The organism is Mediterraneibacter flintii, from assembly GCF_055387595.1.
Genome location: NZ_AP031405.1, coordinates 2,076,177 through 2,133,847 on the forward strand (window position 1 = coordinate 2,076,177; position 57,671 = coordinate 2,133,847).

General features: G+C 41.3%; 48 protein-coding genes (2 of these 48 cut by a window edge). 8 read left to right on the plus strand and 40 right to left on the minus strand.

The annotated features are described in order from the left end of the window. The 3 genes from alr to ACZ5C4_RS09845 all read right to left on the minus strand — a co-directional run. On the minus strand, positions 1 to 902 hold the 5' portion of the coding sequence (gene alr / locus ACZ5C4_RS09835) for an alanine racemase (protein WP_464520836.1). 265 nt of this gene lie to the left of the window's left edge; 902 of the gene's 1,167 nt are visible here — the first part of the coding sequence; the start codon lies at positions 900 to 902; its stop codon lies beyond the left edge, outside the window. Positions 903 to 904: 2 nt separating this feature from the next. Beyond that, a complete protein-coding gene (locus ACZ5C4_RS09840) occupies positions 905 to 2,404 on the minus strand; it encodes an NAD(P)H-hydrate dehydratase (RefSeq protein WP_464522330.1) in 1,500 nt (499 codons plus the stop codon). Between the two features lie 115 nt (positions 2,405 to 2,519). Further along, a complete protein-coding gene (locus ACZ5C4_RS09845; RefSeq protein WP_186874415.1) occupies positions 2,520 to 3,164 on the minus strand; it encodes a redox-sensing transcriptional repressor Rex in 645 nt (214 codons plus the stop codon). Positions 3,165 to 3,347: 183 nt separating this feature from the next. Between ACZ5C4_RS09845 and abc-f the strand changes: the two genes are divergently transcribed. Then, positions 3,348 to 5,273, plus strand: coding sequence for a ribosomal protection-like ABC-F family protein (gene abc-f / locus ACZ5C4_RS09850; protein ID WP_464520837.1), 1,926 nt, complete (start codon positions 3,348 to 3,350; stop codon positions 5,271 to 5,273). A 763-nt stretch (positions 5,274 to 6,036) separates the two neighbouring features. Here the strand turns inward: abc-f and ACZ5C4_RS09855 are convergent. From ACZ5C4_RS09855 to ACZ5C4_RS09895, 9 genes are all read right to left on the minus strand, one after another. Continuing rightward, positions 6,037 to 6,780, minus strand: a complete 744-nt coding sequence (locus tag ACZ5C4_RS09855) for an MBL fold metallo-hydrolase (protein WP_186874413.1) — start codon at positions 6,778 to 6,780, stop codon at positions 6,037 to 6,039. A 30-nt stretch (positions 6,781 to 6,810) separates the two neighbouring features. Continuing rightward, positions 6,811 to 7,959, minus strand: coding sequence for a M20 family metallopeptidase (locus ACZ5C4_RS09860; RefSeq protein WP_464520838.1), 1,149 nt, complete (start codon positions 7,957 to 7,959; stop codon positions 6,811 to 6,813). Beyond that, positions 7,956 to 9,449 carry a xylulokinase gene (locus ACZ5C4_RS09865; RefSeq protein WP_464520839.1) on the minus strand — a complete coding sequence of 498 codons (1,494 nt, stop codon included), beginning with the start codon at positions 9,447 to 9,449 and terminating at the stop codon, positions 7,956 to 7,958. Before ACZ5C4_RS09865 ends, ACZ5C4_RS09860 begins: the two co-directional genes overlap by 4 nt. A gap of 1 nt (position 9,450) precedes the next feature. Then, positions 9,451 to 10,179 (minus strand): creatininase family protein, encoded by a 729-nt coding sequence (locus ACZ5C4_RS09870; protein ID WP_464520840.1) that lies wholly within the window; start codon positions 10,177 to 10,179, stop codon positions 9,451 to 9,453. 3 nt (positions 10,180 to 10,182) lie between these two features. Beyond that, a complete protein-coding gene (locus ACZ5C4_RS09875) occupies positions 10,183 to 11,160 on the minus strand; it encodes a phosphotriesterase family protein (protein WP_186874409.1) in 978 nt (325 codons plus the stop codon). A gap of 30 nt (positions 11,161 to 11,190) precedes the next feature. After that, positions 11,191 to 12,144, minus strand: a complete 954-nt coding sequence (locus ACZ5C4_RS09880; protein WP_186874408.1) for an ABC transporter permease — start codon at positions 12,142 to 12,144, stop codon at positions 11,191 to 11,193. 1 nt (position 12,145) lies between these two features. Beyond that, positions 12,146 to 13,090, minus strand: a complete 945-nt coding sequence (locus ACZ5C4_RS09885; RefSeq protein ID WP_464520841.1) for an ABC transporter permease — start codon at positions 13,088 to 13,090, stop codon at positions 12,146 to 12,148. Between the two features lie 5 nt (positions 13,091 to 13,095). Next, positions 13,096 to 14,598: a sugar ABC transporter ATP-binding protein gene (locus ACZ5C4_RS09890; RefSeq protein ID WP_186874406.1), complete on the minus strand. Its 1,503-nt coding sequence runs from the start codon at positions 14,596 to 14,598 to the stop codon at positions 13,096 to 13,098. A 75-nt stretch (positions 14,599 to 14,673) separates the two neighbouring features. Beyond that, positions 14,674 to 15,699 (minus strand): substrate-binding domain-containing protein, encoded by a 1,026-nt coding sequence (locus ACZ5C4_RS09895; RefSeq protein WP_464520842.1) that lies wholly within the window; start codon positions 15,697 to 15,699, stop codon positions 14,674 to 14,676. Positions 15,700 to 16,034: 335 nt separating this feature from the next. Between ACZ5C4_RS09895 and ACZ5C4_RS09900 the strand changes: the two genes are divergently transcribed. Next, the gene (locus ACZ5C4_RS09900; protein WP_464520843.1) at positions 16,035 to 16,811 is read left to right on the plus strand and encodes a GntR family transcriptional regulator; all 777 of its coding nucleotides are present in this window, start codon (positions 16,035 to 16,037) and stop codon (positions 16,809 to 16,811) included. A gap of 145 nt (positions 16,812 to 16,956) precedes the next feature. Here ACZ5C4_RS09900 and ACZ5C4_RS09905 read toward each other — a convergent pair whose 3' ends face one another. From ACZ5C4_RS09905 to ACZ5C4_RS09930, 6 genes are all read right to left on the minus strand, one after another. Continuing rightward, positions 16,957 to 18,534: a sulfatase family protein gene (locus ACZ5C4_RS09905; protein WP_464520844.1), complete on the minus strand. Its 1,578-nt coding sequence runs from the start codon at positions 18,532 to 18,534 to the stop codon at positions 16,957 to 16,959. 23 nt (positions 18,535 to 18,557) lie between these two features. After that, positions 18,558 to 19,913, minus strand: a complete 1,356-nt coding sequence (locus ACZ5C4_RS09910) for an MFS transporter (protein WP_464520845.1) — start codon at positions 19,911 to 19,913, stop codon at positions 18,558 to 18,560. 48 nt (positions 19,914 to 19,961) lie between these two features. Beyond that, a complete protein-coding gene (locus tag ACZ5C4_RS09915; RefSeq protein WP_464520846.1) occupies positions 19,962 to 21,260 on the minus strand; it encodes an amidohydrolase in 1,299 nt (432 codons plus the stop codon). A gap of 35 nt (positions 21,261 to 21,295) precedes the next feature. Then, entirely contained in the window at positions 21,296 to 22,366 is a 1,071-nt protein-coding gene (mtnA, locus tag ACZ5C4_RS09920) for an S-methyl-5-thioribose-1-phosphate isomerase (RefSeq protein ID WP_464520847.1), read from the minus strand. Positions 22,367 to 22,381: 15 nt separating this feature from the next. Further along, on the minus strand, positions 22,382 to 23,218 hold the full coding sequence (locus ACZ5C4_RS09925) for a purine-nucleoside phosphorylase (RefSeq protein ID WP_464520848.1): 837 nt from the start codon (positions 23,216 to 23,218) through the stop codon (positions 22,382 to 22,384). A gap of 76 nt (positions 23,219 to 23,294) precedes the next feature. Continuing rightward, complete coding sequence (locus ACZ5C4_RS09930) at positions 23,295 to 23,882, minus strand: class II aldolase/adducin family protein (protein WP_243207040.1); 588 nt, start codon at positions 23,880 to 23,882, stop codon at positions 23,295 to 23,297. Between the two features lie 235 nt (positions 23,883 to 24,117). Here ACZ5C4_RS09930 and ACZ5C4_RS09935 point away from each other — a divergent pair, with 235 nt between their 5' ends. Further along, a complete protein-coding gene (locus ACZ5C4_RS09935) occupies positions 24,118 to 24,813 on the plus strand; it encodes a Crp/Fnr family transcriptional regulator (RefSeq protein WP_464520849.1) in 696 nt (231 codons plus the stop codon). A gap of 286 nt (positions 24,814 to 25,099) precedes the next feature. Here ACZ5C4_RS09935 and ACZ5C4_RS09940 read toward each other — a convergent pair whose 3' ends face one another. The 11 genes from ACZ5C4_RS09940 to ACZ5C4_RS09990 all read right to left on the minus strand — a co-directional run bounded on the left by ACZ5C4_RS09940 (position 25,100) and on the right by ACZ5C4_RS09990 (position 39,193). Beyond that, positions 25,100 to 26,296, minus strand: a complete 1,197-nt coding sequence (locus ACZ5C4_RS09940) for an NADP-dependent isocitrate dehydrogenase (RefSeq protein ID WP_464520850.1) — start codon at positions 26,294 to 26,296, stop codon at positions 25,100 to 25,102. Positions 26,297 to 26,308: 12 nt separating this feature from the next. Then, the gene (locus ACZ5C4_RS09945) at positions 26,309 to 26,974 is read right to left on the minus strand and encodes a GntR family transcriptional regulator (RefSeq protein ID WP_464520851.1); all 666 of its coding nucleotides are present in this window, start codon (positions 26,972 to 26,974) and stop codon (positions 26,309 to 26,311) included. A gap of 16 nt (positions 26,975 to 26,990) precedes the next feature. After that, a complete protein-coding gene (locus ACZ5C4_RS09950) occupies positions 26,991 to 28,379 on the minus strand; it encodes a 2-isopropylmalate synthase (RefSeq protein WP_464520852.1) in 1,389 nt (462 codons plus the stop codon). Positions 28,380 to 28,692: 313 nt separating this feature from the next. Then, positions 28,693 to 29,856: a phosphoglycerate dehydrogenase gene (locus ACZ5C4_RS09955; protein WP_464520853.1), complete on the minus strand. Its 1,164-nt coding sequence runs from the start codon at positions 29,854 to 29,856 to the stop codon at positions 28,693 to 28,695. Between the two features lies 1 nt (position 29,857). Beyond that, positions 29,858 to 30,940, minus strand: coding sequence for a 3-phosphoserine/phosphohydroxythreonine transaminase (gene serC, locus ACZ5C4_RS09960; protein WP_464520854.1), 1,083 nt, complete (start codon positions 30,938 to 30,940; stop codon positions 29,858 to 29,860). A 42-nt stretch (positions 30,941 to 30,982) separates the two neighbouring features. Further along, entirely contained in the window at positions 30,983 to 32,659 is a 1,677-nt protein-coding gene (ilvB, locus tag ACZ5C4_RS09965) for a biosynthetic-type acetolactate synthase large subunit (RefSeq protein WP_464520855.1), read from the minus strand. Positions 32,660 to 32,671: 12 nt separating this feature from the next. Next, complete coding sequence (ilvD, locus tag ACZ5C4_RS09970; RefSeq protein ID WP_464520856.1) at positions 32,672 to 34,345, minus strand: dihydroxy-acid dehydratase; 1,674 nt, start codon at positions 34,343 to 34,345, stop codon at positions 32,672 to 32,674. Positions 34,346 to 34,388: 43 nt separating this feature from the next. Continuing rightward, positions 34,389 to 35,474 carry a 3-isopropylmalate dehydrogenase gene (gene leuB / locus ACZ5C4_RS09975; protein ID WP_464520857.1) on the minus strand — a complete coding sequence of 362 codons (1,086 nt, stop codon included), beginning with the start codon at positions 35,472 to 35,474 and terminating at the stop codon, positions 34,389 to 34,391. Positions 35,475 to 35,928: 454 nt separating this feature from the next. Next, positions 35,929 to 36,204 (minus strand): preprotein translocase subunit YajC, encoded by a 276-nt coding sequence (gene yajC / locus ACZ5C4_RS09980; protein ID WP_330604805.1) that lies wholly within the window; start codon positions 36,202 to 36,204, stop codon positions 35,929 to 35,931. 117 nt (positions 36,205 to 36,321) lie between these two features. Next, positions 36,322 to 37,464, minus strand: a complete 1,143-nt coding sequence (gene tgt, locus ACZ5C4_RS09985) for a tRNA guanosine(34) transglycosylase Tgt (RefSeq protein ID WP_464520858.1) — start codon at positions 37,462 to 37,464, stop codon at positions 36,322 to 36,324. A 58-nt stretch (positions 37,465 to 37,522) separates the two neighbouring features. After that, the gene (locus ACZ5C4_RS09990; RefSeq protein WP_464520859.1) at positions 37,523 to 39,193 is read right to left on the minus strand and encodes a L,D-transpeptidase family protein; all 1,671 of its coding nucleotides are present in this window, start codon (positions 39,191 to 39,193) and stop codon (positions 37,523 to 37,525) included. 429 nt (positions 39,194 to 39,622) lie between these two features. On the opposite strand from ACZ5C4_RS09990, the gene aroC reads away from it, so the two are divergent. From aroC to ACZ5C4_RS10010, 4 genes are read left to right on the plus strand one after another with little or no spacing between them, the layout of a single operon-like run. Continuing rightward, positions 39,623 to 40,738, plus strand: coding sequence for a chorismate synthase (gene aroC, locus ACZ5C4_RS09995; RefSeq protein ID WP_464520860.1), 1,116 nt, complete (start codon positions 39,623 to 39,625; stop codon positions 40,736 to 40,738). Next, positions 40,728 to 41,801, plus strand: a complete 1,074-nt coding sequence (locus tag ACZ5C4_RS10000; RefSeq protein ID WP_464520861.1) for an ABC transporter ATP-binding protein — start codon at positions 40,728 to 40,730, stop codon at positions 41,799 to 41,801. Before aroC ends, ACZ5C4_RS10000 begins: the two co-directional genes overlap by 11 nt. Beyond that, positions 41,791 to 42,606 (plus strand): ABC transporter permease, encoded by an 816-nt coding sequence (locus tag ACZ5C4_RS10005; protein WP_464520862.1) that lies wholly within the window; start codon positions 41,791 to 41,793, stop codon positions 42,604 to 42,606. The genes ACZ5C4_RS10000 and ACZ5C4_RS10005 overlap by 11 nt, the downstream gene beginning before the upstream one ends. Beyond that, complete coding sequence (locus ACZ5C4_RS10010) at positions 42,606 to 44,486, plus strand: extracellular solute-binding protein (protein ID WP_464520863.1); 1,881 nt, start codon at positions 42,606 to 42,608, stop codon at positions 44,484 to 44,486. Before ACZ5C4_RS10005 ends, ACZ5C4_RS10010 begins: the two co-directional genes overlap by 1 nt. Positions 44,487 to 44,878: 392 nt before the next feature. Here the strand turns inward: ACZ5C4_RS10010 and ACZ5C4_RS10015 are convergent, their stop codons facing one another. Continuing rightward, the gene (locus ACZ5C4_RS10015; RefSeq protein ID WP_186874384.1) at positions 44,879 to 45,205 is read right to left on the minus strand and encodes a cupin domain-containing protein; all 327 of its coding nucleotides are present in this window, start codon (positions 45,203 to 45,205) and stop codon (positions 44,879 to 44,881) included. A gap of 103 nt (positions 45,206 to 45,308) precedes the next feature. Then, on the minus strand, positions 45,309 to 46,202 hold the full coding sequence (locus ACZ5C4_RS10020) for a tyrosine-type recombinase/integrase (RefSeq protein WP_464520864.1): 894 nt from the start codon (positions 46,200 to 46,202) through the stop codon (positions 45,309 to 45,311). A 180-nt stretch (positions 46,203 to 46,382) separates the two neighbouring features. Here ACZ5C4_RS10020 and ACZ5C4_RS10025 point away from each other — a divergent pair, with 180 nt between their 5' ends. Further along, positions 46,383 to 47,090 (plus strand): FadR/GntR family transcriptional regulator, encoded by a 708-nt coding sequence (locus ACZ5C4_RS10025; protein WP_464520865.1) that lies wholly within the window; start codon positions 46,383 to 46,385, stop codon positions 47,088 to 47,090. Between the two features lie 97 nt (positions 47,091 to 47,187). Here ACZ5C4_RS10025 and ACZ5C4_RS10030 read toward each other — a convergent pair whose 3' ends face one another. The 9 genes from ACZ5C4_RS10030 to ACZ5C4_RS10070 form a co-directional block, all read right to left on the minus strand. After that, positions 47,188 to 48,234 carry a DUF5692 family protein gene (locus ACZ5C4_RS10030; RefSeq protein WP_464520866.1) on the minus strand — a complete coding sequence of 349 codons (1,047 nt, stop codon included), beginning with the start codon at positions 48,232 to 48,234 and terminating at the stop codon, positions 47,188 to 47,190. A 43-nt stretch (positions 48,235 to 48,277) separates the two neighbouring features. Next, the gene (locus ACZ5C4_RS10035; protein WP_464520867.1) at positions 48,278 to 48,622 is read right to left on the minus strand and encodes a hydrogenase maturation nickel metallochaperone HypA; all 345 of its coding nucleotides are present in this window, start codon (positions 48,620 to 48,622) and stop codon (positions 48,278 to 48,280) included. Next, positions 48,615 to 51,332, minus strand: coding sequence for an FAD-dependent oxidoreductase (locus tag ACZ5C4_RS10040; RefSeq protein ID WP_464520868.1), 2,718 nt, complete (start codon positions 51,330 to 51,332; stop codon positions 48,615 to 48,617). Before ACZ5C4_RS10040 ends, ACZ5C4_RS10035 begins: the two co-directional genes overlap by 8 nt. Then, positions 51,329 to 52,009, minus strand: coding sequence for a hydrogenase nickel incorporation protein HypB (gene hypB / locus ACZ5C4_RS10045; RefSeq protein WP_186874378.1), 681 nt, complete (start codon positions 52,007 to 52,009; stop codon positions 51,329 to 51,331). Before hypB ends, ACZ5C4_RS10040 begins: the two co-directional genes overlap by 4 nt. A gap of 356 nt (positions 52,010 to 52,365) precedes the next feature. Further along, on the minus strand, positions 52,366 to 53,547 hold the full coding sequence (locus tag ACZ5C4_RS10050; RefSeq protein ID WP_464520869.1) for a thiolase family protein: 1,182 nt from the start codon (positions 53,545 to 53,547) through the stop codon (positions 52,366 to 52,368). 63 nt (positions 53,548 to 53,610) lie between these two features. After that, positions 53,611 to 54,453 carry a 3-hydroxyacyl-CoA dehydrogenase family protein gene (locus ACZ5C4_RS10055; protein WP_464520870.1) on the minus strand — a complete coding sequence of 281 codons (843 nt, stop codon included), beginning with the start codon at positions 54,451 to 54,453 and terminating at the stop codon, positions 53,611 to 53,613. Between the two features lie 96 nt (positions 54,454 to 54,549). After that, positions 54,550 to 55,293 carry a 3-oxoacyl-ACP reductase FabG gene (fabG, locus tag ACZ5C4_RS10060; RefSeq protein ID WP_464520871.1) on the minus strand — a complete coding sequence of 248 codons (744 nt, stop codon included), beginning with the start codon at positions 55,291 to 55,293 and terminating at the stop codon, positions 54,550 to 54,552. Between the two features lie 24 nt (positions 55,294 to 55,317). Further along, on the minus strand, positions 55,318 to 56,904 hold the full coding sequence (locus tag ACZ5C4_RS10065) for an acyl CoA:acetate/3-ketoacid CoA transferase (RefSeq protein WP_464520872.1): 1,587 nt from the start codon (positions 56,902 to 56,904) through the stop codon (positions 55,318 to 55,320). Further along, positions 56,905 to 57,671, minus strand: the final stretch of a protein-coding gene (locus ACZ5C4_RS10070) for a class I adenylate-forming enzyme family protein (protein WP_464520873.1). It continues 862 nt past the right edge of the window; 767 of the gene's 1,629 nt are visible here — the last part of the coding sequence; the start codon falls outside the window, past its right edge; its stop codon occupies positions 56,905 to 56,907.

A 57,671-nucleotide genomic window follows, 5' to 3' on the forward strand; every position in this document is an offset into this window, starting at 1 on the left:
ACTTCCCCTTTATTGGAAAGAGCACGTGGATACCCGTCTCCATATCCTACTGGAATTGTGGCGACTTTCATTTTCTTTTGCGCTATAAAGGTGCCGCCGTAACTGATAGAAGTCCCTTTTTCTACTTCCTTTACATAGATGACATGACTTACAAGCTCAAGTGCCGGTTTCAATTTTACTGTTTCTTTTTTTACTTCTTTTGAAGGGTACAGACCATACATGGCAATGCCTGCTCTTGCTAAATCATGCCGCATAGCAGGCAAATCAATGATTCCTGCACTATTATCACAGTCATAATACTGTATGTCAATATTCTTTTCTTCCATTTTGCGCTTCATCCACTGAAATTTCTCGTGCTGTTCCAACGTATACGTTTTATCTGTCTCATCTGCTTTCGCAAAATGAGTAAACATTCCTTCCAGACAGACATTCTCATAAGAGCTGATACATGCAATCTGTTCTACGCTTTCTTTGCAGACTGGAAAACCAATCCGTCCCATACCGGTATCTATTTTTACATGAAAATAGGCTGTTTTTCCCATTTTCACTGCCATCCTTGCCATTGCCGCCGCACTTTCTTCTGTGTATACTGTAGCCCGAATTTCGTTGCGAATCATTTCCTCATATTGCTCTGGGAAAACGCAGCCTAAAACCAATACTGGTTTCCTTATCCCTTCCTTTTTCAAAAGAACTGCTTCCTCTAATGATGCAGTCGCATATCCCCATACATACTCCGTTTCCTCTAACATTTCCGCAATCGGAACTGCTCCATGTCCATATCCGTCTGTCTTTAAAACTGCCACAAGTCTGGCTTCCTGACCGATTCTGTTTTTCATCTGCTCCATATTGTAGGCAACTGCATCCAAATTTATATCTGCACATACTCTGCTGTATGATTTCATAATTATTTTCTCTCCTTCGCATTTTTCAGGCATCTCTGTATACCGCATATCAAATCTTCTGCCAGCACACTGTATTCCCCTTTTTCTTTTGCTGCTTCCTCTCCTCCGCAGGCGTGAAGATATACCCCCAGAATACATCCCTCATAAGGGGACAGCCCCTGGGCAGTCAGTCCAGTGATCGTCCCTGCAAGCACATCACCGGAACCGGCTTTTGCCATCGCACTGCTTCCCGCTGTGTTTACAAACAACTGTTTCCCTTCGGCAGACACGACCGTTCTGCTGTCTTTGAGCGCACATACTACGGGATATTTCTGTGTAAAAGCAACAAGTCCTTCCAGACGATTTTCTTTCCACTCTTCTATACTACGTCCTGTAAGACGCGACATCTCTTTCATATGTGGTGTGAGTATCCAAGCCCCTTTTCCGTCCTTTAAAAGTTCCATATGACGGCTTAACAGATTCAACCCGTCTGCATCAATGATACAGGGAACCTTCACTTGCTTTAATGTCTCTGTCAAAATGGAGGAAGCTGTTTTGCTCTGTCCTATACCGCAGCCGATACACACAATATCTGCCCATTCTAATAGTCTCTCCAACTGTTCTTTATCATACTCTCTATAGACCTCGATAATTGCCTCCGGCACAAGCTGCTGCAGGATCACCTGGTTGTCCTGGACAGTATAAATCTGCACCAGACCAGCGCCCGCAGTATAAGCAGCTTTTGCCGCCAGATACGCTGCTCCTGCCATTCCTTTACTTCCTGCAATCATAAGAACTTTCCCATAGGTTCCTTTATGGGAATCTGCTTTTCGTTTCGGAAGGTTTTTATAGAGATCGTCCCGTTCATACGCAAAACACATAGAAGAAGCTTCCTTAAAAATTTCTGTACAGATTCCAATTTCTGCCGGAATTACTTTTCCCGCATAATTTTTTCCCGGATATAAGACACACCCAAGCTTCTCACATGCAAATGTAACCGTCAATTCTGCCTGAAATGCCGTTCCCATCACGCGGCCATTACCTGCATGAATACCCGAGGGAATATCAACAGCAACCTTTTCTGCCTGTATCTGATTCATCTGTTCTATTATTTCTGCATAATGCCCTTGTATCTCTCTGCTTAGCCCCACGCCAAAAAGCGCATCTATTACAACAGTATATTCATCTGGTAAAATTTCTGTGCATGGCACAATTCCCAGCTTTTCAATAATTTCTTTTTGCAAGCGGCATTGTGCACTTAACGACTGCTCTTTTCCTGCAAATACAACGGCAGGAGTATAACCTTTTTCCATTAAAAGCCGTGCTATCGCAAAGCCGTCTCCACCGTTATTCCCACTTCCGCACACGAGCAATGCGTTGTGTAGATTTATTTGTTCCCTTTCCATAATCTCTACCGTCTTTAATGCCGCGCGCTCCATCAGTACCATCGATGGAATCCCAATATTTTCTATGGTATGTGTATCTGCCTTCTGCATCCACACCCCATCTGGAAGATACCGCATAAATTTTTCCTCTCTTTCTTGAAAATATTTCAGCTTCAAGCTTCCCTGCTCATAAAAATGAAAGAACGTGTAAAAAGGAAATCCTGATTACACGTCTCTGCCGGTACCGGCGCTGTTATTTCTGATGCTCTTCATTATAACGGCTGATATTATAAGAAAGCTTCATCAGACTGTCTGAAAGATGTACGTTTTCCACAATTACATCTTCCGGAAGATTTAAATCTGTATGCGCAAAATTCCAGATTGCCCGAATGCCATTCTCAATTACCAGTTCTGCCACTTCAATCGCTTTAGACTTAGGCAACGTTAAAATTGCAATTTCGATCTCATTTTTCTGAAGAAATTCTTCCAGATCATCCATCATTCGAACCGGAATTCCACGAATAGAAACCCCTTCCAAGCGAGGATTCACATCAAAAAGACCTTTCAAAGTAAATCCACTTTTTTCAAAAGAAGCATAATTCGCAAGCGCCTGTCCTAAGTTTCCTGCTCCTATAATAATAATCGGGTGCTCTCTGTTGAGCCCTAGTATCTTTCCTATCTCTGTATAAAGATATTTTACGTTATAGCCGTATCCCTGTTGTCCAAACCCTCCAAAGTTATTTAAATCTTGTCTTATCTGCGACGCCGTCACACGCATCTTCTTACTCAAATCACTTGAAGAGATTCTTTCTACTCCCGCTTCCAGCAATTCTCCTAAATATCTGTAATATCTTGGCAGTCTTCCAATCACTGCACGGGATATTCCTCTTTCTTCCACAGTCATCGCCCTCCAAACTTTATCTACGCCCTATTATATAAAAATGTCAATATGATGTCAAATTATAGTTGTATTTTCTTTGTTTTTCGATATAATTGATTACGTATGCAAAGTCATAATATGAAGGATAATTCTTTGTATTCCAGTATTCACAGACTTATAAAATCGTTCAGGAGGATTTCCATGATACTCGCATGTCATAATATCAATAAATCATTCGGAGAACATCTGATTGTACAGGATGGCTCTTTTCATATAGAGGACAGGGAAAAGGCAGCCCTTGTCGGCATCAACGGCGCCGGCAAATCCACTATTTTCAAGATGATCATGGGGGAAGAACCGTCCGATGGCGGAGAAGTAATTCTTGCAAAGGGAAAAACAATCGGGTATCTTGCACAGCATCAGAATCTCTCCTTAGGAAATACTGTTTATGAAGAATTAAAGACAGCGAAATCCCAGCTTATAGAGATGGAACAGCAAATTCGTTCCATTGAGCTGGAATTAAAAAATCTAGGCAAAGAGGCATTAAAAGAACGTTTGGAAACCTATAACCGCCTGATGTCCACATTTGAAGCTATGAATGGATATGCCTATGAAAGTGAAATTACCGGAGTTCTTAAAGGCCTTGGATTTCAGGAATCTGATTTTTCCAAACGGACAGACACTCTCTCCGGAGGACAGAAAACCCGTGTTTCTCTCGGAAAACTCTTACTTACACAGCCGGATATTTTACTGCTAGATGAGCCTACCAACCACCTGGATTTACACTCTATTTCCTGGCTTGAAACGTATCTTTTAAATTATACAGGCGCTGTATTTATTGTCTCCCATGACCGCTTCTTCTTAAACCGAGTTGTGACAAAGGTTATTGAGATCGAACAGGGGCATATACGCATGTATTCGGGAAACTATAAAGCTTACGCAGAGAAAAAGCAGCAAATCCGCGACGCGCAGCTAAAAGAATATTTAAACCAGCAAAGAGAAATAAAGCACCAACAGGCCGTTATAGAAAAGCTCCGTTCCTTTAATCGGGAAAAATCTATTAAACGTGCTGAAAGCCGTGAAAAAATGCTGGAAAAAATATCTCCTGTCGAAAAACCTTCCGAAACTGTGTCAGAAATGCATCTTACATTAGAGCCTTCTTTCATCAGCGGCAATGATGTACTGACTGTAGAACAGCTTTCCAAAGGATTTGATTCAAAGATGCTCTTTAAAGATGTCAGCTTTGAAATCAAACGCGGTGAACATGTTGCTGTCATCGGTGACAATGGCACAGGAAAGACAACCCTTTTAAAAATACTAAACCAGGTAATCTCGGCTGATGCTGGTTCTTTCACACTTGGTTCTAAAGTAAAAATCGGATATTACGACCAGGAGCACCATGTCCTACATGATGACAAAACAATATTTGATGAAATATCCGATGATTATCCGACATTAAACAATACACAAATAAGAAACACGCTCGCTGCTTTCCAATTTACGGGAGATGAAGTCTTTCAGCTCATCGGAAAGTTATCCGGCGGAGAAAAGGGACGTGTTTCTCTGGCAAAGCTTATGTTGTCAGAGGCAAATTTTCTTATTCTTGATGAGCCGACCAACCATCTAGACATTACTTCCAAGGAAATACTGGAGCATGCTCTCAACGAATATACAGGCACTGTACTCTATGTTTCTCATGATCGTTATTTTATCAATCAGACCGCAAACAGAATTTTAGAGCTTGTAAATCAAACATTTGTAAACTATATCGGAAATTATGATTATTATCTTGAAAAAAAAGAGGAACTGACCGCGGCATATGCCCCTTCTTCTGCCGTTTTACCCACAGACACTGCCTCAACTACTGTCCCTGCCTCCGATGCAAAGTTAAGCTGGCAGGAACAAAAAGAATTGCAGGCAAAAGAACGGAAACGTAAAAATGCCTTAAAAAAGACAGAAGAACAAATCGCTCTTCTAGAAGAACGAAACCAGGTAATCGATCAACTAATGACGCAGGAAGAAGTATACTCCAATTCCGTTCGCTGCCAGGAACTCTCCGAAGAAAGACACAGCAACGATTGTAAATTAGAAGAACTATATGAACAATGGGAAACCTTAGCTGAATAAATTTAACGAAGCAACAAGCAGTGCGAAAAGAACAGAAGGGCTCTGCGTCATGCTTGCATGTAAGCAGGGGACTTTCTGTTTCTTTTCATTCGGCGACTGCCGATAGCGAAATGAAGCGTATGCGAAATTGAGCTGGCACTGCGGAAACTGGTAAAGAATGGTACGCAAAAAGAGAAGGCAGTGCAACGCAGGTCAGGGCTCCACTGTGGTAAATCCGATTGAATGTTTGTAACAGTGTAGAAGCATATCGTCCATTGGAACTCCATGCTTCTCACTTAACAAACAGAACAATCTGTATCTACCACGCTCCGCTTAAAATTCCCTGCTTATGCACTGCCTTCTCTTTCTGCTTACGTTCTTCCCCAATTAAATTCACAATTTCAGACAGAACAGAACCGGCTTCACGTTGTTATAGCCCTCCAATTAGAAGTATCTATACTACTTCCGATTGGAAATGCATAGAAGTGTGAAGCCGATTTTTTCTGTTACGAATTATAAACTTAAGCTGGCGAAAGTGTGAGTGTGAAAGAGATGCTTTGCGTGAGTGAGGAATTTCGGCGAAGCCCTGACGAACGATGCAAAGCATCTCTTTCACACGTCCCTTTTTCCAATTCCCGCAGTGCTAGCTCAATTCTGCATACGCTTCATTTCGCTATCGGCAGTCGCCGAATGAAAAGAAGCAGACAAACTTCTGTTTACATGCGAGCATGCCACAGAGTTTGCCTGTTCTTTTCGCACTGCTTGTTGCTTCGTTAACTTTATATTATATATTTATTAGGTTTTTCGGGATTCCAAGTGTATGAATTGTTTCCATAGCTTTATCAATATATGTATATCCCTTTTCCAGTAAAAAAGTGCCATGGGAGGGAAGAAGAATATCAGGATGTATATACGCTAATTTTTTGCATGTTTCAATATATTTTTGTAAATCACAGTCCCATATAGACTGCATAGAAATCATACCATAGTTGAAAATAGCATCTCCGGAAAACAAAATTTTCTTATTTTTAAAATTCATTTCATAGCAACCATGTCCGCTACAATGTCCTTCTGTTCGATGTATTTGTAATGTAATGTCCCCAATTATAAAATGTTCCTTATCTAAAAGAGGAGTTACAGGACACGCTTGGTAGATATAATCTTTTCCAAACACACCGGCTTGAATTGCTTCTTTTATAGAAATACTATCCACATCTCCACTCGAAACGTAATTTGCTGTTTCTTCCAATGCATATACTTTTGCATGGCACGCTTGACTCAACGCAACTGCCCCACCGGAATGATCTCCATGGCCATGTGTCAATAAAATGGCTGAAATCTTTTTTATATCTATCCCTTCCTTATCAATATTCTGTAAAATGCGATTTGAATCTATTCCAATTCCTGTATCAATTAAAGCATATTCCCCTCCCCCATCCACCATGTATACTGTACAATCTGACTCATGTGATATTCCTATCCCTGTGACACCAGAACCAACGATATATATTCTTTCATGTATTTGCATCTTTTCTCCTCATACATTTTTCAAAAATGTCTATTTCGATCCTTCAATTGTTTCATTTTCAGATCCAATTAAAAATTCCTTTACTATATTCATATAATATTCTTCAGATAGTAGCACTTGTTCTTTTTCTATATACTCGTCGACGATGTGTGCTTGATTTAAGCTTCCAGGCCCACATATTACGGTTGGTATTCCATGTTCTACCAAAAAGCATTGTTCACAAGAAGCATCAAATGCAACTGGTCTTTGCTTCCGATGTAAAACTTTTTCTCCGATCTGGCAACATCTTTTTACTACTTCATGCTGAAGGTCTATCTCTCCGCCAGGCATGAAAAAATGTTTTGTTATTTCATATTTTCCTACATTTTTAAGTATGGATTCTTCTAATTTTCTACATTCTTCAAAATTCATTCCTGGAAGGATTCGAAAATCTGTCAGCAGCCGAACATTTCCTGGAACAATATTATCATTTTCATATCCCTCTATTTTAGTAACTGCAATACTAGGTGGCGGAAGTATTTCATGGTGATATGATTTTAATGTCTCATTTAATCTGAAAAGAGAAAGCATTGCCTCCGCAGCGTTATTCACCGCATTAGATTCTCTTTCTGGAAGTGCAGCATGATATGGCCGCGCTATAATATCTATATAATCTCTTAATACCCCTCTATGCGCAACTGCTAATTGCAACTCTGTAGGTTCTCCTATCACTGCCATATATGCTGTTCTCTTCTTTCGCAAAAAATTTCTCATGCCCAGATTACTAAACTCCTCATCTGCAACGAAAACAAGGGTCACTTTTCCATCTAGTTGAATCTTATCCTTTGCAAGCTTTATCAATATAGCACTCATAGCTGCAACTGCACCTTTCATATCCGTTGTGCCTCTTCCATATAATCGGGTTCCTTGCCATGTTGCTTGAAATGGAGGATATGTCCATTCCTCTGTTGACGGGACTACGTCCAAATGTCCACAAAAAATAATTTCCGGTTCAGCTACTCCATAAGAAGCAATCAAGTTCGCCCTGTTATTCCCCAAATTTTGTACTTCTGTATAAATATCATATTCTAAAAATAGCTGCTGCAAATATTCTACTGCATTTTTTTCATTTCCAGGTGGATTTGTAGTATCTATTTTTATCAATTCTTCTAATATTTTAAATACAAGCTCCTTGTTCATAGTTGCTCCTTTAAGTCTAAGCTATGCATCATTTCATAATACATCAGATATTTTAAATATAGTTTCTGATACTTCCTATAGTTTTCCTCATTTGGAAGTTGTGTTTCTATTATTTCAAGCCTTTCTTTTGCCGTCTGTTCTGGTGATTCAAAGAAACCAACAGCCTCTCCTCCAATCAGCGCGGCACCAATTGTTGAAACATCCGGATTATCAAATAATTCAATAGGTATTCCGAATACATCTCTAATAATCATCGGCCATATAGAAATATGTGTTCCTCCTCCACCCATCATAAGCTTTTCAATTTTAGTCATTTTCTGAAAAACGAGTAAAGTCTGGCGAAGATTATAGGAAATTCCTTCCAACTGGCTGCGAAAGATCTCCTCCCGCGTTGTATTTATTTTCATCCCAAATATATGTTGTTTGTCCGACGGGCAAAAATAGGGCGAGCCACTTCCATTTAAAAAGGGGAGTGTTAACATTCCATTACTTCCTGCCGGTACTGACATTGCTTTTTTAGACAACTCTGCAATCATTTTATAGTCGATTACTCCTTTTTCCGACAATATGGAAGAAATCCAATTTGCTCCTGCTCCACCATTGATATGAGAACCCAAAGCATACATTTTCCCTTTTGAGACAAGCGGATGAAAGGTTACTTGTCCATAACAGCTACTGTCTATTTGTGAAATAAGTGTAAAAAATGTAGCACATGTTCCCAACGTAAGTGCTGTGTCTCCTACTTTCGAAAGCCCGCTTCCCAAAACAGCACATGCCATGTCTGCACCGCCAGCCACCACTGGAATTCCTTGTTTCAATCCATATTTCTCCGCGGCTACTTTCGTAACTTTTCCCACAATATCTGAAGGACTACATAAAAATGGAAAACTACTTCTGCGTAATGTGCTTTCTTTTATTATATCCTCGTCCCAATCCAATGTTTTCTGATTGACGCATAAAGAATTGTACGCATCGGTATACTCCGTCGCAATCACACCTGTCAGGCAGTATCTGACATAGTCCTTTGGGGACAACCATGCCTTTATTTTTCTATATACTTCTGGCGTTTCTTCTTTTAACCATAAAAGCTTTGGCAAAGAAAATGCATTATTTATCGGATTTCCTGTCCTTTCTTTCACCATTTCACCAATTGTTTCCATAAGGACTTCGCTTTGATGTTGGCTTCTACTGTCAGATAGCATAATACAAGGGCCTAATACTATGCCTTGTTCTGATAAAAGTACAATTCCACTCATATGCCCTGAAAAAGAAATCACTTCGACCTTATCTAGATCTAACTTTTGCTTTAGTCGATGAATTCCAGTTTTTAATGCTTTTTCCCAATCCTCTGGATTTTGTTCCAGCCATCCAGTATGTTTTACAAAACTTGGGTATGCTTCGGACACTGTCATTATTATATTTGCCTTTTCGTCCATAATCATCAGCTTCATCTGTGTAGAGCCTAGATCAATCGCCAATATATATGCCATTTTATGATGCTCCTTTTATCACTGCTACAATTTCTTCTATTACCTCATCAATAATCCTTTTTCCTTTTTCTGCACTAGCTGCTGTAGCATCCCCCAATACCGCTTTTTCCATAAATTCACTCCACCTTATTGATGTATATTCATAATCTTCAGGGAATTCAATATCTTGTGAAATAGCTTTTCCCATATCTACTGCTTCAGGAGCTAAATACAGCATATAAGAGGTTTCTATCTCATCTGCGTGAAAAAGTACTTTGTGAGGACGCTGGGAAGTACATACTTGCTGAATCACCTTTTCTGCTCGCGGATAAGTAAAATAATATACTTTTATATGCAAGCTTTCGTATGCTCTCCTTGCCATTGTTTTGATTGCATTCCCGTTTCCCATATGAGAATTAATCACAACCATCTGCTTTACACCGGCCCGTTCAAGACTCTTTGCAATTTCATAAAGATAGGCACTCAAAATTTCATCTGGTATGTGTATACTTCCCGGTACATCTCTTAATGACCATACTTGTCCGTATGGTATACATGGAAGAATCGCACAATTTTCTATCCCTAGCCGTTCTTCTAACTTCTTTGCAACCCCCATCGCTAAACGGCAGTCTGTATCTAAGGGAAGGTGGTCTCCATGTACTTCAATTGCCCCTATTGGTAAAATAGCTACCATATTTTTTCTTGACAAATAGTTCTTTGCCTGTTCCTGATTTAACTCATAATAATTCATATATTAGTTCACCTTCTTAAATGTAAAGCATTCTTTTGGATTATTAATAAAAATGTCTTCTATCAGTTTTTCTCCATTTATCCCTCTGTTTTCTGCTTCTTCTATCAGTCTTGGAACCCATGTTTTTTTAATATACGGAAGGCCGACCGCGTAACTATAACTATGATAATAACTTCTTCTGGCAGTATCGCCACTGACCAGTATTTGTCTTTGATAACCACGTTTTACCAATTCCAGAATGCATTGAATCCGTATTGACTCTGGATTATATTTCACTTTAGCGATACCGTCGAAGCACAAAAAGGCTCCTGTATCTGCCACCTTCAAATGCATATAGCTATCTGGATTTCGATCCATATGCCCAAAGCTTACATGGTGCAAGTTGACTCCTTCTTCTTTCAAATACTGCATTTGCTCCAATGCCATAGTGCCTGCTTCTGTGTGTGAATGAATCGGTGCTCCAGTTGCAAGATGTGCACGGCATACTGCTCTGATAGTTTTTATTTCTAACGGAGAAATACTATTATAGCCTGTTCCGAATTTTACCTGCCCTCCTTTTATCTTTGTTCCCTGCATTCCTTCTGTAACTTCTTTAATAACAAAATCGGTTAATTCCTTTTCACTGCTTTTCTCTATCCAATCATTATACGTACAGTCTCTCCCTGGCATTTTTGCATCCCACAAAAAGCCTTTATTAAAGCCCGCTGTCCCTATTATCTGCATTCCTGTACTTACAGAAATATCGTAAACCGCCTGGGGATCCCGTCCATAATCAATTGCGGTGGCATCTACGATTGTATCTACTCCACACTTTTTCGCTGCCAAAACCTCTTCTTCTCCTTTATGTACGTCGTCTAATATCAGATCCATATCGCCTCTTTCCATCCAATGTCCTGGACGGCAAACAATATGTTCGTGGGAATATGTAAACCCCATTTGTTCTGGTTTGATGTCCCCTGTCATTAATCTTACAAAACTCATATTTTAACACTCCTTTTTTATTTCTAAACTCTATTGATTCCTCTTTAATTGCCACTGATTTATCGCCACCATAACCGCTATAACTAGCCCTTGGCTTAAATACTCTCCCGCATCCGATATACCCAAAATTGTCATCAAGCTTTGCAAAATTACAATAATCATAACCCCTGGAAATGTTCCTTCTAAAGTTCCAATTCCACCTATAAATGCCGTTCCTCCTATCACAGATGCTGCAATTGAATTTAATGTATACTCGGTTCCTATTCCCATTGACGCGACACCGATATAGGCACTTAATACTAATCCTGCAATTCCTGCAAGAACAGAGGTCATCACATATGCCAAAATTACAATCGCATCTGCATGATAACCAGACATTCGTGCCATAACTGGATTCGCTCCCGTGTAATACAGTTTTCTTCCATATATTGTTTTACGTAATATTACAGACAGTATAACCCATATAATTCCCCATACGATAATTGCAACTGGAATTTTCCCTACCCATCCTTCTGCAATATATCTAAAGGAACTAGCAACATTCCCACTTGGAATTCCCTGCGTATAAATGTAATAAGCGCCTTCTATAATAATTGACATTGCAAGAGTAACTAAAAAGGGTTGCATTTTGAACTTCGTGATAATCACTCCATTTACAAGCCCTATCAAGCTGCATAGAAGCAACGATATAATTACTGCCGGTCCTATTTTTCCGTTACTTCCATTCATAATTGATGCACAAACAAGATTGACCATAGAAATAGTTGTCCCTACCGAAAGATCCAACCCTCCAACCAACAGTGCTATCGTCTGTCCAATTGCTACAATTCCCAACGGAGCTGCTGAACGTGCAATATTCAGTAAATGTACCGGAGATACAGTACCATTTGTAGATAATAAAAACACAAAAATAATAACAACTAAAAGTAAGTATGCTCCAAAAGGGAAACTGGAATACTTATATTTTCCTTTTATAGCCCTCATATTACCTTCTCTCCTTTCTCTTTATTTGAAAAATCATAAGTGACAATACAAGAATCAATCCCTTTGCAATATACTGATAATAAGGCGATATTCCTATATTATTCATAATATTATTTACCAGTGTCAAAATAATCGCCCCAAATAATGCACCTATTACGCTTCCAATACCTCCATTCATTGAGACACCGCCAACGACTGCTGCTGTAACAGAATCCATAGCATAGCTATCACCTACGAGTGGATTTCCTGTTGAAATTCTTGCTGAAAGAAGGACTCCTGCAACTGCTGCTATCATTCCTGATAAAATATACACAATAACAATATTCTTTTTAACTTTAATCCCTGATTGCTCTGCATATTTCTCTCCATTTCCAATTGCGTAAACATTACGTCCAAACCGCGTATAATGTAGAACTAAAAAAGAAATGACATAAAGCAAAATCGCCAGAATAACAGCTATATTTAAAATTCCAATTCGTGTCTTCATAAAAGCTGTAAAATTAGGATTTACTCTGCCACCACTGCTTGGCATAAGAATTAAACATAAACCTTTTAAAAATGCCTGTGTGGAAATAGTGATAATCATAGCCGGAATCTGAAATTTTACCACTCCAATTCCGTTCACAGCTCCTGTTAAAGCACCAATCCCAACTGCAAAAAAAATGCTAATAATTATTCCATATATAGTTTCGGCACTGTATAAAGCCATCATGATCGTACTGATAGAAATAATACTGCTTACAGACATATCGATCCCGCCGATAAATAGTACACAGCACTGCGCTATAGCTACCACTGCTAAAACTGCCACCTGTGCCGCAATATTCCGTAGATTATATGCGTTTCGAAAAGAAGGAGAAACCAATGCTGCAACTATGATCATAAGTAATACAATAACCAGAGCAGGGAAAGCTTGTTTTATCTGTTTCCTTATTGAACCTGTCATAATGTCTAATTTCCTCCTTCTTTTGCACTAAATTGCATAATTCTTTCTTCTGTAGCTTCTTTTCCACTGATATGTCCTGAAATTTTACCTTCGTACATAATATAAATTTCATCTGATAATCCAATTAATTCCAGCATGTCACTCGTAAAAATGACAACACTGACTCCAGTCTTTGTTAAATCCCTAATCAATTCATAAATTTCCAATTTGCTTTGAACATCTACCCCTCTTGTTGGTTCATTTAAATATAAAATTTCAGGTTTTGTTTTTATCCATTTGGAAAATACTACTTTTTGCTGGTTTCCACCTGATAAATGAGATACTTTCATTCCTGTATGATTTACCTTTATCCCAAATTGCCGGATTCCTTCTTCTGTTTCTTGTTTTTCCATTTTTTTATTGATAAATCCAAACTTAGCATTTTTACCTAATATCATAGCTAATATATTTTCTCTTACAGAAAGTGAAAGACATAACCCTTCTGTTTTGCGATCTTCCGGCACATACGCAATCTTATATTTTATTGCCTCGGATGGAGAATGTATTTTTACCTTTTTCCCATCAATCATATAATCTCCCTTTGTAAAAGGTGACAATCCAAATAAAGCTTTACTTAATTCACGCTGCCCTTGTCCTTCCAATCCGCCTATTCCTACAACAGTTCCTTCAGGAATATCTATATTAATTTTTTGGATGCGGGAATTCACTTCTCCATTTCTAATAGATACTTTAATTTTCTCACTCTTTTTTTGTCTACGTTCTGGATATACGTTTTTAAAATCCCGTCCAACCATTTTGCTTATTAACATATTTTCTGTCGTATCTTTTAACGGGCTTTCAAAAACAAATTTCCCATCTTTCAAAACAAATACCTGTGTACATGTTTGATAAATATCATCCATACGGTGGCTAATTAAAATAACACATACATTTTTTTCCAGGATTTTTCTTATAAATCGAAACAATACTTCTGATTCCTCTTTATTTAAACTAGATGTCGGTTCATCTAAAATCAATATTCTTGGCTTTGATGCCCATGCCTTTGCTATTTCTGTTATCTGACATTCTGAAGGGGAAAGATTAGATACTAACCTATTGACATCAATTTGGTATCCTATCTCATCTAGAATTTCTTTTGCCTGCTCATGTAGTTTTTTTTGCTCAATAAATGGTCCTTTCATGGGCTCGCGCCCTAACATAATGTTTTCCCCAACTGTCATTTCTGCCATCAGGCTTAACTCCTGATGCGCAAAAGCAATCCCTTTTTTTCTTGCTGCTACAGAGTTTCTAAATACCACTTCCTTTCCATCCATTTCAATTTTTCCTTTTGAAGGACTTAAACCTCCGCTAATAATATTCATCAATGTAGACTTTCCTGCTCCATTTTCCCCTACAATAGCAATTGCCGTTCCTTCTATACATTCAATAGATACATCTTCTAGAACGACATTTCCATTAAATTCTTTTGATAAATTTTTCCCTGTTAAAATCTTATTCTTTGTCTCCACACATGTTCCCTCCAATTAGAAAACAGAGCCAAATAATTCTTTTTTATCTAGCTCTGTTTTTTATTGATTTACTTCCTATTTGAATATTTCTTTTAAAACATCTTCTGGAAGTTCTGTTCCACACCATACATCATCTGATAGTTCTGGATAGTATGATTCTTTCATTTCTTCTAGTCCGGAAAACTTTTCTACAGGATAAATATTATCTTTCTCAACTTCTTCTCCGTTCATCAGAGAAATAGCAGTATCAAGCGCCACTCTTGTCAGCCAAGTAGGTTTTGCAACCGCTATACCCTCCATCTCATTTTCTACACATGCTTTTAAATAGCCATTGTTGTCTTCTCCTGTCATAGGTACAAGTTCTCTTCCAGCTGCCTGGAATGCCTCAATAGCCCCAAGCGTCATTGCTCCCCCCTGTGACCAAATACCATCAATATCCGGATATGTTGCCAATAAATCCGCCATAACCGTTTTAGCCGTTGCATAATCCCATCCAGCATCTTCATCTGCAATGATTTCAATATCTGGATAATTTTCGAATACACTCAGAGCACCTTCTTGTCTAAGCATGCTTGTGGAGTATCCTGAAATACCTTCCAGCATAACAATTTTCCCTTTGCCGTCCAACTGTTCCGCTAACCATTCTGCTCCCGCTGCTCCAAATTCTTTCTCATCTACTGTAATCAAAGAATCATATGTATCTCCTTCAATCGTAGCCGCAAGCAGAATCACTTTAATTCCTTCGTCCATAGCCTCCTGCAATGTGCTATTCAAAGCTGTCGTATCACAGGGTGTTGTGATAATTACATCTACGTCCTGGGCAATCAAATCTTCAATATTAGAAATTTGTTTTGTAATATCATTGTCCGATTCAACATAAGTGACATCCACTTTATCAGCATAATTATTTTCCACGTTCCATTTGAATTCCTGATACTGCTGCACCGACCACGAATTGCCTAAATAGTAAATATCATACCCTATTTTTATTTTCGCATTTTCTTTTTCCTTCGTATCCTTACTTTCTCCTCCTGATGAACATCCAACCAATGAAAATAGCATCAGGCCAGCCAATAAAGCTGTAAAAATTCTTTTTTTCATAACACAATCCCTTCCTTTCATTTTACTTCTACAAATTTTTCTTTGGAAACTTCTCCTATAAAATTAAGTTTCCTGTGCTCTTAAAGAGCATACGTCATTTTTACTATTTTGCTTTTACTCTCCCTTCTTTTTTTGTATATTTTTACTATCTATAACGCATTATATCATTGACTACTTGACTAGTCAAGTAGTCAATGATGTGGTTTTTATAATTACTATATTTATATCTTACTATTCTAATAACGCACTCATTAGTTGACCAATTGATCAACCAATGGTATTATTTAGGTAAATATGTAAAATTTAGGAACTACAAATAATTTAGAGGAACTATTATGGAACAATTTGACAACCACTTACCACATTATGTAAAAATTAAACATTATTTACGTCAGCTTATAGTAAATGCCCAACCGCATACACAAATGCCCAGTGAGCTTGAACTTGCTAAACAATTCAATGTAAGTCGTGGGACAGCGAAACAGGCAATTATGGATTTGGTATATGAAGGCCTTTTATATCGCAAACAAGGAAAAGGGACTTTTGTTTCGGAAAGAATTTCACGTATTTATGACAAGCTTCCATCATTTACAGATGACATTAAACGTGCTGGACGGGTTTCTACAAGTAAGCTTCTTAGTTTTACACACGATGCGCCAGCTCCGCGCGCAAAGCAGTTCTTTGGACTAAAGGATGAAGAACATGTGATACGTTATAAGCGTTTAATATTTGACAACCATAAGCCTGTAGCTTTAGTTATTAGTTTTCTAAACCCACATTTATATAAAGGTCTACAGGTTTCTGAAATCGAAACCTCTTTATACGAAACTCTTCGCCGAAAATTTGGAAAAGCACCTACAAAAGCCCGAGACAGATACAGTTTTGTTAATATTTCTCCTCATACGGCAAAATTATTAGACCGTCCTGAAGATGATTATATTTGCTATTCAGAGCGTTTAGGATATTTGGATGATAAAACTCCTGCTGAGTTCGTAGAAAGTTATATAAGGGCCGACTATTTCCGTTTGGAGTTGCTTTTTGGTTTAGACAGCGATACAGATTATCCTTCTCCCACTTTTCAATCCCAAGTCCCCTCAACATTTTCAGATTGATTGAAGAAGCTGTCAAAAAGAAGTTGTCGGTTAATAATACCGATTTTGGCTCTAAATTTAAAAATACGAATCTCCCATAGAAGTCAGTATTTTTCATACTTGAACTTCTATAAGAGATTCGTATCTTTCTGGTTCTATATGTATTTTAATTCAGCAAAGTCTCCCTGCTCAAAACCTTTTTCTTCTCAAAATACTCAATGTCTAATTCTTGTAAGTCAATAATATCTTCCTTTTCTACCGCCCTTTTCACTTCATCCTCCAGCTCGATGAATACCGTATCCTTCTCTTTCTCCGGGAACATCGGAGGATTACATTCTCTGTAAAATCCGCAGCGAAATTCCTCCAGTTGAATAAACTGATCGTCTTTCACATATCCATCCAACCCATATTTCTTTTCCTCTGCGATCAGTCTTTGTTTCAGTTTATCACGGATTTCCAATACCGCCTGATTTGGATTATCGTAGAGTAAATTCGTAGTTTCATCAGGATCATTTTTCATATCAAACAGCTCTTCTTTTCCTCCACCGTAATAATATGTGTATTTATACTGTTTTTCTCTCAGACATACCCATCGTTTGCTCCCATGGCCGTGCTCAATATAAAGATACCCTCTGTCCGTATTTCCATCTATTTCAAAAACAGACTCTCCCGGCAATATTTCCGGATTCGGATATGTTACTCCGGCAACATCTAAAACCGTAGGAAGAATATCGTCCAGAGAAACCAACCTCTCATCTATGCTGCCTGGCTTAAGTTTTTTCGGATATCTCATTATGTAGGGAATCCGCGCGGAGCTGTCATACGGCAAAAACTTCTGATATGACTCATAGTCTCCCATAAGTTCTCCATGATCACTCGTAAAGATGATCAGAGTGTTTTCGTATTCTCCACTTTTTTTCAGTTCTTCAATAATTTTACCGACATTGTAATCCACAAACGAAATAGATGCGAAATAGGCTTCTCTTGCCCTTCTCAAATATTTTTCATTTGGGTAATCGGCAACCGGACGATTAGCATTCACAATATCCGATACCGGTGTTTTCGATTTCTTCAGTTCTGGGAGTGCCTTTTCTGTATAGAGATCCGCCCATTCTTCCGGTACATCAAAAGGCGGATGAGGCGCTATGAAACTGCACCAGATAAAGAACGGACGTTTTCCGGCGTTTTCTTTGATATGATGAATACTTCTTTGCGCTACCCAGGCGCTTCCATGATGCTCCTCGTCAACTAAAGACTGCTGCGGCAGCATATATAAAAGGTGTCTGACTCCATGAATGCTTTGTATATTTCCGAATCCATTCTCTTTTAGATACTGTGCATATTCATCGTCCTGTAAATGTCGTGGGATTTCCTCCATTAATTCCATATGCGTAAATCCATTATGCCTCCTGCATGGCTGAAAATGCATTTTTCCAACTGCAATAGTAGCATAGCCGGAATCAGATAACAATTGTGGAAACGTTGGAAGCTCATGGGGAATCACCTTAGGATCATCCTCAAAATAATTGTCATCAAACCCGTGATATCTGGCAGGAAGCCCGGTGATAATATTATGTCTTGCCGCCATACAAACCGGATTATTCGAATATGCATTTGGATAACAACACCCTTCTGCCGCCAGTCTGTCAAGATTAGGTGTGACCATATAGTCATATCCCATCGCATGGATTGTATCATAGCGCTGCTGATCTGTTGTGATCAATAAAATATTAGGTCTTTGCATAATATCCTCCTCTTTCACAAAAATCACATACTCTTTTCTTTTTCATAATTATCCTGCATTTCTTTATATCTTTTTCTTGTGATTTCATAGAAACAAGTAATGACAATAACTAAGAGCAAAGTAATTGCAGGAAGCCCGAATCTAAGGAATGTAATCATATTAAGCACAGCTTCCGGCTGCTGCTGATTTGCAACAAAACCAACCGTACCCAATAAGAAGCTCGGGAAAAAACCGCCCAGCGCCATTCCAACTTTGATCGTAAACAAAAAAATCGAAGTAATTAATCCGTTTCCATCCAGTCCATATTTCCATTTTGCATAATCTACGCAGTCCGGCAGCATGGACCATCCGAGGCTGTCTGGAATATTGTAAAAGAGTCCAAAAACACTCAGCATCAAAAATACCATTCCAATAGAAGGCGTTGGAGTAAACCACATAATTGCTAAAGAGATAACGCCTAACGCGCTCGCGCCAATATATACCGCTTTTTTGTCAAACTTTTTAACCAGCAAAGGAGTGACCAAAATGGAGAGCAGTCCAGCAGCCATAATAGCGGCAGAAACCGTTGGAACCAGATCCTCTCTTCCTAATACGTATTTAAAATAATACATATTGGCTGAGTTGTAAATTGTATTACAAATTGCCAGCACACCATAAGAACAGATCAGAATAATAAACGGCTTCACTTTAATCACAGTAAAAAGATCTTTTCTGATGCTTCGTTTTTCTGTCTGTTTTGTTTCCGATTGGTCTGTCTCTACTGTATCGTATGGTTTTGCTCCCCACGCGACAACCCAATACGAAATCGTAAAAATAATTCCAATAATTGCTCCGTAAATAGACCATCCCTGTTTCCCGCCTCCAAAAATTTCTACCAGCGGCAATGCAAGTACGGTAATTATAAATCTTCCGGTCTGTGTCATAACGGATTTCCATGCGATAATGACAGTCCTGTGGTAGTAGTTTTTCGACATGGATGGCAGCAAAGCACAGTATGGAATATTGATCATTGTCAGGGTAACGGAATAAAGTATATAAATAATGTAAGCATAAACCACCTTCATAGTCGCCGATAAATCAGGAGCTGTAAAAAGCAGGAATAATACAATTCCCTGTATAGGCGCGACAAAAATGATCCATGGACGGTACTTTCCGAATCTGGTTCTTGTATGATCCGACAACAATCCCATGATCGGATCTGTGACGGCATCCACCACGCGGGATGCAAGCATAAGTCCTGCAACAGCCATTGGACTGATCCCAAAAATATCCGTATAAAAGAAAGACAAATAGCTCATGACCAGAATATTACACAAACTATATCCCAGTCCTCCAAAAGAATATGTCGCCGTAGCTTTATAATTAATTTTTTCTCTCATTTTTCTTTTCTCCTCAACTTCCTCAAAGAAATTTAAAACGGTATCCGGTTACGAACGGTATGATAAGATCCTTTGAGACGCCATTTTTGCCTCTGCCAGTATTTTTTCTTCGTCGCAATTTGCAAGTTCTCTGTTTTCCATCAAAATATTTCCATCAACCATCGTTAATACCACATCGCTTGCCTGCCCCGAATACACCAGAGCATCATAATAATCCGTAATCGGAGTAAAATGCGGCTCTTTTGTTGAAACAATGATCAGATCTGCATTCATTCCCGCTTTTATACATCCGCTGTTTTCTATTCCCAGCGCTTTATAACCATTTTTTACTGCCATACGAAGTATTTTTTCTGCCGGGATAACTATAGGATCACAGTGGATTCCTTTTGCTAACAGGGCCGCAATATTCATTTCTTTGAAAATATTCAGATTATTGTTGCTGGCAACTCCGTCTGTTCCAAGGCAAACCGTGATACCTTTTTTATCCAGCTTTGAAATATCTGCCATCCCACTTCCAAGCTTTAAATTACTCACAGGGCAATGGCTGACACATGCGTGATGCTCTTTTAATATTGAATAATCGTTATCCGTAAGATATACACAATGCGCTGCTATTGCCGGAACGTCAAAGACACCCAGTTCAGCCAGTTTTTCTACAGGGGACACTCCATATTTCTCATAACAGTCTTCTATTTCTTTTTTCGTCTCTGAAACATGAATCTGTATTCGGAAGCCGTATTCTTTCGCAAGCTCCACTGTATTTCGAATAACGTCTTCCGGAACCGAATACAGCGCATGCAGCAGAAGTCCTTCTTCTACCCGCCCCTTACTTCTTTCCGATATTTTTTTACTGTGTTCCAGGATCACACTTTTTTCCGTGGTGCCTGCTAATCCTTGATCTTTTCCGTAACTTCCTGCAATCAGTGCCTTCAGCCCTATATCTAAGGCTATTTCACCGAGAATATCCGCCCATGCATACATTTCTGCAAATGCTGTCGTTCCACTTTTGATCATTTCTATATAGGCCAGCTTTGCACAGCTTCTTATTTCCTCTTCTGTCACATACTGCTGAAGCGGGCGAATATTTTCAAACATCCACTTTTGCAGTGGAAGTCCGCCCGCAAAATTCCGAAACATGGTCATTGGCGAATGGCAATGGGTATTGACAAATCCGGGCATCACCAGATTTCCCTCTGCGTGAATGATTTTATCAGGAATAAAGTTTTTCGGTCTTTCTGTTCCGGCATAAATAATTTTTGTGCCGTCAATGCATACAATTCCATCCTGAATGATTCGATTTTCATCATCTAATGTAAGTATGTCCCCATGCTGTATTTCAATTTTCATAAGCATACCTCCAAACAACTCAATTCTTTATGATACTATACTTCAAAAAGCTTCCGAATGCTGTTGTCGAAAGGAGGCTTTAAAATCCCTTTCTCCGTCACGATCGCCGTAATCAAGGAATGATCGGTAACATCAAATGCCGGATTATAACATTTCACCTCTTCCAATGCCATTGGTTTTTCATAAAATTCTTTTTTAATCTCATCCGGATTTCGAAGCTCTATCTTGATGTCCTCCCCTGTCTTACAGTTGACATCAATTGTAGATGTAGGACCTAGAACATAGAACGGAATCCCATAATACTTTGCCAGGATCGCAACCCCGCTTGTTCCGATCTTATTCGCCACATCCCCGTTTGCCGCTATTCTATCACATCCGACTAGACAGGCCTGAATCCATCCATTTTTCATAACAATAGAAGCCATGTTATCACAGATCAGAGTTACATCTATCCCCGCCTTCTGAAGCTCATACGAGGTCAGTCTCGCTCCTTGCAGTAACGGTCTTGTCTCATCTACAAACACCTTGAACTCCAGCCCTTTTTCTTTGCCTAGGAATAACGGTCCTAGCGCTGTACCATATTTCGACGTTGCAAGCTGTCCGGTATTACAGTGAGTTAAAATCCCATCTCCTTCTTTGATAAGCGTCAAACCGTATTTTGATATTTTTCGGCACATTTCAATATCTTCCCACTGTATCTTATATGCTTCGCTTTCGAGACGCTCTATAATTTCTTTTACTGTGCTGTTTTTGTTATTTAACACGACCTGCTCCATCCTGTTTAGCGCCCAGCTTAAATTAACTGCCGTCGGCCTGGATGAATTCAAATATTCCTTGTACTCATGGAACTTTTTATGAAATGCTTCATATTCTGTCGTATCAATTGTCTGTGCCAGACAATACATCCCATATGCTGCACAGATGCCGATCGCCGGCGCACCCCTCACTCGAAGCTTTAAAATTGCCTCATAGAATTCTTCCACTGTGGTTAGTGTCAAATACTCTGTTATTCCAGGCAGTTTTGTCTGATCAATGATAATCACAGCTCTCTTATCTTTACTTAGTTTTATATTGTCAACGTCTTCTAATTCTTTTAGAATTCCCATAATGAACTTCTCCTCTTATTGATAATATTTCCCAATTCTAACGATAGTTTCTGTAAGTAACTTTTTAAATAATGGAGCAGTCCTGTTAGAAATTTCATATACCTCTTCGCTTGTCAATGGCTCCCCTGACATCCCAGCTCCTAAATTTGTTATACAGGAAATCCCGCAAACTTTCATATTCATATGGTTTGCAGCCAACGCTTCACACGCCGTACTCATTCCAACCGCATCTGCTCCCAGCATTCTGCACATTCTTATCTCTGCCGGAGATTCAAACTGAGGGCCAGGCAATTGAATATAAATCCCGTCTTTAACAGAAATATCCAAATCATCTGCCACTTGTTTAATAATGTTTCTTAAATTCCGGTTGTATACTTCTGTCATATCGGGAAAGCGAACTCCCAATTCTTCTCTGTTTTCTCCTCGCAGCGGCGAAAGAATAAAGGAAGCAATCTGATCTGTGAGCATCATAAAATCCCCCGGCTGAAGCTCTGGATTTACACTTCCGGAAGCATTCGTCAGGAATAATACCTTCGCTCCCATTAACTTCATCAGTCTTGTAGGAAGAACAACATCCTCCATGGAGTATCCCTCATAGTAATGCACTCGCCCCTGCATGATTACAATCGGAGTTTCCCCCACATATCCGAAGACAAACCTTCCTTTATGTCCTTCCACTGTAGACGTTGGAAATTCTTTAATATCACTGTAATTTAATATGGCTTCTACTTGAATACTCTCTGCATAATCTCCCAGCCCCGATCCGAGGATCAGCGCCAGCTCTGGTTTAAAGTCAACTTTTTTTCTGACATCCTCATAACATTTTAACAATTTTTCATAAGCAGAATTCATTTGATCCCTTTCCGTTTCACTTTTCAAAATTTATGATTGTCATAACAACCCCTGAACAAAAAAAATTCAAATAAAGCTAATCTTCTCCGTTTATCTCGACGGGCGTCCCGACCGTCAGTGCCATATGGTAGACTTTTGCCACGTCTTCTGCATATACACTGGACAAATAGGCCTGATCAACATCTTTTCCGACTGCTACCACTCCATGATTGGCCATAAGACAGGCATTTTTTCTCTTTAAAATAGGCACTGCATTTAATCCTACTTGAGAACTCCCCTGACTGGCATACGGACTCACCTCCAAGCTTCCATTCAAAAAAGGGAGCATTTCTATTAATATGACAGGAATCTCTTTTTGAAGCACAGCAAAGCTTGTGGCATAAGGCGAATGTGTATGCACAACTGCATTGACGTGTTCTACATTCCGGTATATTTCTGCATGCATTTTCCATTCTGAAGATGGTCTGAGCCATCCTTCTTCAACATTTCCGTCCAAGTCTGTTACTACGATATCCTTCTCTTCCATAATTCCGTAATCATATGAACTTGGTGTAATTGCCATCAATCCTGAATCTCTGTCAAATACACTTATGTTTCCGCTTGTACCTGCCATCAGCTTTTCATCAAATGCTTTTTTTGCAATCCTGAGTACATCCTGCTTCATCTTTTCATCCCTTCCAATTTTATTAATGTTGTACAACATACCCTATAATTTTCAAAATAAAGATAGCATAATTTAACGACAAAAAATAGGACATATACCCTAATTTCGACCAAATTGTGTCTAAAAACAAATTTATTTGTTTTACATTCTTCTTAAATTTTTATATAATTAAATTCATAAGCATGACCAGTCTTCCACATGGCTTAACTGGCTTTTCATCTGCAAGGGGTATTGTATGGACATTTTAAAAGATTTTCCTTATATCGAGGCATTATTTAGCTGCTTTGAAGATTCAGAGCTGAAATCCTTTCAAGTAATTTCATATCCGCCAAAATCTACAGTTGTTGAGAAAGATCAGATCCTTGACAATATATACATAATATTAGACGGAATTTGCGGTGTAATGAAACCTCTTCCAAACGGCAGCACAATCATAGGATATTACATGACAAGTTTAGATATTATTGGGATGGCATGTATCTCCTCCCCTATGAACAGATGCTATGCAACCACTGTAAGCATCACCAAACTTGTCGTACTGAAAATGTCGAAAGATGATTTTCTGTTTTATCATCACAAATATCCACAGTTTGCGTTATCTATTTTGAAAAATGTAAACATGCGCCTAAATAACGCATTAAACTTTATAAATAACTGTAAGGCCAGTACAACCGAAGAAAACATTTTATACTACTTGATCGATCGCTATCAGGTTTATAGAACATCCTATCCTTCAGAATATCGCGATGATGTTAAAATACTCGAAACCAGACAGCATATCAGCGATTTTCTTAATATTGATGTTCGTTCGCTCAATCGCTATATCTCAAAATTCAAAGAAGACAATATGATTACGGTCACAAAAGGAAAAATATATATCAGCCATAAGCAATATAAAAAAATACTTCGTCTGGTCAGCTGGCTTTTTTGATATAATCGTATCAGAGGTGTGTGAATGGTATGTTAAAACTCCTCATTTTGCCACCATCAGTTATAATTTCCGGCATTGCTTCTCTACAGAAAAAGAACCTCTGTCTCGCCATAGCTTGACAGGGGTTCTTTGACAGTCTAAGAGGCAGATGTGACTCACATGAGTCACATCTGCCTCCCATTAGAACTATCTATTTCCCGAAAGTATCTTTTAACATTTTCCGCAGTGCCAGCTCAATTCCGCATACGCTTCATTTCGCACTGCTTATTGCTCCGTTAAATTTATATTATAATCTCTTAGCAATTGCTTTTATAAATTCTTCACTGTTTAATACAGTGGGATTTTCGATCGTAGTGATCAATGCCAAGTCTTTTGTCATGGAACCGGACTCGATTGTATCGATGGTTGCCTTTTCCAGCCTGTCTGCAAATTCCATGAGTTCTTTATTTCCATCCAGTTCACCGCGTTTTCTTAAAGCACCACTCCATGCAAAAATAGTTGCTACGGAGTTCGTAGAGGTTTCTTCCCCTTTTAAGTGTTTATAGTAGTGGCGCTGTACCGTTCCATGTGCGGCCTCATATTCATAATATCCTTCTGGAGACACAAGCACTGAAGTCATCATAGCAAGAGAACCAAACGCAGAGGATACCATATCGCTCATAACATCTCCGTCATAATTTTTGCATGCCCATATGTATCCGCCCTCTGACTTCATTACTCTTGCCACAGCGTCATCAATTAAAGTATAAAAATATTCGATTCCTGCCTGCTTAAATTTCTCCTCATACTCTGCGTCATATATTTCCTGGAAAATATCTTTAAATGTATGGTCATATTTTTTAGAAATCGTATCCTTTGTTGCAAACCAGAGGTCTTGCTTTGTATCCAGTGCATAATTGAAGCAGCTTCGCGCGAAGCTCTCAATAGACTTACTGATATTGTGCATTCCTTGTACAATGCCCGGACTGTCAAATACATGCACGAGTTCCTTTTCCTGTGTTCCGTCCTCCGCCGTATATACAAGCTCTACCTTTCCTGCTTTTGGAATTTTCATCTCTGTTCCTTTATAGACATCTCCGTAAGCGTGTCTTGCTATTGTAATCGGCTTTTTCCAATTCTTTACACATGGCTCAATCCCTTTTACTACGATCGGCGCTCTAAAAACAGTCCCGTCTAAAATTGCACGAATCGTTCCATTTGGACTCTTCCACATTTCTTTTAAATCATATTCCTCCATCCGTGCGGCATTTGGTGTAATCGTAGCACATTTTACGGCGACTTTATATTTTTTTGTCGCGTTTGCAGAATCGATTGTCACTTGATCGTCCGTCTCATTTCTGTGTTCCAATCCAAGGTCATAATATTCTGTCTTCAGGTCAATATAAGGATTAAGGAGATTTTCTTTGATCATTTTCCAAAGAATTCTTGTCATTTCATCCCCATCCATCTCAACAAGCGGCGTCGTCATCTTGATTTTTTCCATTTTTGTCTCCTCCTAAATATCTTCGTATCCTTGTTTTTTCAAGTTCTGCATTACATGCAGGATATGCTCATTTGCCAACTGCTCCGCCAGATCTTGATCCTTATCTCGGATTGCTCTGAGAATCTGTTTATGTTCCCGTATAGACTTTCTTGCTCTCTCCTCCGATACAACTGAAGATTTTCTCGCCGGCTGTACATATTTATGAAAATCCGCAAGAACATGGCTTAAAATTCTGCTGTTGGAAGCTTCATATAAAATTGCGTGAAATCTTCCGTCCAGCATTGTAATCTGCTCTACATTATAAGAGCCTTCTCGTTTCATGTGAAATTCAGAGAGAAGAATTGTTTCCTCCAACTCCTCCATCTGCTCTTCCGTAATGTTCTCTGTCGCCCATCTGGCACAGAGCCCTTCCAGCATGGAACGAATCATATAAATATCTTTTACATCCTTTGGAGAAATTCCTGTTACATATGCTCCCTTATTCGGAATAATGGAAACAAGTCCTTCTAACTCCAATTGTCTTAACGCCTCCCGCACAGGGGTACGGCTCACTCCTAATTCTTTTCCGATTGTATTCTCTCTTAGTTCCTCGTGTTCCTTATATTTTCCCTTGAGAATGTCTTCCCGGATTCGCTGGAACACCTTTCCCCCAAGAGAATACTCCTGATATTCTTCCATGTAGAAAGCCTCCTGGTTACAGTGTGATATGTAAATGCTCACATATACTACTTATTTTCTCAACTAATTCCTCATCTGTCAAGACAGTTACTCTTCCGTCTTCATATTCTTTGTCCACCCAGTCCTTCACCTGGCTGACCAGTGCAGAATTTTTGTCCACCTGGCGTTCTTTTGGCAGTTTATAAAAGGCATTGATCCAGTAGGCAATTCCGGCAGCGCCGGATGTATTGGATACAGATACACGCGCCGGACGATTTAAAAACTTTTCTGTGTCAAAAATATTATATATTTCTTCACTTTTGAGCATACCGTCCGCATGAATTCCGGCCTTTGTCACATTAAAGTTCTTTCCTACAAACGGAGTTCCAGACGGAATATGGTATCCGATTTCCTCCTCGTAATACTCTGCAAGCTCTGTAATCACTCTGGTATCCATTCCATCCAGCGTCCCCTTTAGCTGCGCATATTCAAATACCATTGCTTCCAAAGGAGTATTTCCCGTACGTTCCCCGATTCCAAACAGAGAACAGTTCACTCCCGATGCCCCGTACAGCCATGCAGTTGTTGAATTATTCACTGCTTTATAAAAGTCATTATGCCCATGAAACTCAATCAACTCGCTTGGAACCCCCGCGTGTGTCATCAAGCCATATATAATCCCTGGAATAGAACGCGGAATTACTGCTCCCGGAAAATTCACGCCATATCCCATTGTATCACAGACCCGTACTTTTACCGGTATTTTATATTCTTCCATCAGTTTCATTAATTCTACACAAAATGGAATAACAAACCCATAAATATCTGAACGGGTAATATCCTCCAGATGGCATCTCGGCCTTACACCTATCTCCAGACAATCTCGAATAACGGAAAGATAATGTTCCATTGCTTCGCGTCGTGTTTTTTTCAGCTTATAAAAAATATGATAGTCCGAGCAGCTGACCAGCACGCCCGTCTCTTTCAACCCAATATCTTTTACTAACTGGAAATCCTTTTTGCTGGCGCGTATCCAGCTTGTTACTTCCGGAAATGCATACCCTTTCTCCAAGCATTTGTATACAGCGTCCCTGTCTTTTTTACTGTACAAAAAGAACTCACTTTGGCGGATTTTTCCCTTCGGGCCTCCAAGACGATGCAGATAATCAAAAATTGTCACAATCTGCTCTGTTGTATAAGGAGCGCGGGATTGCTGCCCGTCGCGAAACGTCGTATCCGTAATCCATATTTCATCCGGCATATGATGCGGTACGATACGATCATTAAACGCAATTTTAGGAATTTCATCATAGCGGAATAAATTTCTAAAAACATTGGGTGTCTTTACATCAACCAAAGGATACATATGTTCTTCCAGTTCTAAAAGATTTGTATGTCGGTTCATAAATACTTTTCTGTCTTCCATGCTTTCCTCCCGTTATTCAGAGCAGATTATCACTCTTTTTCTCTTTTTGTATAATTGTATACATTTATACATTACATGTCAACTACAAAATCTCCTGTTAAAGAACAAAGTTTCCTATTACAAAGAAGTTCGCTTGCGAACTTCTCGCGCCAAGCGCGGACGCGTAAGCGTCATATTTCCTCTTCGCACTTGTGTGCATCCCACCCGGAGGTCTTTTTTTGCTATAGGAAATTTGTCAGAATTTCCTATAGCAAAAAAAGACCGTATCGGCAATGTCTCTGTCATTGCCAATACAGTCTCTTCTCCTTTTATTCTACTGAATGATTCGTACCTTTAATACTCCTTCGATACTGCCGAACTTTTCCATTAGATCAGCCGGTACATCTGCATCTACGTCCATCATCGTATATGCATACTCGTTTCTGCTTTTGTTGCTCATCAAGGCAATGTTTAAATTTTCTTCTGCCAGCAATGTGGTAAACTGCCCCAGCATATTGGGAATATTATGGTGGAGTACGGTAATACGCGTGCCCTCCCCCTTTGGTCCCATATCACAATCCGGATAATTTACGGAATGTACAATATTTCCATTTTCCAGATAATCGATTACCTCCGCAACTGCCATGCGCGCGCAGTTATCTTCTGACTCTTCTGTGGAAGCACCCAAGTGCGGGATGACGATCGCCCCTTTTACACCTGCTATTTCCGGTGTCGGGAAATCTGTCACATAACATTTTACCGAACCGGACACAAGAGCATCTACCATGTCTTCACTGTTTACAAGAACATCTCGGGCGAAGTTTAAGATGACTACGTTTTTTTTCATCAGGCTGATCGCCCCTTTATCGATCATGCCTTTTGTATCCGGTGTTGCCGGAACATGAATGGTAATATAATCACACTCTTTGTAAAGTTCGTCTACTGTGTTTGCATGGTGGATATTTCTGGACAATTTCCATGCAGTGTCTACAGAAATATATGGATCATATCCGTATACATCCATTCCCAGATGCGTTGCTGTATTTGCTACAAGCACCCCGATAGCGCCCAAACCGATCACGCCTAATTTCTTTCCTTCCAGCTCTGTCCCTGCAAACGCTTTTTTCTTTTTCTCTGTGATCTTAGCGAGATCTCCGTCTTCTTCATGCTCCTCCACCCAGTTAATCCCGCCGATAATATCTCTTGCGGAGAGCAGCATTCCGGCAAGTACCAGCTCTTTTACTCCATTTGCATTTGCCCCGGGCGTATTAAACACAACAATCCCCTTCTCGGCACATTTGTCCAGAGGAATGTTGTTCACTCCTGCTCCTGCGCGGGCAATTGCCTTCAGACTGTCCCCCAATTCCATATCATGCATGGATGCGCTTCTTACCAGCACTGCATCTGCCTCATCCATATTCTCTGTTGCTGCATATTTCTCTCCAAACTGTTCCAGTCCGATCTCGGCAATCGGATTCAGGCAATGATACTCATACATTTTACAGATTCTCCTTTTCAAAATTTTTCATAAATGCCACAAGCGCCTCTACACCCTCATATGGCATTGCATTATATATGCTGGCACGCATACCGCCTACCGTTCTGTGTCCTTTTAAATTCTCAAGTCCCGCCGCTTTTGCCTCTTTTACAAACTTTGCATCTAAGTCTTTATTTCCCGTAACAAAAGGCACGTTCATTAAAGAACGATCCTTTTTTTCCACTGTTCCTTTAAAGAGCTTACTCTGATCCAGAAAATCATACAGCAATTTCGCCTTCTTTTCATTGCGCTCTTTCATAGCAGCCAGACCGCCCATAGATTTCAGCCATTTGAACACCTTTCCGCAAATATAGATTCCATATGCCGGAGGTGTATTATAAAGAGATGCAGCATCTGCATGTGTTTTATAGGTGAGCATAGTCGGCGTGCCCGGCAGAACCTCCTCTGTAATCAAATCTTCCCGGATGATCACGATAACCACTCCTGCCGGCCCGATATTTTTCTGTACGCCGCCATAAATCACGCCATACTTCTCTACCTCAACAGGCTCGGAAAGAAAACAAGAAGACACATCCGCAACCAGTGTTTTTCCTTTTGTATTCGGAAGTTCTTTAAACTTTGTTCCATAAATTGTATTGTTCTCACAGATATATACATAATCTGCATCCTCCGAGACCGGAAGATCGGAGCAATCCGGTATGTAAGAAAAGGTTTTATCTTCGGAAGAAGCGATTCGATTCACTTTTCCATACTTCTCTGCCTCTTTTGCCGCTTTTTTTGCCCACTGTCCTGTAACAATATAATCTGCCACTCTGTTTTTCATCAGATTCATCGGAATCATTGCAAATTGCTGGGATGCTCCCCCCTGCAAAAACAAAACCTTATAATTGTCTGGTATTCCCATGAGGTCGCGCAAATCCTGCTCTGCTGTCTGAATAATTTCTTCAAAGGCTTTCGATCTATGGCTCATCTCCATAACCGACATTCCTGTACCCTTATAATCGAGCATCTCTGATGCCGCTTCCTTTAGAACTTCTTCCGGAAGCACTGCCGGCCCTGCTGAAAAGTTATACACTCTACCCATTTTTCTTTCCTCCTGCAATTCTTAAATTTTATGATAGTGGATTTATTCTTCCATATCTTCTTCATCAAACGCATCGCTGATCGCTGCCCCTGGGGCCACCATCGGCCATACTTTATCATCTGCATCAATCTGACAGTCTATGACAACAGGACAGTCGCAGGACAATGCTTCTTTTAGCGCTGCTGCAAATTCCTCCTGCGTCTGCGCTCTGATTCCTTTTGCCCCCATTGCTTCGGCAAGCTTTACAAAATCAACTGCATCTCTAAGCACAGTTGCAGAATACCTTTCATCATAAAACAGATCCTGCCACTGGCGCACCATACCGAGCACATGATTATTTACAACAATCTGTATAATTGGAATATGATGCCGTACTGCCGTAGCGATCTCATTCATGTTCATGCGGAAACAGCCGTCCCCTGCTATATTGATCACTGTCTTATCCGGACAGCCGCATTTTGCCCCCAGAGACGCTCCCAGACCATAGCCCATCGTTCCAAGCCCTCCGGAAGTCAACAGTGTTCTTGGCTTTGTATACTTGTAATACTGCGCCGCCCACATTTGATGCTGCCCTACTTCTGTGACAAGCAATGCCTCCCCGTTTGTCTGCCGATAAACTTCCTCTATGATAAACGGGCCGGTCAATGTATCGTGATGGTACTTCAACGGATATTTTTCCTTGTACTCCCTTATCCTTGCCAGCCATTCAGGATGTGACTGCTTCGGCAATTTTTCATTGATTCTTTTCAGGGTTTCTTTTAGGTCTCCGACCACGCCTTGCGTGATAACCACATTTTTATTCATCTCTGCCGCATCAATATCCAACTGCAAAATCTTTGCTTTCCTCGCAAATTTTTCTGTATTGCCAGTCACTCTGTCGCTAAATCTGGCTCCTGCCACAATCAAAAGATCACAGCCGCTGACACCATAATTGGACGTTTTTGTTCCATGCATGCCAAGCATGCCGGTATACCTGGGATCTGTACCTGGAAATGCGCCTTTTCCCATCAGCGAATCTGTAACAGGGGCATCTACCTTATCCACAAACTCCTTAAGCTCTTTAGAAGCACCGGAGAGTACCGCACCCCCACCCACGAATATATATGGGCGTTTCGCTGCCTCAATCATCTGAACAGCCGCCTCAATTTCTTCCTCCGAAACAGATACTGTCTTTATCCCTTCTGTATTGACAGTCACCGGAGTGTATTCCGTCTGATTGGCAGTAATATCCTTTGGAATATCAATCAGTACCGGGCCTGGTCTGTCAGATTTAGCAATCTGGAATGCCTTGCGGATTGTATCGGCAAGCTTCGTGATGTCTTTTACAATATAGTTATGCTTAGTAATGGGCATGGTAATCCCTGCAATGTCAATCTCCTGAAAGCTATCTTTTCCAAGCAGAGAAACTCCTACATTACAGGTAATTGCTACAATCGGGATCGAGTCCATATAAGCAGTTGCAATCCCTGTTACCAGGTTCGTTGCCCCTGGCCCACTCGTTGCCAGACATACACCTACCTTTCCCGTTGCACGTGCATACCCATCCGCCGCATGTGCCGCCCCTTGTTCATGGGAGGTCAGCACATGACGGATTTCCTCTCTATGTTTATATAACGCATCATACACATTTAAAATCGCTCCGCCTGGATACCCAAATACTGTATCTACTCCCTGTTCCTTTAAACATGCAATTACAATTTCTGCTCCATTTAGCAACATGGCGCTTTCCTCCTAGCTGTTCTTCGGTATTTCCAAAATTGCACCCCGATTGCCGGAAGTAACCATAGAGGCATATCGCGCAAGATATCCCGTTTTTACTTTCGGTTCTCTAGGCTGCCAGTTCGCTTTTCTTCGTGCCATCTCTTCGTCTGAAATGTCAACCTCCAGTTTCAACTCTGGAATATTGATCTTAATGATGTCACCTTCCTCTAAAAGTGCAATTGGGCCGCCTACTGCTGCTTCTGGAGAAACATGCCCGATGGAAGCGCCTCTGGAAGCGCCGCTGAATCTTCCATCTGTGATCAGTGCCACACTGGATCCAAGCCCATAGCCTGCAATCGCAGAAGTAGGATTCAACATTTCACGCATGCCGGGCCCTCCCTTTGGCCCTTCGTAACGGATGACTATCACATCTCCCGGATGGATTTTTCCCCCTTTAATTGCGGCTGTTGCCTCTTCATCACTTTCAAAAATACGCGCCGGCCCTTCATGGACAAGCATTTCATCTACTACCGCAGAACGTTTTACTACGCTTCCGTCAGGCGCAAGATTTCCTTTCAACACCGCAAGTCCGCCTGTCTGGCTGTAGGGATTTTCAATAGGACGGATAACCTCTGGATTTTTATTGACACAGCCTTCTATATTTTCACCGATTGTTTTTCCCGTCACCGTCATACAGTCTGTATGAAGCAATCCTTTTTTGTTCAGCTCATGCATTACAGCATAAACGCCGCCTGCCTCGTTTAAGTCTTCAATATATGTATGCCCTGCCGGCGCCAGATGACAGAGATTTGGCGTTTTTTCACTGATGCCGTTGGCAAAATCAATCTCAAAATCCATGCCTATTTCATGGGCGATTGCCGGAATATGCAGCATACTGTTCGTAGAACATCCAAGCGCCATATCCACTGTCAGCGCGTTTAAAACAGCCTCCTGCGTCATAATATCGCGGGGACGTATATTTTTGCGCACTAACTCCATCACCTGCATACCGGCGTGCTTTGCAAGCTGCAGTCTGGCAGAATATACTGCCGGAATGGTTCCGTTTCCTTTCAGCCCCATGCCCAGCGCCTCTGTCAGACAATTCATGCTGTTTGCTGTATACATGCCAGAACAAGAGCCGCAGGTCGGACATGCTTTGTTTTCAAACTCACAGATATCTGCATCTGTCATTTTTCCTGCCGCGTAGCTTCCCACTGCCTCGAACATACTGGAAAGGCTTGTTTTAGAACCTTTCACATGTCCTGCAAGCATCGGGCCGCCGCTGACAAAAATCGTCGGAATGTTGACGCGCGCCGCCGCCATCAAAAGTCCCGGCACGTTTTTGTCACAGTTTGGAATCATGACCAGACCGTCAAACTGATGTGCCATTGCCAGTGCTTCTGTGGAATCTGCGATTAAGTCCCTCGTGACAAGGGAATACTTCATCCCAATATGCCCCATTGCAATTCCATCACAGACAGCAATCGCCGGAACCATGATCGGTGTCCCTCCTGCCATTGCAACTCCCATCTTTACGGCCTCTGTAATCTTATCCAGATTCATATGTCCAGGTACAATTTCATTATAGGAGCTCACCACCCCGATAAGCGGACGCTCCAACTCCTCCTGCGTCATTCCCAAAGCATTAAAAAGGGAACGGTGCGGCGCTTGCTGCACCCCCTTTGTAACAGTATCACTTCTCATCTTTTTTCCTCCTGTTTTTCATTTCTGTCTGACGATTTCTATATTATTTAATGTAGGAACAAATTCGATCTCCCATTTCAGACGTTCCGATTTGTTTTTTCCCCTCTGACATAATATCCACTGTGCGGTATCCTGCCTTCAACGTTTTTCCCACCGCTGCTTCTACCGCGTCAGCCGCTTTGTCCAGATCAAAGGAGAAACGCAGCATCATTGCCGCAGAAAGGATCGTCGCAATCGGATTGGCAATCCCTTTTCCTGCAATATCTGGGGCAGAACCGCCGCTTGGTTCATATAATCCGAATTTCGTCTCATTCAAACTTGCAGATGCAAGCATTCCGATAGAGCCAGTTACCATACTTGCTTCATCAGAGAGAATATCCCCAAACATGTTCTCCGTCAGGATCACGTCAAACTGTGCCGGATCTTTTACAAGCTGCATCGCACAATTATCTACCAGCATATGTTCCAGCGTCACATCTGGATATCCCGCCGCAGTCTCTTCTACGATTTTTCTCCATAATCTGGAAGAATCCAGCACGTTTGCCTTGTCAACGCTGGTTACTTTCTTTTTTCTCTTTCTGGCAATATCGAATCCTCTTTTTGCAATTCTGCGGATTTCTTCTTCATTATATGTAAGTTCGTCCCGCGCCGTCAGTATACCGTTCTCTTCTTCTGTACTGCGCCTGCCAAAATACAGTCCTCCGGTCAGCTCCCGCATAATCATCATGTCGAATCCGTCTTTGACAATCTCTTCTTTTAAAGGACACGCACCTTTTAGCTCCTCATAGAGAACCGCCGGACGCAGGTTTGCAAACAAATTCAATTCTTTTCTGATACGCAGAAGCCCTGCTTCCGGACGTTTCGAAGGCTCCAGCTTATACCATGGGGAAACCTTTGCATCGCCTCCGATAGACCCCATCAGAACCGCCTGGTTTTCTTTTGCCGCCGAAATCGTCTCCTCTGTCAGAGGAACTCCATATGCGTCAATAGATGCTCCGCCCATTAGAAGTTGTGTATATTGACAGGTAAACCCGTAATGCTCCCCTGTCTTGTCGAGAACCTTCATCGCCTCTTCTACGATTTCCGGTCCGATTCCATCTCCTTTGATTACACCGATCTTTAATTCCATATCTCTTCATCCTTCCAAACGTAAAAATACTAATTTTAATCATACTCCATTTCTTCGGGTGTTTCAAGTATTTCAGCATAAAAAACAGAGCACTCTCCGTTTTTTATGTATTATGATTCGGGTGTCAAAAGGTAACTTTTGCAAATGCTTCCAACACTTTTCACAAAAAGATAACTTGCCAGACGACTTTATGCGCGATGGAGATGAAACTCAAAAATCACGGAAGCCTTTGCTGACGTGATTTTCGTATTAAGAGGTTCATCGGAATGCTCCGCGCACCGGAGTCTGAAAAGTTACTTTTTGTGAAAAGTGACAAGAGAATTTAAATAAGTTACCTTTTGACACCCGAATCGTATTATAGAAGGAGCGCTGATCCTGTCCAAAGAATCAGCGCTCCTTCTATCTATATGGCAGGAATTTTATTTCCTTCCTATTGATATTCACTCTATGCCTTTTATTCTGCGCTCGGCTTTTCAATCTGTGCGATTGCAGATTTCTGCATTGGGATACGGCAGTTTTTGTTATTGCCAAATTCTACAATTACATCGTCATCCGTAATATCAATGATGACACCATAAAATCCGCTTGTCGTCAATGCTGTATCTCCAACTTCCATCGTAGAAAGCATTGCCTGTACCCTCTTCTGCTCCTTTTTCTGCGGGCGCATAAGAAGAAACCACATACCTCCTAATACTACAGCATAGATAAGAATAATACCTATCATATCCATTTTGTTCTTTTCCTCCTAACTTCTATGGTCAAACCAATAAGATAACTATACACAAATTTTAGACAATCTTCAAGACCGTTTTTTATTTTATCGCTTTTTTAAGACAATTTTTATATTCTACGGTTGTTTTTCATTTTGCCTCATCATTCCGGCAAGCTTTTCTTTCTTGTATTCTTTATAATTTCCTGTCTCTATCGCCCCGCGAATTTCTTCCATCATATGATTGTAGAAATACAGATTGTGCAGTACACAAAGTCTCATTCCCAGCATCTCCTTTGCCTTTAATAAATGCCGGATATAGGCTCTGCTGTAGCTTTGGCAGGCAGGACACTGACAGTTTTCTTCGATAGGTCTGCTGTCCAGTTCATACTTTGCATTAAACAGGTTTAGCTTTCCTCTGTTTGTATAGACATGTCCATGCCGCCCATTTCTGGTCGGATACACACAGTCAAAGAAATCTACTCCCCTGTCCACTGCCTCCAGGATATTGGCCGGCGTGCCTACGCCCATCAGATAAGTAGGCTTATCCTTTGGAAGATACGGGACGACTGCATCTAGAATTCTGTACATCTCCTCATGGCTTTCCCCTACGGCAAGACCGCCTACCGCATAACCGTCCAGATTAAGCTCTGCTATCTGCTGTGCATGTGCGATTCGAATGTCTTCATAGATGCCGCCCTGGTTGATTCCGAATAATAACTGCTCAGGATTCAGTGTGTGCGACAGAGAATTCAGCCGCTTCATTTCTGTTTGGCAGCGTTTCAGCCATCTTGTCGTCCGCGCTACAGAATTTTCCATATATGTTTTATCTGCAACGCTGGAAGGGCATTCGTCAAACGCCATTGCAATGGTAGACGCCAGATTCGACTGAATCTGCATACTCTCCTCTGGCCCCATGAAAATCTTTTTCCCGTCTATGTGAGAATGAAAGTGCACGCCTTCCTCTTTGATTTTTCTTAAACCTGCAAGAGAAAATACCTGGAATCCTCCAGAGTCCGTCAGAATCGGTCTGTCCCAGTTCATAAATTTATGGAGCCCGCCTAATTTCCTGACGATTTCATCTCCCGGCCTTACATGCAGGTGATACGTATTAGAAAGCTCTACCTGTGTCCCTATCGTCCTCAGATCCTCTGTGGATACTGCTCCTTTAATAGCCGCAGCAGTTCCTACATTCATAAATACCGGCGTTTCTATCGTGCCATGCACAGTTGTAAGTCTTCCTCGTTTTGCCATTCCATCTGTTTTTATTATTTCATACATCTGTCTTATTCTCCTGTTTTTTCTGGCACATCCAAAACTATCCTTATTTGTTGCTGTCTTAGTTGTGGATGATAACCGGTGTTCCTAAAGACAACATATTGAATAGAGCTCCTGCCTGATCCAGAGGCATATTAATACAGCCGTGGGATCCCAACCCATCTTGATACAAAGTGCCGCCGAACGCAGGCTGCCAGGTAGCATCATGGAATCCGATGCCACTCCATGTCACTCTCATCCAGTATGCAACCGGCGTTTCGTACTCTGGTTTTCCTGTTGCAGGATCGATCTCTCCCACCAGGGTTTCATTTGGGCTTATTTCTAAAATAGAGTATACACCTGTGGGGGTAATTTTTTCTGGTATCGGAACCCCTGTTACCACGTCCGTCTCAAGTGCTATATTTCCGTCTACAATATACCACATATGCTGTGCAGACAGATCTACCTCCAAATAGGTTGTACCCCAGTCCTGTGCTCCATGTGCTGCCGCTGTCTGGTAGTAAGCGGGCTCCTTTGTCACAGTTTCCCCGTTTTTGATACTGTTTGTCAAAGCCTCAAATTCCGTATCTTCATCAATTGACCACCCATAGTCTCCGCCAGAAACTTCTGCAGTCTTTCCCGTCGGAGTTGTAATTGTGCGCGTAGTTCCCTGCGTATCATAGGTATCTCCAAATTCCGTCAGCCATGCCCTCACCGCGTCTGTATTAAAGGTTACATTCATATCACCGTCCACGGTAAGCCATCCAGATATCAAAGCCTTATCTACAACGACATCTTCTCCCATCGTATATGTGATGCTCGCCTTGCAGTAATTATTCATCGTATCACATGCCGCCTGTACTTCCTTTGATTCTGATGTAAACTTTGGTTCCGCATAGCAGCCTTCTTCTTTCATATCCAGCTTTGATTTAAATTCTGAGATATACGTGTGTATCTTTTCTGACAAAACCTCCATATTTACAGCTGTTCCATAAGTTTCCGGTTCTACGACAAACTTCTCGCCGTCAAACTTTGGAGTAGCAGATACAGGCTGCGTCTGCTCCACCGTTACTGGTTTTAAATTTTGTATCAATGTATTCAGCGCATCTTCATCATAAGATACATCAACAGTCACCTTTTGGGTATTTTTTCCAAAAAATGCTTTAGGCCACAAAAAACCATTCTGTTTTTTCAATGCATCCTGAATATCGGAGTTTTCTTCATATTTCAGCGAAATATCATCTCCGTCGATTATATCGGACTGGTTGTCCTTTTCCAGAATCTCCAGTTGATAATCCTTCACCTGTTCTTTCATATATGCTTCTACATCCGCCGCTGACTTTCCAGAGAAATCATGTCCGTTAATCTCTGTATTTACAAAGAAATGACTCATAAAAAATATGGAAATTCCAATATAAACAACTGCCAGTGCGCCAAGAATACTCCCACCGATAATCAACGGTTTCTTTTTGCCTTTTTTCCGTCCTGTTCCTCCGCGTCTTTTCCCTTTTTTCTCCTTTTCTTCTGATTCAGAAAAGTCATCCTCTAAATCGTCTTCTCCTAAAATTTCTATATCTTCGTATCCATCCTCTTCGTGCGCATCATACACTTCGTCTTCTTCTGCGCCGTCTACATCATCAAAGTCATCATCTAGATAATACGCTTCTTCCTGCATTTCTTTACTTTTTGACTTTGTTTTATTTTCATCTTCAGAAGTAGGTACATGTTTCCTTTTTATGTCCTTATCGCTCATATAGTAGGGCTCCTTCTCTTTTACTCAATATCTGGACACCATTATAGTACGAAACTGCAAAAAAGTACAGTATTATCTGCTTTCTTAAAACTTTCTTAAAACAATTTTACATTTTTTTCAATAAATATACATAATATCCATACAAAACTCGTTGCACCTGTGATTTTTCGCTCTTATAATTCCACTCTTGTCAACATAGGATAGTTTCTTTATAATGTGTTTGTATCAGTTCAGCCATACAGTGTGCGGGAAGCATAAAACATGCTTGCATGTTTTTGCGAGCGTACATCTGTATGAGCGAAGCGCCTGTCAATGAGTAAAACAGTGGCGGCAGCCACAATAAGCACGAAGTGCGATTTTACGAATGGCGCGGGCTGAACTGTTATATGTCTTTATTCAACATGTCTTACAGTCAGAAAGGAGTTTTCTATGAGTGGTTCTACATTTGGCAAAATATTTCGCGTTACAACCTGGGGGGAATCCCACGGTGCTGCCGTCGGGGTAATCGTAGACGGATGTCCTGCCGGCCTTTCTCTTTCGGAAGCAGATATACAGACATTTTTAGACAGACGTAAACCCGGTCAGAATAAATATACAACGAGAAGAAGTGAGGCGGATACTGTAGAAATTCTTTCCGGTGTATTTGAAGGATATACCACAGGCACCCCGATTTCCATGGTCGTGCGCAATAAAGATCAGCGTTCCCGCGACTATGGAAACATTGCTACCACGTACCGTCCGGGACATGCAGATTATCCGTTTCAAGAAAAATACGGTTTTCGTGACTACAGAGGCGGCGGACGTTCTTCCGGAAGAGAGACCATCGGAAGAGTCGCCGCAGGTGCAGTTGCTTCTCTCATATTAAGGGAGCTTGGCATTACCGTAAAAGCCTATACCAAATCCATTGGCCCCTACATAGTTGAAGCAAATGCATATCACTTTTCAGAAATTGAAGAGAATCCACTCTTCATGCCTAACAACGAAGTAGCGCAGCAAGCACAGGCCTACTTAGATACTTTGATAAAAGAGCTAAATTCCAGCGGTGGAACTATCGAATGTATCGCTAAAGGACTTCCCGCTGGAATTGGTGAACCTGTTTTTGACAAGCTTGACGCCCTTCTGGCGCAGGCAGTCATGTCCGTAGGTGCTGTCAAAGCAGTGGAAATTGGCGACGGAATCTCCGTAGCTGCCGCAGTCGGCAGTGAAAACAACGATCCCTTCTTCATGGATAAGGGGAAAGTTTCGAAACGTACCAATCATTCCGGTGGTACCCTTGGAGGAATGAGCGACGGTTCTCCTCTGGTTTTGCGCGCCAGTATAAAGCCCACCTCGTCTATTGCCCGCAAACAGCACACAGTTACCATAGACGGCCAAGACACCGAGATTTCCATACATGGACGACATGATCCTGTTATCGTGCCCCGTGCCGTAGTTGTCATTGAATCTATGACAGCAATTACCCTAACAGATCTTCTTTTGCAGAATTTATCCAGTAAAATGGAACACTTAAAAAAAGTTTATACGGAGGATAAAAATGTCGAATAAGCTGATTGACATTCAAGACATTACAAAATCCTATGACGGCACTATAGTTCTGGACAAGCTGAATCTTTATATTCGAGAAAATGAATTTCTGACTTTACTAGGACCAAGCGGTTGCGGTAAAACTACCCTATTGCGTATATTAGGAGGGTTTGAGACGCCTGACTCCGGTAATATTATTTTTGACGGTAAAAATATCAATCAACTGCCTCCCAACCGCAGGCAGTTGAACACTGTTTTTCAGAAATATGCACTGTTTTCCCATATGTCTATAGCTGAAAATATTGCTTTCGGACTAAAAATAAAGAAAAAATCCAAGGCTTATATTCAAGATAAAATTCGATACGCCCTCAAGCTCGTAAACCTAGAAGGCTATGAAGAACGTTTTGCAGATTCTCTAAGCGGCGGCCAGCAGCAGCGTATTGCAATTGCCCGCGCTATTGTCAACGAGCCAAAAGTCCTTCTTTTAGACGAACCTCTTGGCGCGCTTGATTTAAAGCTACGTCAAGATATGCAGTACGAGCTGATACGTCTAAAAAATGAACTGGGAATCACTTTTATCTATGTCACACATGATCAAGAAGAAGCGCTTACCATGTCTGATACCATTGTTGTTATGAATCAGGGATACATTCAACAAATTGGCACTCCAGAGGATATTTACAATGAACCTCAAAATGCCTTTGTAGCTGACTTTATCGGTGACAGCAACATTCTTCCTGCAACTATGGTGCAAGATAAGGTAGTCAAAATGCTAGGTTCCGTCTGGAAGTGTGTAGATGTAGGTTTTGGACGCGGCACTCCTGTTGATGCGGTGATCCGACCAGAGGATATTGACCTTGTAAAGCCTGAAGAAGGCACGATTGAAGGGGTGGTCACCCATCTGATTTTTAAGGGAGTACACTACGAAATGGAGGTTCTTGCTAATAACTATGGGCTTCTCGTACATAGTACAGACATGGTTCCTGTAGGAACAGAAGTAGGAATAAAGGTCGATCCTTTCGATATACAGATTATGAAAAAACCAGAATCAGAAGATGAGGAGGCAGTTGGAATTGAAGAGTAGGAAATTACTCGCAGGCCCGTACCTGTTCTGGTCTGTATCTTTTATTATCATCCCGCTTTTCATGGTTGTCTATTACGGACTGACCGATAAAGAAGGCGGGTTTACTCTGCTAAACCTGGCACGTATGACAACACCCGAGAACTTAAAGGCGCTCGGTCTTTCTCTGTTGCTTTCTTTTGGCAGTACTCTTATCTGCCTGCTTCTGGCCTATCCTCTTGCCATGATACTGGCGGAAAAGAAGGTACGGCAATCCAGTTTTATTGTATTGATCTTTATTTTGCCTATGTGGATGAATTTTCTTCTGCGAACGCTGGCATGGCAGAATCTTCTGGAAAAAAACGGAGTCCTCAACAATATACTGCATTTTTTTCATCTGCCGTCCCTGACGATCATCAATACTCCCTACGCAATTATATTAGGTATGGTTTACAATTTTCTTCCTTTTATGGTACTTCCTATTTATAATGTCCTCGTTAAAATTGATCGAGATGTTATCTTTGCTGCCAGAGACCTGGGTGCAAATACAATACAGACATTTACAAAAATCATATTTCCTTTGAGTCTTCCTGGCATCATCAGCGGAATTACAATGGTATTTGTTCCTTCTCTTACCACTTTTGTTATCTCTGATTTACTTGGAGGAAGTAAAATTCTGCTTATCGGCAATGTCATCGAGCAGGAATTCAAGCAAGGGAGTAACTGGAATACCGGTTCCGGACTCTCTCTCGTACTGATGATTTTTATCATCGCAAGTATGGCTCTGATCGCCAAGTATGATAAAGACGGGGAGGGAAATGCATTCTGATGAGAAATATAGCAAAAAAAATCTATCTGACACTTATCTTTCTTTTACTGTATTCCCCTATCGCCACCTTGATCGTGCTTTCCTTCAACAATACAAAAACCCGTTCAAAATGGGGCGGCTTCACCGGCAAATGGTACCTTTCTTTATTCCATAATCAAGATATTATGAACGCGTTATATACAACCTTGATTATTGCCCTCTTATCTGCTCTTATCGCTACTGTATTAGGCACTGCTGCTGCGATTGGTATGCAGGCGATGAAATCAAAAATTCGGACATTTTTTCTGGGAGTTACAAATATTCCCATGCTCAATGCAGATATTGTGACTGGAATTTCCCTGATGCTTCTATTTATCGCTCTGCGCTTCACACTCGGGTTTTCAACCATTTTGTTAGCTCATATTACATTTAATATTCCTTATGTCATATTAAGTGTACTTCCAAAATTAAAACAAACAAATAAAAATACATATGAAGCAGCGCTCGACTTAGGGGCTTCTCCTGCTTACGCGTTTTACAAGGTGGTCTTTCCTGACATACTTCCGGGTGTTTTTTCCGGATTTCTTCTGGCTTTTACTATGTCCTTAGATGATTTTGTCATTACCCATTTTACCAAGGGGCCTGGGATTGATACACTTTCTACGAAAATATACAGCGAGGTCCGGAAAGGAATTAAGCCAGAAATGTATGCACTGTCCACGCTTCTGTTTCTGACCGTACTGCTTCTTCTGATTCTTGTAAACTTTACACCGGATACACAGAAAAAAGACAAGAAAAAAAGTAGGAAAATTACACATATACACAAAATCTCCAGCCTTATATTCAAAAAGGCAGTACCGGTTCTTATGGTAATCGTCATTACAGCCGGCGGAATATTCTATCATTCCCAGAATCAGACGTCCACGCAGAATCAAGTGATTGTCTACAACTGGGGAGAATATTTAGATCCGGACGCTATCTCTATGTTTGAGAAAGAGACCGGTATTGATGTAGTATACGAAGAATATGAAACAAACGAAATCATGTATCCTAAAGTCCAGTCCGGCGCGATTGCCTATGATGTGGTCTGTCCTTCTGACTATATGGTACAACGTATGATTGAAAACGATCTGCTTTCAGAGATAAATTATAACAACATTCCCAACCTGGAATACATTGGGGATATTTATATGGAACAGTCTAAACAATTCGATCCTGAGAACAAATATTCTGTTCCCTATCTGTGGGGAACTGTTGGAATCCTCTATAACAAATCTATGGTAGATGAACCAGTCAACAGCTGGGGAATCCTTTGGGATGAAAAATATAAAGATAATATACTCATGCAGGATAGTGTCCGAGATGCTTTTGGCGTTGCTTTGAAATACTTAGGTTATTCGCTGAATTCTACGGATCTGGATGAACTAGAGGCGGCCAAAAAATTATTAATCGCCCAGAAACCTCTTGTTCAGGCATATGTCATAGATCAGGTACGTGACAAGATGATTGGGAATGAAGCAGCACTCGGAGTCATCTATTCTGGGGAAGCTCTTTACTGCCAAATGGAAAATCCCGATTTGGAATATGTAATTCCCAAAGAAGGTTCCAATCTCTGGATAGATTCCTGGGTAATTCCTAAGAATGCCAAGCACAAAGAAAATGCTGAAAAATTCATCAATTTTCTCTGCCGTCCAGACATTGCCAAAATGAATTTTGACTATATTACTTATTCCATCCCCAATACTGCCGGACGCGAACTCATAGAGGACGAATCTGTTCGAAACAGCACTATCGCTTTTCCAGACCCTTCACAGCTTACAAACTGTGAAACCTTCCAGTTCCTCGGAGATGAAAACGATACACTCTATAATCAACTATGGAGAGAAGTAAAATCCCAATAGAAAATAGAACATATAAAATTTAAGCGACAAAAAGGACGTGTGAAAGAGATGCTTTGCATCGTTCGTCAGGGCTTCGCCGAAATTCCTCACTCACGCAAAGCATCTCTTTCACACTCTCACTTTCGCCAGCTTAAGTTTATAGTTCCAGGCGGAAAAAATCGACTTCACACTGCTATGCATTTCCAATCGGAAGTAGTATAGATACTTCTAATCGGAAGTCTGTAACAACGGGAAGCCGATTCTTATTCTGTCTGAAATTATAACTTAAGCTGGCGAAAGTGTAAGCACAAGAGGGGGTGTGTTGCAAAAGTGAGGAATTTCGGCGAAGCCCTGACGAACGTTGCAATACACTCCCTCTTGCGCGGATCATTTTTGTCACTTAGTTGTATATTCTAATCATAGATTATAAGTGCCATAAACACCAATGGTTCTATCCCTGTATTTTTGAGTGCATGTCCTTTTCCATCTGGGGTATAGGTTACATCTCCTGGTTTTACAGGACGGATATTCCCATTATCATTGTACTCTCCTTCTCCTGACAGAATATAATACGTTTCACTATTCTGATGGTGTTCATGGTAGCCCAGACTGCACCCATGCTCCAAAGTCACTTCCGCATACATTTTACATTTTCCGTTTAATTCTTTCTCTCCTAAAAGACGTTTGATAATTACATGTCCTTCCCCGCCGCACATGTTTTCTACTCTTTCTATTTTCATAGATGCTCCCTCTTTTCTTATAATTTTATAACTTTCTTAATTTTAGCACTTTTTTGCATACTCTGTCCAGAGAATCTATACTATAATCCGACTCTCTGGTTTCTTATGGTTCTTCTACTTTTAGCTTTACAAGACTGTTTGCTTTCTTCTTTAAATTGTCTCGGTATCCTATTCCTCGGTAGCGCTGGATCTGTAATGTAGTGCGTCCCATCTGCTCCGCTGTCTGTTCTTTCGTTGCTCCATACGCAAAAAAATTATATGCACATGTATTTCTTACGGCCTGTGCACTGTATGGAGGAATTCCTGCCTTCTTCGTATACTTTCGCATCATACGGCTTAGATACATACTGTTCAGCCTGCGTCCGCTGCGGTTATAAAACAAGCTCTGAAATCTTTGTCGTCCCTTCATATATTTTTCTAATATGTTCCAGGCATCCTCTGGAATATAACAAGGTTCCTTTCTTCCCTGTACAATCGCATAGGTACCCTCCTCATATAAAGCGAAATTTTCTTCTGAATTTAAGGAAACAATTTCACTAGAGGATAGTCCAGCCCGATACATTAATGTCAAAATCGTATAGGCCATTCTGTCCTTTTTAGCTGCTTCAAGAAGAGCATCCATATCCTCAATTGGAATATAACGTGCAAACTTTTCATCCTTTGCCATTCCCTTCAAGTATGGATAAAAATAATCCTGAAATGTACTTCCGGCAGTTTCATCCTTTTCCGCTGTAAATACTGCAAAAGAATGTAATTCCCGAAATTTTTTTGTGGCAGTAAGTGCGCTGATTTTTCCTCTTTTTACACGTTCCTTTGAAAATTCAAAATAAGCCCTGACATCTTCTTCCTCCGTCTTTACAAATGGTTTTTCAGTAAACCGGCAAAATTCCTGTATATCAGACCAATACGAAAGCGACGTTGTTTCGCTTTTAAAATGCAGGCAAAATAATTCCCATATATTCATATTGACAAATTCATTCGCAACGTTTTGGCTCATTGTCTGCCCTCCCCCTGCCTTGTTTATATTTTTTTAAATATGTTATTTATATTATTCATACTATAACATTTATTATAAATTCTATCAATACAAATATTTTTTCTATTCTTTGTGACCTGTCTTTTCAAATATGCTATAATTTAAACGTATATTTACAAAAAATCAGCAGGAGGATTTTTTATGGAATTTCAAAAAATCAGCTCTCCTTCTCTCAAGGAGCTCTTTATAGAACAATTAGAACATATGATACTCTCCGGCAAATTAAAAATTGGAGAAAAGTTACCGCCTGAACGCCAGCTTTCTGAAATGATGCAGGTCAGTCGTGCCGTTGTAAACAGTGGAATCTCTGAGCTTGAAAAAAAGGGATTTCTGATCGTGAAGCCTCGAAGTGGAACATATGTGGCAGACTACCGGAGAAAAGGAACGCTTGATACACTGATGTCGATTATGAAGTACAACGGCGGACGCATCCGCAATGAAGAGATCCGTTCCATTTTTGAAGTCCGCATTGCATTGGATACGTTGGCTGCAAGACTGTGCATCGACCGCATTACAGATGAAGAAATCCAACTTCTTTTTGAAATTGTAGAGCATATTCACTATGCACAAACCATATCTGAGGCTATCCAATACGCCTTTGAGTTTCAGCACGAATTTGCTCTGCTCTCCAAAAATACGCTCCTGCCTTTGATATTTCAGTCCTTTCGTGCTCCTGTCTTTACCATGTGGGAACGTTTCTGTGACTTATACGGCATCCAGACACTCTACGAGAGCAATTATAAAATGTGGACATATATCCGCGACCGCGACACCGAAGGCGCTGTCGGCTGGATTGAACATTCTATGGAACAATGTATTGATGGGGAATGGAAGATCTATTACGATTAAAAGGAGAACCTTTCAGAACCGCGTCCGCTTACTTACAAAACGTCCGTTCATTCTGAAACAGGTTCTCCTCTATGATGATACAAAAATGCCGGAACATTTATTTCTGCTCTTGTGCCCTTGCTATCGCCAGCTTAAAGTCTCTCTGGTCTGTAAAGATTTCATTTTTGTATGGATTTTTCTTTTGTTCTTTTGCTCGTTTGATAATCACGGCCAGAACAATCACATTCGCTGCCAATGCCAGAATCGCGATAATTCCCTGCATCGTCGGGTCAGCAGATGTCGGCCGCGTCGCTGCGTCCATCACACCATCTGTGTATACCGAAGAAATCGTAGTAAAACGGCTTTCATCCTGAAATAGTGGAAATACCTGTGCAAACATACACCAAAGTGCCAGTGTATTGGCGCGGTTTTGTATCCACCCGCCTTTGTTCCATAACGCATTGGCAAACGTAGGAGCAAGCAAAAGAGCCAGACCGCAGTACCACGCATGTGTCGGCAGATTATTATAGGTATATTCGAAATTCCACAAATCATACGCAATGATAAAGCAAAATGTCATATCTGGCCAAAGCATATCCTTTTTGTCCCTGGAAGAATAGATTCCCCACCAGCCTGTCATACATAAAATATTCAGAATTCCGGCGATTCCATTGACCCAGTTCCACCATCCGCCGTACAGCCATACATTCTCCGAAGAAAGCCACCAGCGGTCTCCATGTTCTGCAAGCGCCATTGCGCCTCGGATACCAGACTCAAAGTCACTTACCACTGCAATCAAGATGTTGATCGCCACAATCAGAAATGGAAAGATTTTAAACCACTCTTTTTTTCCAATGCTCCATTTATATTTCAGCATCATAAAACCAATACATCCCGCCGTCGCGGCATAGAGCTTTGCATAATGAAACCAACTGTTCATATGCGTATAAGTAGGATTATTAAGAGCCCATTCGGCCCCGCTTGCTGCTCCTACATATATAGCGATAAAATATACGGTCAGCGCAGCCGGAAGAATCAGAAAACAAAAGATTCCTCCCGCCTTTGTACGCCTTGCAATTTCATTTGCCAAAATCAGCCCTGCGAATACCAAGAGCCATCCTAAAAGCTGCCAGCCAGCATTATCTCCATAAATCTGAAATAACATCTTCCTTCCTCCTTTTCTTTTCCTCTCTACCTTTTCTTCTTTGTCAACAGGCTTCTATCTCTTTGATATTAAACTCATTCCCTGTCATAAGATATGTATGCTCCCCGGCACAGTAAGGGCAGGTTTTTCCATACTTTACTGTCTCATATGTCCTGCTGCAATCCTCACAAAAAGTCACTGCCGGAATCACTTCCATTAGAAGCTCTGCCCCGTTTAACAAGTCTGACTTTTTCACCGCCCATTTCCAACAATCCTTTAGATAAGAATCTACCACACCAGAGACTTCCCCAATTTCCAATGTCACACTGGCTACTTCTTTTAGCTGGTTTTCTTCTCCTATCTTTTCCAGACTGTTGATAATATGGAATACAATTCCTAATTCATGCATTTTCTTTTCCCCTATCTTTCCTGCCGAACCTGATTTTAAATTCTCGTTTCAGCATATAGGGCAGAATTGCCTTCATCTTATCTTCCGCTTTATACATCTTGCTGCACTCTGGATGCTCTCTATAAAGATGAATTGCATCAAACTCACATTTTGTAGTACACACACCGCAGCCAATACATTTGTTTTCATCCACAATAGACGCACCGCAGCTTAGGCATCTTGCTGTCTCTGTCTTTACCTGTTCTTCTGTAAATGTTTTCTGTACATCTTTGAAGGAATATCTGGCATCTATACTTGTATCTTTTGCCGGTATCTGTCTGGAGGAGGTATCATAAGCATCTAAAACAATATTTTCTTTGTCTAACTCTTTAAACTTTCTGCGGTTTCTTCCAATCGTCAGACTGCTGTTTGGCTGTACGAAGCGATGAATGGAAATTGCCCCTTCTTTTCCCGCCGCGATCGCATCGATTGCAAATTTGGGGCCGGTATATACATCCCCACCTACAAAAATATCTGGTTCCGCTGTTTGATAGGTAAGGGCGTCCGCCACAGCGCCATTTCCTCTGCCCAACTCTACCTTAGAATCTCTTAATAAATCTCCCCACAAGATACTCTGTCCGATACTTAAAAATACATGCTCACATTCTACTGTAATCGTCTCTTTCTCATCATATTTGGGAGAAAATCTGCCTGTTTCATCAAATACACTGACACATTTTTTTAAGACAACTCCGCAGACGTTTCCTTCTTTTTGTAGTATTTCTTTTGGTCCCCATCCGCAGTTTATCTGTATATTTTCTTCCCCTGCTTCCCTTATCTCCTCAACAGAAGCCGGCATTTCCTCACGGCTTTCCAGACTAAACATGCACACTTCAAAAGCACCGCAGCGCACACTGGTTCTAGCTACATCCACCGCTACATTTCCGCCGCCGATAACAACGGTTCTTCCTTTCATTTCCGGTGTTTCTTCTGCCGCTTTTCTTAAAAAATCTACCGCTGTCATAACGCCGTTTGCATCTTCTCCCGGTATTCCCGCCATTTTTCCGCCCTGGCATCCGATTGCAATATAAAATGCCTTGTATCCCTGTGCGCGTAATTCTTCCAGCGTAATATCCCTTCCTACCTCAACGCCGCAGCGAATGTCCACGCCCATCTCTTTGATAACGTCAATTTCCGCGTCCACTACATCCTTTTCTAATTTGAAAGACGGAATCCCATAGACCAGCATGCCGCCAGGCCGTTCATTTTTCTCAAATACAGTCGGTCTATATCCTTTCTCAGCCAGATAAAACGCGCAGCTTAATCCAGCGGGGCCGGCTCCGACAATCGCGATTTTTTCTGTAAACAGCCTTCCTGTGGTCGGCGGTATAATCGGGGGAATGTATCGTTCCTTTGCATCCAGATCTTTTCTTGCAATGAACTTTTTCACTTCGTCAATTGCCACCGCTTCGTCTACCGTTCCCCTTGTACATGCATCCTCACATCTTCGGTTACAGACATGCCCGCATACCGCAGGGAATGGATTTTCTTTCTTGATCAAGGCAAGTGCTTCCTTATATCTCCCCTGTGCTGCCATCTTCAAATATCCCTGCACAGCAATGTGCGCCGGACAGGCAGTCTTACATGGAGCAGTCCCCGTATCATAGCAATTAATACGGTTGTTGTCGCGGTATTCTTCATCCCATTTTTCCGGCCCCCATTTTACACGATCCGGAAGTTCCTGTTTCGGATAGATTACAGGGCCGTCTTTCGTACAGAGCTTCTGCCCTAATTTGACAGCTCCCGCCGGACAATATTCCACACACCGCCCACATGCCACACAGTCCTCTTTCGTTACCCGCGCCACATAGGCAGAACGAGACAGATTCGGTGTATTAAAGAGTTGGGAAGTGCGCAGTGCATAGCAGACATTGACATTACAGTTACAAATAGCAAATATCTTGTTCTCTCCGTCAATATTCGTTATCTGATGGACAAAGCCGTTGTCCTCCGCCCGTTTCAGTATTTCCATCACTTCGTCATATGTAATATAGCGTCCGCCTTTATTAGTCTCCACTACATAATCTGCCATGTCTCCTACTGCGATACACCAGTCTTCCGGATCATCCGCACACCCTTCATCAAATGTCTGTCTGGACATCCTGCAGGAACAAGGACTTGCCGCATATTTACCGTCGTACTTTTTCAGCCAATGAGAAATATGTTCTATATCTGCTGACTGATTTTCCATCTCAATCGCCTTTTCTACCGGAATAACGTGCATACCAATCCCAGCTCCGCCCGGAGGCACCATTGGGGTCACCTTCTCGAGAGGCAGTCTTGACATTCGTTCAAAGAAACGTCCCAGTTCTGGATGCTTCTCAAGCTGCTCTTTATTCATATTCGTAAATTCTGCACTTCCTGGCACAAACATTGGCAGAACATACTGTTTTTCGTGCGCCGGATTCTCCCAGTTATACTCCAAAAGCCCGACAACACACATTTCATGCAGCAGGTTCTCCAGTTCCTTTTCCTCTTTTTTCGTCACTGCCGCCAGTTGCTTTAATGTCATAGGCTTACGCACCTTCATCTTGAGCGCCACCTCTGCCATCTCATCTGTCACCACACTGGCAAGGCCCCAGTATTCCGGATCCTCCACGGTCACCTTATGCCCGATTCTGTCCGTAATCATCTGCCCCAGCTTCAGAATCTTTTCTCGTCCTTCGCTCATACTTTTTCCACCTCCTTAAATATTTCTACCTCTCTTTGAAGCCATTTACACCACGCTTCTATTCCTTCCCCTGTCTTCGCAGAAACAGGAATAATTTCCGCTTTCGGATTTCTCTTTCGTATATTTTCCTTGCATCTTTCCATGTCAAAATCAAAATATGGCATTACATCGATCTTATTGATCAGTACCACATCACAGACAGAAAACATAAGCGGGTATTTTAATGGTTTGTCATCTCCCTCCGGCACACTTAGAATCATCGCATTTTTTACAGCACCTGTGTCAAATTCCGCAGGACAGACCAGATTTCCTACATTCTCCAGAATAACAAGGTCTGTGTCCTCTGCCTGAAGTCCGTCTAATCCCTGCATCGTCATATCCGCATCCAGGTGGCACATTCCACCCGTATGCAATTGAATCGTCTTTACTCCAAGTCCGGCAACTGTCTGGGCATCCACATCTGAATCAATATCCGCTTCCATAACTCCAATGCGTATTTTTTCTTTCAAATGTTCGATTGTCCGAACCAATGTCGTTGTCTTACCCGCGCCAGGTGATGCCATCAGGTTTAACAGAAACACCTTTTTTTCCTTTAATGTCGTTCTGACTTCTTCTGCTCTCCTGTCATTGTCGGCAAAAACACTCTGCTTGATCTCCAGAACTTTAAATTTTTCCATTCCTTCGCCCCTCTCCATATTGGTTATACCAGATTTTGTTACTTTTTTATCATTATACTATTACGCACAATTTTTGTCAATTATTCGAATAATTATTGTGCATTTTTCAAGTAAATTTTCGATTAATTTTTATAAAATACGAAAGTTTCATTTTTGGTATCTGGTATAACCAAATCCATATCAAATAAACCCGTTACAGCTTCTTATACGCATCATAATTTTAAATAAGAACCTTATTATGATAAGAAAACTTCCCTTGTATTATAAAAAGGTATCGGCAGTTCCTAAAACAGAATTACCGATACCTTTTCTTGTCTTATTTCGTGTTCTCTTATACTCTATACTGACTTTCTTATTTATTCACACTTTGTAAAATACATGGAGATTCCCTGTCCGCCGCCTATACACATACTGATCATGGCATCCTTTTTATCCGTCCTCATCAATTCATACAGCACTTTCACTGTCAGGATCGCTCCTGTTGCGCCAATCGGATGTCCGATAGAAATACCACCTCCATATATATTGACTTTTTCCGGATCCAGTCCCAGATCTCTTCTGACTGCATACGCCTGGCTTGCAAATGCCTCATTTATCTCAAACATATCAATGTCTTTTAGGTTAATGTCTAATTTTTCTGCCAGTTTTTCGCTGGAGAACTTCGGAGAGTATCCCATCAGCTCCGCGTCAAATCCCGCAACCGCATATCCTTCTATCTTCAACTTTGGAATAACTCCCAGCGCTTCTGCCTTTTCTTTCGCCATAACCACGACCGCAGCCGCCCCGTCATTTAAACTGGAAGAATTACCCGCGGTGACTGTTCCGTCTTTTACAAAGCAAGGCCTTAATTTTGCCAGTTTCTCTATTGTCTGTCCGTCTCTTGGCCCTTCATCTGTATCAAAAATTGTTACATTTCCTTTCCTGTCTTTTAGTTCCACTGGCAGAATCTCTTCTTTAAATTTTCCTTCTTTGATCGCCGCACAAGCACGCCGATGACTTTCCAGGGCAAATTCATCCTGTTCTTCTCTTGTCACCTGGTATTTTTGTGCCACATTTTCCGCCGTTACACCGTTATGGTTTCCATCAAGAGGCCAAGTGAGGATATCAATCACTCCGTCCTCAAACACTTTGTGTCCCATCCTCGCTCCCCAACGCGCATCCTTTACGTAATAAGGAAGCTGGGATATACTCTCTGCGCCTCCGGCAACCACTACATCCGCCTGCCCTGTCTGAATTTCCATCACAGCTTCTGCGATCGCCTGCAGGCTCGAACCACATTGGCGGTTAACGGAATATGCAGTCGTCTCTTTTGGCATTCCTGCTTTTAAGCTGATCGCTCTTGCCACAAATCCATTTTCAGCGATTTCCCCTACCTGCCCGATCACTACTTCATCTACCTCCGCCGGTTTTATTCCGGCGCGGTTTACCGCTTCTTTTACCACCATTGCCCCCATGTCAATAGCAGAAATATTTTTCAAACTTCCTCCAAAGCTTCCTACCGGAAGTCTTACTCCACTGACAATCACTACTTCTCTCATATTTCTTCTCCTTTCATTTTCCACTCTTTCGTCTATTTCTAACTGTTATTGCTTTTTTCTTTCCTATTTGTTGTATTTATAAAATCCCTGTCCGCTTTTTCTCCCCAGATGTCCTGCTTTCACCATTGTCTCAAGAAGTGGACACGGTCTGTACTTGCTGTCGTGAAAACCATTATAAAGCCCTGTCATGGTTGCCAGCATCACATCCACTCCCACAAAATCCGTCAGCTCCAATGGCCCCATGGGATGATTCGCCCCTAGCTTCATAGCATTGTCTACATCCTCTGGCTTACACCCTTCCATTACCATAAAAGCTGCTTCATTCTGCATAGGAACCAAAATACGATTCACAATAAAGCCAGGATACTCCGGTGCATCTACTACCGTCTTGCCAAGACTGACAGCAAACTCTCTGACTTTGTTGTAGGTATCCTCGTCCGTCGCAATCCCGCGGATCAATTCCGCCAGTTTCATCACTGGTGCTGGATAGAAGAAATGTACACCCATGACTTTATGAGGCCGCATCGTTGCCGCCGCCATTTCAGAAATACTAAGTCCTGAAGTATTGGAAACCAGAATTGCGTCTGCATCTGCAATCTTATCAAGCTGCTCGAAAACTGTTTTCTTTAAATCTATTTTTTCCGGCACAGCTTCCACAACGATCGCACTGCCCTTTACCGCTTCCATCTGGCTGCTGTATGATATTTTTGATAGAATCTTCTCCTTTTCGTCTTCCGTCATACTACCTTTTTCGATCTTCCGCGCAAACAATTTCTCGATATTCGACTTCGCCTTTTCTATTGCCGGTTCAAACACGTCGATATTTACGACTTCGTATCCAGCCTGCGCGCATGTCTGGGCAATTCCACTGCCCATTAGTCCTGCTCCGATTACCGAAATCTTCATTTTTCTCCTCCTGTCTGATTGTCATACCTTGTCGGCCAAAGCCCGCCTTCCCGAAGGGAATGTGTTGCGGTGCACCCTTTAGGGTATATAGTTTCCTTATACGATCATTCCACCGCCTACATTGATCACTTCTGATGTAATATAAGCCGCCTCGTCAGATGCAAGGAAGGCTACCATATTTCCTACATCTGAAGGTTTTCCTGCATATCCTGCGGGAATTCTCTTCATCATACTCTCCCATGCTGCTCCGTCATTTACTTCTTTTAACTTCAGTGTCATATCTGTTTCAATAAACCCTGGACATATCACATTGCAGGTAATACCCTTTCGTGCATTTTCTCGCGCCGCTGTCTTTGTAAGCCCCACAACGCCCGCTTTTGCCGCCGCATAATTTGCCTGTCCGACATTTCCAAGCCAGCTTCCCGACGAAATATTAATGATTCTTCCATAACCTTTCTCACGCATATATTTTACAGCTTCCTGTGTTCCATAAAAGGTTCCTGTCAAATCCACGTCAATCACTGTATTCCAGTTTTCTACCGGCATCTTATGCAGCATGCCATCCCTGTTAATTCCGGCATTATTCACCATAATATCTAACTTACCATATGTATCGATCGCAAACTGCACCATAGATTGTACTTCTTCCTGTTTTGCCACATTCACCGTATATACAGAGGCTTCTCCTCCCGTTTCTTTGATTTGTTTCACGGTTTCTTCCGCGGGAGCCATATCTGCCGCAATCACCTTTGCGCCTTCCTCCGCCAGTTTCACAGCGATTCCACGCCCAAGTCCTCTGCCTGCTCCTGTTACGATTGCTACTTTTCCTTCCAGTCTCATTTTTCTTACCTCCATTTTTTATTTTTACTTTGATTTAGCTAAAATCCTATCTTTCATTCCAACCGGCCCGTCAGAAAACAGATTTTCATCCATTCGTTTCAAATCCTTGGCTATAATCGGTGTAAAGTCCATCAAAGCGAGCACCTGTGTTTCCAAATCAATCCCCGGTGCAATTTCGATAAGCATAACACCTTCTTCCACTAGCTTAAACACAGCGCGTTCTGTCACAATGAATACCTCTTGCTTCTTCTCTCTGGATAGCTTTCCATTAAAAGAATATTGCGCTACCTGGGATACCATTTTTCGTATTTTTCCTTCCTTTACAATTGTAAGTTTATGGTCATCAAACCGAAATTCACACCCGCTTGCTGTAAATGTCCCGCAAAATACAACCTTCTTGGCATTCTGGGTAATATCAATGAAACCGCCGCAGCCCGTACACCTCGGCCCCATCTTCGTCGCATTTACATTTCCCTGCCCATCTAATTCACCAAAGCCCATAAACGTTACATCCACACCCGCGCCATTATAATAATCCATCTGTTCATGGTGTCCTATCATGGCATACAAATTCTGTCCGATTCCAAAGTCGATTCCCCCTGCCTGTACACCTCCGTATATACCTGACTCCACAGTGATCATAATATCGTCATTGATTCCTTCCTCATTGCTGATATTTCCAATCACATCATTGGGAATCCCTGTTCCTAAATTTACAACACAACCCGGATATACTTCTTCTATCGCCCTTCTGCCTATAAATTTTCTTACACTCATTGGAAGTGGCTCTATAGCATTCTGCGGCACTCTTGCCTGTCCGGAATAAGAAGGATCAAAAATCCATGAAGAGGTCTGTCTGTGGTCTACATCTGGATTTTCGCACACAACAATCCCGTCAATGAACACTCCAGGTACTGTTACCGCTTTCGGATTCAAAGTGCCTGTCTGCACGACTCTTTTTACCTGTGCAATCACCTTTCCGCCAAATCTTTTTGCCGCCAGAACCCCTGCCAGAACTTCTAGCTTCATCGCTTCTTCCTCTGTCGTGAGATTCCCCATTTCGTCACATTCTGTTCCTCGTATCAGGCAGATGTCAATTGGAATCTGTTTATAAAACATATATTCCTCTTCGTGGTATTCCATAATCTCTACAATGTCGTCCAACGCCTTTGTACGCTCATTCATTTTTCCACCTTCATAGCGGGGATCTACGAACGTTCCCAATCCCACCTTCGACATCTTCCCCGGCAGTCCACATGCCATACTTCTGTATAATTGCGCGATCTGTCCCTGGGGCAGACAGTACGCTTCTACCTTGTTGTTCGCGATCATCTCCATCCATCGAGGCTGTAGGCCCCAATGGGAACCTATAATCCGCGTCACGAGCCCTTCATGGGCAAAATGCTGTATTCCATCCTTCCGGTCGCTCTGTCCGCAGGAATGCAGCAAGGTAAGGTTTGCCGGATGTCCCGTTTCAAGATAGGAAGCTTCAATTTCTTTTAATACCGCTTCACTGGCACTGACAAGCGTCATTCCAATCGGGCACACCGTCATATTATCCTGTATGTACCCTACCGCCTCTTTTGCTGTAATAAAGTTTGCTTTTAACATTTAGTTTTCCTCCATCAATATTTTTTTAATTGCCACTTTATCCGTTTTTCCATTTGGTGTCTGTGGTATCTCCTCCACCATCTTGATTTTCACAGGTATTTTATATTTTGCCATACGTGTCTTCAAATACCTTTTGATTTTTTCTTCTGTCAAAGTATATCCTACAGCAGGCTGTATCAGCGCCGCTGCTACTTCTCCATATAATTCATCCGGTATGCCGACCACCGCATTATCCTGCACACCTTCTATTGCAGCAATCTCATTTTCCACGTCATAACACCAGATTTTTTCTCCTCCTCGGTTAATCATATTTTTCTTTCGATCCACTACATATAGGTACCCTTCTTCATTAAAATATCCTAAATCTCCTGTATACAGCCACCCATCCTCCAGGCTGTCCGACTGTTGTTTATAATAGCAATCCAGAACAACGCTTCCGCTTAGAGCAATCTCCCCCACCTCTCCTTGTAGAACTTCTTTTCGCTCCTCATTCACAATTTTGAATTTTGTTCCCGGAACAGGCAGGCCAGAGGAACCAATATATACGCTGCTGGCAGCATCATCTGGAAACACCGTCGCAGGTGAAGTCGTTTCTGTAAGCCCATAAACTGTATGGAATTTTGAATGTGGAAGCCAATTATGTAACCGCAGCAGCTTCTCCTTCGTCATATTGCTGCTTCCGCATGCAAATGATTTTAAAGCCGGAATTTCTTTTTCGTTTTCTCCCTCTTGTATAAGTAAATTAAAAACAGTTGGGGAAGCATGCA

Bases quoted from the DNA above. Each gene is read 5' to 3' on its own strand.
- ACZ5C4_RS09840 (WP_464522330.1), bottom strand. From the start codon at position 2,404: ATGCGGTATCTTCCAGATGGGGTGTGGATGCAGAAGGCAGATACACAT.
- abc-f (WP_464520837.1), top strand. From the start codon at position 3,348: ATGATACTCGCATGTCATAATATCAATAAATCATTCGGAGAACATCTG.
- ACZ5C4_RS09855 (WP_186874413.1), bottom strand. From the start codon at position 6,780: ATGCAAATACATGAAAGAATATATATCGTTGGTTCTGGTGTCACAGGG.
- ACZ5C4_RS09860 (WP_464520838.1), bottom strand. From the start codon at position 7,959: ATGAACAAGGAGCTTGTATTTAAAATATTAGAAGAATTGATAAAAATA.
- ACZ5C4_RS09865 (WP_464520839.1), bottom strand. From the start codon at position 9,449: ATGGCATATATATTGGCGATTGATCTAGGCTCTACACAGATGAAGCTG.
- ACZ5C4_RS09870 (WP_464520840.1), bottom strand. From the start codon at position 10,179: ATGAATTATTATGAGTTAAATCAGGAACAGGCAAAGAACTATTTGTCA.
- ACZ5C4_RS09875 (WP_186874409.1), bottom strand. From the start codon at position 11,160: ATGAGTTTTGTAAGATTAATGACAGGGGACATCAAACCAGAACAAATG.
- ACZ5C4_RS09880 (WP_186874408.1), bottom strand. From the start codon at position 12,144: ATGAGGGCTATAAAAGGAAAATATAAGTATTCCAGTTTCCCTTTTGGA.
- ACZ5C4_RS09885 (WP_464520841.1), bottom strand. From the start codon at position 13,090: ATGACAGGTTCAATAAGGAAACAGATAAAACAAGCTTTCCCTGCTCTG.
- ACZ5C4_RS09895 (WP_464520842.1), bottom strand. From the start codon at position 15,699: ATGAAAAAAAGAATTTTTACAGCTTTATTGGCTGGCCTGATGCTATTT.
- ACZ5C4_RS09900 (WP_464520843.1), top strand. From the start codon at position 16,035: ATGGAACAATTTGACAACCACTTACCACATTATGTAAAAATTAAACAT.
- ACZ5C4_RS09905 (WP_464520844.1), bottom strand. From the start codon at position 18,534: ATGCAAAGACCTAATATTTTATTGATCACAACAGATCAGCAGCGCTAT.
- ACZ5C4_RS09910 (WP_464520845.1), bottom strand. From the start codon at position 19,913: ATGAGAGAAAAAATTAATTATAAAGCTACGGCGACATATTCTTTTGGA.
- ACZ5C4_RS09915 (WP_464520846.1), bottom strand. From the start codon at position 21,260: ATGAAAATTGAAATACAGCATGGGGACATACTTACATTAGATGATGAA.
- mtnA (WP_464520847.1), bottom strand. From the start codon at position 22,366: ATGGGAATTCTAAAAGAATTAGAAGACGTTGACAATATAAAACTAAGT.
- ACZ5C4_RS09925 (WP_464520848.1), bottom strand. From the start codon at position 23,218: ATGAATTCTGCTTATGAAAAATTGTTAAAATGTTATGAGGATGTCAGA.
- ACZ5C4_RS09930 (WP_243207040.1), bottom strand. From the start codon at position 23,882: ATGAAGCAGGATGTACTCAGGATTGCAAAAAAAGCATTTGATGAAAAG.
- ACZ5C4_RS09935 (WP_464520849.1), top strand. From the start codon at position 24,118: ATGGACATTTTAAAAGATTTTCCTTATATCGAGGCATTATTTAGCTGC.
- ACZ5C4_RS09940 (WP_464520850.1), bottom strand. From the start codon at position 26,296: ATGGAAAAAATCAAGATGACGACGCCGCTTGTTGAGATGGATGGGGAT.
- ACZ5C4_RS09945 (WP_464520851.1), bottom strand. From the start codon at position 26,974: ATGGAAGAATATCAGGAGTATTCTCTTGGGGGAAAGGTGTTCCAGCGA.
- ACZ5C4_RS09950 (WP_464520852.1), bottom strand. From the start codon at position 28,379: ATGGAAGACAGAAAAGTATTTATGAACCGACATACAAATCTTTTAGAA.
- ACZ5C4_RS09955 (WP_464520853.1), bottom strand. From the start codon at position 29,856: ATGTATGAGTATCATTGCCTGAATCCGATTGCCGAGATCGGACTGGAA.
- serC (WP_464520854.1), bottom strand. From the start codon at position 30,940: ATGGGTAGAGTGTATAACTTTTCAGCAGGGCCGGCAGTGCTTCCGGAA.
- ilvB (WP_464520855.1), bottom strand. From the start codon at position 32,659: ATGTTGCTAAATGGAGCAGAAATTGTAATTGCATGTTTAAAGGAACAG.
- ilvD (WP_464520856.1), bottom strand. From the start codon at position 34,345: ATGAGAAGTGATACTGTTACAAAGGGGGTGCAGCAAGCGCCGCACCGT.
- leuB (WP_464520857.1), bottom strand. From the start codon at position 35,474: ATGGAATTAAAGATCGGTGTAATCAAAGGAGATGGAATCGGACCGGAA.
- yajC (WP_330604805.1), bottom strand. From the start codon at position 36,204: ATGGATATGATAGGTATTATTCTTATCTATGCTGTAGTATTAGGAGGT.
- tgt (WP_464520858.1), bottom strand. From the start codon at position 37,464: ATGTATGAAATAATAAAAACAGATGGAATGGCAAAACGAGGAAGACTT.
- ACZ5C4_RS09990 (WP_464520859.1), bottom strand. From the start codon at position 39,193: ATGAGCGATAAGGACATAAAAAGGAAACATGTACCTACTTCTGAAGAT.
- aroC (WP_464520860.1), top strand. From the start codon at position 39,623: ATGAGTGGTTCTACATTTGGCAAAATATTTCGCGTTACAACCTGGGGG.
- ACZ5C4_RS10000 (WP_464520861.1), top strand. From the start codon at position 40,728: ATGTCGAATAAGCTGATTGACATTCAAGACATTACAAAATCCTATGAC.
- ACZ5C4_RS10010 (WP_464520863.1), top strand. From the start codon at position 42,606: ATGAGAAATATAGCAAAAAAAATCTATCTGACACTTATCTTTCTTTTA.
- ACZ5C4_RS10015 (WP_186874384.1), bottom strand. From the start codon at position 45,205: ATGAAAATAGAAAGAGTAGAAAACATGTGCGGCGGGGAAGGACATGTA.
- ACZ5C4_RS10020 (WP_464520864.1), bottom strand. From the start codon at position 46,202: ATGAGCCAAAACGTTGCGAATGAATTTGTCAATATGAATATATGGGAA.
- ACZ5C4_RS10025 (WP_464520865.1), top strand. From the start codon at position 46,383: ATGGAATTTCAAAAAATCAGCTCTCCTTCTCTCAAGGAGCTCTTTATA.
- ACZ5C4_RS10030 (WP_464520866.1), bottom strand. From the start codon at position 48,234: ATGTTATTTCAGATTTATGGAGATAATGCTGGCTGGCAGCTTTTAGGA.
- ACZ5C4_RS10035 (WP_464520867.1), bottom strand. From the start codon at position 48,622: ATGCATGAATTAGGAATTGTATTCCATATTATCAACAGTCTGGAAAAG.
- ACZ5C4_RS10040 (WP_464520868.1), bottom strand. From the start codon at position 51,332: ATGAGCGAAGGACGAGAAAAGATTCTGAAGCTGGGGCAGATGATTACG.
- hypB (WP_186874378.1), bottom strand. From the start codon at position 52,009: ATGGAAAAATTTAAAGTTCTGGAGATCAAGCAGAGTGTTTTTGCCGAC.
- ACZ5C4_RS10050 (WP_464520869.1), bottom strand. From the start codon at position 53,547: ATGAGAGAAGTAGTGATTGTCAGTGGAGTAAGACTTCCGGTAGGAAGC.
- ACZ5C4_RS10055 (WP_464520870.1), bottom strand. From the start codon at position 54,453: ATGAAGATTTCGGTAATCGGAGCAGGACTAATGGGCAGTGGAATTGCC.
- fabG (WP_464520871.1), bottom strand. From the start codon at position 55,293: ATGAGACTGGAAGGAAAAGTAGCAATCGTAACAGGAGCAGGCAGAGGA.
- ACZ5C4_RS10065 (WP_464520872.1), bottom strand. From the start codon at position 56,904: ATGTTAAAAGCAAACTTTATTACAGCAAAAGAGGCGGTAGGGTACATA.